General features: G+C 62.1%; 50 protein-coding genes and 1 pseudogene (1 of these 51 only partly in view). 21 read left to right on the forward strand and 30 right to left on the reverse strand.

The features are described 5' to 3' along the window. Positions 1-231: 231 nt before the first annotated feature. From JQ624_RS23225 to JQ624_RS23250, 6 genes are all read right to left on the reverse strand, one after another. Positions 232-384, reverse strand: a complete 153-nt coding sequence (locus JQ624_RS23225) for a hypothetical protein (RefSeq protein WP_212421236.1) — start codon at positions 382-384, stop codon at positions 232-234. Positions 385-544: 160 nt separating this feature from the next. Next, complete coding sequence (locus JQ624_RS23230; protein WP_212421237.1) at positions 545-2,011, reverse strand: NAD(P)/FAD-dependent oxidoreductase; 1,467 nt, start codon at positions 2,009-2,011, stop codon at positions 545-547. Positions 2,012-2,105: 94 nt separating this feature from the next. Then, positions 2,106-2,243: a hypothetical protein gene (locus JQ624_RS23235; protein WP_212421238.1), complete on the reverse strand. Its 138-nt coding sequence runs from the start codon at positions 2,241-2,243 to the stop codon at positions 2,106-2,108. A gap of 80 nt (positions 2,244-2,323) precedes the next feature. Further along, a complete protein-coding gene (gene ahcY, locus JQ624_RS23240) occupies positions 2,324-3,754 on the reverse strand; it encodes an adenosylhomocysteinase (RefSeq protein ID WP_212421239.1) in 1,431 nt (476 codons plus the stop codon). A gap of 78 nt (positions 3,755-3,832) precedes the next feature. Beyond that, entirely contained in the window at positions 3,833-5,029 is a 1,197-nt protein-coding gene (metK, locus tag JQ624_RS23245; protein WP_212421240.1) for a methionine adenosyltransferase, read from the reverse strand. A 57-nt stretch (positions 5,030-5,086) separates the two neighbouring features. Beyond that, complete coding sequence (locus tag JQ624_RS23250) at positions 5,087-6,442, reverse strand: hypothetical protein (protein ID WP_212421367.1); 1,356 nt, start codon at positions 6,440-6,442, stop codon at positions 5,087-5,089. 184 nt (positions 6,443-6,626) lie between these two features. On the opposite strand from JQ624_RS23250, the gene JQ624_RS23255 reads away from it, so the two are divergent. Beyond that, positions 6,627-8,366: a caspase family protein gene (locus JQ624_RS23255; RefSeq protein WP_212421241.1), complete on the forward strand. Its 1,740-nt coding sequence runs from the start codon at positions 6,627-6,629 to the stop codon at positions 8,364-8,366. A 156-nt stretch (positions 8,367-8,522) separates the two neighbouring features. Here the strand turns inward: JQ624_RS23255 and JQ624_RS23260 are convergent, their stop codons facing one another. The 7 genes from JQ624_RS23260 to JQ624_RS23290 form a co-directional block, all read right to left on the reverse strand. Continuing rightward, positions 8,523-9,641 carry a cobalamin-independent methionine synthase II family protein gene (locus JQ624_RS23260; protein WP_212421242.1) on the reverse strand — a complete coding sequence of 373 codons (1,119 nt, stop codon included), beginning with the start codon at positions 9,639-9,641 and terminating at the stop codon, positions 8,523-8,525. A gap of 20 nt (positions 9,642-9,661) precedes the next feature. Beyond that, positions 9,662-10,378 (reverse strand): ABC transporter ATP-binding protein, encoded by a 717-nt coding sequence (locus tag JQ624_RS23265; RefSeq protein WP_212421243.1) that lies wholly within the window; start codon positions 10,376-10,378, stop codon positions 9,662-9,664. Next, positions 10,371-11,123 (reverse strand): ABC transporter ATP-binding protein, encoded by a 753-nt coding sequence (locus JQ624_RS23270; protein ID WP_212421244.1) that lies wholly within the window; start codon positions 11,121-11,123, stop codon positions 10,371-10,373. The genes JQ624_RS23265 and JQ624_RS23270 overlap by 8 nt, the downstream gene beginning before the upstream one ends. Next, on the reverse strand, positions 11,120-12,151 hold the full coding sequence (locus JQ624_RS23275; RefSeq protein WP_212421245.1) for a branched-chain amino acid ABC transporter permease: 1,032 nt from the start codon (positions 12,149-12,151) through the stop codon (positions 11,120-11,122). Before JQ624_RS23275 ends, JQ624_RS23270 begins: the two co-directional genes overlap by 4 nt. Positions 12,152-12,158: 7 nt before the next feature. Beyond that, positions 12,159-13,028, reverse strand: a complete 870-nt coding sequence (locus tag JQ624_RS23280) for a branched-chain amino acid ABC transporter permease (RefSeq protein WP_212421246.1) — start codon at positions 13,026-13,028, stop codon at positions 12,159-12,161. Between the two features lie 222 nt (positions 13,029-13,250). Next, a complete protein-coding gene (locus JQ624_RS23285) occupies positions 13,251-14,375 on the reverse strand; it encodes an ABC transporter substrate-binding protein (RefSeq protein ID WP_409334367.1) in 1,125 nt (374 codons plus the stop codon). A gap of 462 nt (positions 14,376-14,837) precedes the next feature. After that, on the reverse strand, positions 14,838-15,767 hold the full coding sequence (locus JQ624_RS23290) for a LysR family transcriptional regulator (RefSeq protein ID WP_212421248.1): 930 nt from the start codon (positions 15,765-15,767) through the stop codon (positions 14,838-14,840). 94 nt (positions 15,768-15,861) lie between these two features. On the opposite strand from JQ624_RS23290, the gene pcaH reads away from it, so the two are divergent. Both pcaH and pcaG read left to right on the forward strand, forming a co-directional pair. Beyond that, positions 15,862-16,650, forward strand: coding sequence for a protocatechuate 3,4-dioxygenase subunit beta (gene pcaH / locus JQ624_RS23295; protein ID WP_212421249.1), 789 nt, complete (start codon positions 15,862-15,864; stop codon positions 16,648-16,650). Between the two features lie 3 nt (positions 16,651-16,653). After that, a complete protein-coding gene (gene pcaG / locus JQ624_RS23300) occupies positions 16,654-17,280 on the forward strand; it encodes a protocatechuate 3,4-dioxygenase subunit alpha (RefSeq protein ID WP_212421250.1) in 627 nt (208 codons plus the stop codon). A 4-nt stretch (positions 17,281-17,284) separates the two neighbouring features. On the opposite strand, the gene JQ624_RS23305 is transcribed toward pcaG, so the two are convergent. Continuing rightward, positions 17,285-18,190, reverse strand: a complete 906-nt coding sequence (locus tag JQ624_RS23305; RefSeq protein WP_212421251.1) for a helix-turn-helix domain-containing protein — start codon at positions 18,188-18,190, stop codon at positions 17,285-17,287. Between the two features lie 51 nt (positions 18,191-18,241). Here JQ624_RS23305 and pobA point away from each other — a divergent pair, with 51 nt between their 5' ends. Together pobA and JQ624_RS23315 are read left to right on the forward strand one after the other, a co-directional pair. After that, on the forward strand, positions 18,242-19,414 hold the full coding sequence (gene pobA, locus JQ624_RS23310) for a 4-hydroxybenzoate 3-monooxygenase (protein ID WP_212421252.1): 1,173 nt from the start codon (positions 18,242-18,244) through the stop codon (positions 19,412-19,414). Between the two features lie 184 nt (positions 19,415-19,598). Beyond that, on the forward strand, positions 19,599-19,877 hold the full coding sequence (locus JQ624_RS23315) for a hypothetical protein (protein WP_212421253.1): 279 nt from the start codon (positions 19,599-19,601) through the stop codon (positions 19,875-19,877). A gap of 13 nt (positions 19,878-19,890) precedes the next feature. Here JQ624_RS23315 and purU read toward each other — a convergent pair whose 3' ends face one another. Further along, positions 19,891-20,754, reverse strand: a complete 864-nt coding sequence (gene purU / locus JQ624_RS23320) for a formyltetrahydrofolate deformylase (protein ID WP_212421254.1) — start codon at positions 20,752-20,754, stop codon at positions 19,891-19,893. Between the two features lie 140 nt (positions 20,755-20,894). Here purU and JQ624_RS23325 point away from each other — a divergent pair, with 140 nt between their 5' ends. Further along, a complete protein-coding gene (locus JQ624_RS23325; protein WP_212421255.1) occupies positions 20,895-21,740 on the forward strand; it encodes a uroporphyrinogen-III synthase in 846 nt (281 codons plus the stop codon). Positions 21,741-21,894: 154 nt separating this feature from the next. Here JQ624_RS23325 and JQ624_RS23330 read toward each other — a convergent pair whose 3' ends face one another. From JQ624_RS23330 to gmd, 4 genes are all read right to left on the reverse strand, one after another. After that, positions 21,895-22,104 carry a PRC-barrel domain-containing protein gene (locus tag JQ624_RS23330; protein WP_212421256.1) on the reverse strand — a complete coding sequence of 70 codons (210 nt, stop codon included), beginning with the start codon at positions 22,102-22,104 and terminating at the stop codon, positions 21,895-21,897. Between the two features lie 1,245 nt (positions 22,105-23,349). Then, entirely contained in the window at positions 23,350-24,327 is a 978-nt protein-coding gene (locus JQ624_RS23335) for a tripartite tricarboxylate transporter substrate binding protein (RefSeq protein ID WP_212421257.1), read from the reverse strand. 117 nt (positions 24,328-24,444) lie between these two features. After that, positions 24,445-25,389 (reverse strand): GDP-L-fucose synthase, encoded by a 945-nt coding sequence (locus JQ624_RS23340; RefSeq protein WP_283816947.1) that lies wholly within the window; start codon positions 25,387-25,389, stop codon positions 24,445-24,447. Then, positions 25,370-26,455: a GDP-mannose 4,6-dehydratase gene (gmd, locus tag JQ624_RS23345; RefSeq protein ID WP_212421258.1), complete on the reverse strand. Its 1,086-nt coding sequence runs from the start codon at positions 26,453-26,455 to the stop codon at positions 25,370-25,372. The genes JQ624_RS23340 and gmd overlap by 20 nt, the downstream gene beginning before the upstream one ends. 320 nt (positions 26,456-26,775) lie before the next feature. Here gmd and JQ624_RS23350 point away from each other — a divergent pair, with 320 nt between their 5' ends. The 5 genes from JQ624_RS23350 (at position 26,776) to JQ624_RS23370 (ending at position 31,768) form a co-directional block, all read left to right on the forward strand. Then, positions 26,776-28,011, forward strand: coding sequence for a branched-chain amino acid ABC transporter substrate-binding protein (locus tag JQ624_RS23350; RefSeq protein ID WP_212421259.1), 1,236 nt, complete (start codon positions 26,776-26,778; stop codon positions 28,009-28,011). A gap of 70 nt (positions 28,012-28,081) precedes the next feature. Further along, on the forward strand, positions 28,082-29,029 hold the full coding sequence (locus JQ624_RS23355; protein ID WP_212421260.1) for a branched-chain amino acid ABC transporter permease: 948 nt from the start codon (positions 28,082-28,084) through the stop codon (positions 29,027-29,029). Then, complete coding sequence (locus tag JQ624_RS23360; protein ID WP_212421261.1) at positions 29,026-30,327, forward strand: branched-chain amino acid ABC transporter permease; 1,302 nt, start codon at positions 29,026-29,028, stop codon at positions 30,325-30,327. The genes JQ624_RS23355 and JQ624_RS23360 overlap by 4 nt, the downstream gene beginning before the upstream one ends. Continuing rightward, the gene (locus JQ624_RS23365) at positions 30,324-31,073 is read left to right on the forward strand and encodes an ABC transporter ATP-binding protein (protein WP_212421262.1); all 750 of its coding nucleotides are present in this window, start codon (positions 30,324-30,326) and stop codon (positions 31,071-31,073) included. Before JQ624_RS23360 ends, JQ624_RS23365 begins: the two co-directional genes overlap by 4 nt. Further along, entirely contained in the window at positions 31,073-31,768 is a 696-nt protein-coding gene (locus JQ624_RS23370; protein WP_212421369.1) for an ABC transporter ATP-binding protein, read from the forward strand. Before JQ624_RS23365 ends, JQ624_RS23370 begins: the two co-directional genes overlap by 1 nt. Before the next feature lie 52 nt (positions 31,769-31,820). Here the strand turns inward: JQ624_RS23370 and JQ624_RS23375 are convergent, their stop codons facing one another. Continuing rightward, on the reverse strand, positions 31,821-32,495 hold the full coding sequence (locus JQ624_RS23375; RefSeq protein ID WP_212421263.1) for a Crp/Fnr family transcriptional regulator: 675 nt from the start codon (positions 32,493-32,495) through the stop codon (positions 31,821-31,823). A gap of 305 nt (positions 32,496-32,800) precedes the next feature. Between JQ624_RS23375 and JQ624_RS23380 the strand changes: the two genes are divergently transcribed. From JQ624_RS23380 to JQ624_RS23405, 6 genes are all read left to right on the forward strand, one after another. After that, the gene (locus JQ624_RS23380; RefSeq protein WP_212421264.1) at positions 32,801-33,622 is read left to right on the forward strand and encodes an ABC transporter ATP-binding protein; all 822 of its coding nucleotides are present in this window, start codon (positions 32,801-32,803) and stop codon (positions 33,620-33,622) included. Beyond that, positions 33,619-35,550, forward strand: a complete 1,932-nt coding sequence (locus JQ624_RS23385; RefSeq protein WP_212421265.1) for a long-chain fatty acid--CoA ligase — start codon at positions 33,619-33,621, stop codon at positions 35,548-35,550. Before JQ624_RS23380 ends, JQ624_RS23385 begins: the two co-directional genes overlap by 4 nt. Then, the gene (locus tag JQ624_RS23390; RefSeq protein ID WP_212421266.1) at positions 35,547-36,440 is read left to right on the forward strand and encodes a branched-chain amino acid ABC transporter permease; all 894 of its coding nucleotides are present in this window, start codon (positions 35,547-35,549) and stop codon (positions 36,438-36,440) included. Before JQ624_RS23385 ends, JQ624_RS23390 begins: the two co-directional genes overlap by 4 nt. Before the next feature lie 6 nt (positions 36,441-36,446). Then, on the forward strand, positions 36,447-37,520 hold the full coding sequence (locus JQ624_RS23395; RefSeq protein WP_212421267.1) for a branched-chain amino acid ABC transporter permease: 1,074 nt from the start codon (positions 36,447-36,449) through the stop codon (positions 37,518-37,520). Between the two features lie 54 nt (positions 37,521-37,574). Then, entirely contained in the window at positions 37,575-38,855 is a 1,281-nt protein-coding gene (locus JQ624_RS23400; RefSeq protein WP_212421268.1) for an ABC transporter substrate-binding protein, read from the forward strand. Positions 38,856-39,032: 177 nt separating this feature from the next. Beyond that, positions 39,033-39,872 (forward strand): ABC transporter ATP-binding protein, encoded by an 840-nt coding sequence (locus JQ624_RS23405; protein ID WP_212421269.1) that lies wholly within the window; start codon positions 39,033-39,035, stop codon positions 39,870-39,872. 125 nt (positions 39,873-39,997) lie between these two features. Here JQ624_RS23405 and JQ624_RS23410 read toward each other — a convergent pair whose 3' ends face one another. Next, positions 39,998-41,158: an AGE family epimerase/isomerase gene (locus JQ624_RS23410; RefSeq protein ID WP_212421270.1), complete on the reverse strand. Its 1,161-nt coding sequence runs from the start codon at positions 41,156-41,158 to the stop codon at positions 39,998-40,000. Positions 41,159-41,250: 92 nt separating this feature from the next. Here JQ624_RS23410 and JQ624_RS23415 point away from each other — a divergent pair, with 92 nt between their 5' ends. Continuing rightward, complete coding sequence (locus tag JQ624_RS23415) at positions 41,251-42,477, forward strand: phenylacetate--CoA ligase family protein (RefSeq protein WP_212421271.1); 1,227 nt, start codon at positions 41,251-41,253, stop codon at positions 42,475-42,477. 315 nt (positions 42,478-42,792) lie between these two features. Here JQ624_RS23415 and JQ624_RS23420 read toward each other — a convergent pair whose 3' ends face one another. Genes JQ624_RS23420 through JQ624_RS23440 form a run of 5 tightly spaced genes read right to left on the reverse strand, consistent with a single transcriptional unit; the run spans position 42,793 to position 48,882 of the window. Then, entirely contained in the window at positions 42,793-44,463 is a 1,671-nt protein-coding gene (locus tag JQ624_RS23420) for a hypothetical protein (protein WP_212421272.1), read from the reverse strand. A gap of 9 nt (positions 44,464-44,472) precedes the next feature. Continuing rightward, positions 44,473-45,291: a bifunctional 2-polyprenyl-6-hydroxyphenol methylase/3-demethylubiquinol 3-O-methyltransferase UbiG gene (locus JQ624_RS23425; protein WP_212421273.1), complete on the reverse strand. Its 819-nt coding sequence runs from the start codon at positions 45,289-45,291 to the stop codon at positions 44,473-44,475. Between the two features lie 25 nt (positions 45,292-45,316). Continuing rightward, a complete protein-coding gene (asnB, locus tag JQ624_RS23430) occupies positions 45,317-47,260 on the reverse strand; it encodes an asparagine synthase (glutamine-hydrolyzing) (protein WP_212421274.1) in 1,944 nt (647 codons plus the stop codon). A 9-nt stretch (positions 47,261-47,269) separates the two neighbouring features. Then, positions 47,270-48,214 carry a glycosyltransferase family 2 protein gene (locus JQ624_RS23435; protein ID WP_212421275.1) on the reverse strand — a complete coding sequence of 315 codons (945 nt, stop codon included), beginning with the start codon at positions 48,212-48,214 and terminating at the stop codon, positions 47,270-47,272. Next, the gene (locus tag JQ624_RS23440; RefSeq protein ID WP_212421276.1) at positions 48,211-48,882 is read right to left on the reverse strand and encodes a class I SAM-dependent methyltransferase; all 672 of its coding nucleotides are present in this window, start codon (positions 48,880-48,882) and stop codon (positions 48,211-48,213) included. The genes JQ624_RS23435 and JQ624_RS23440 overlap by 4 nt, the downstream gene beginning before the upstream one ends. Positions 48,883-49,151: 269 nt before the next feature. On the opposite strand from JQ624_RS23440, the pseudogene JQ624_RS23445 reads away from it, so the two are divergent. Continuing rightward, positions 49,152-49,448: pseudogene (locus JQ624_RS23445) on the forward strand (acyltransferase family protein); the annotation flags it as partial. Between the two features lie 101 nt (positions 49,449-49,549). Here the strand turns inward: JQ624_RS23445 and JQ624_RS23450 are convergent. From JQ624_RS23450 to JQ624_RS23460, 3 genes are read right to left on the reverse strand one after another with little or no spacing between them, the layout of a single operon-like run. Continuing rightward, positions 49,550-50,647 (reverse strand): DegT/DnrJ/EryC1/StrS aminotransferase family protein, encoded by a 1,098-nt coding sequence (locus JQ624_RS23450; protein ID WP_212421277.1) that lies wholly within the window; start codon positions 50,645-50,647, stop codon positions 49,550-49,552. An 11-nt stretch (positions 50,648-50,658) separates the two neighbouring features. Next, positions 50,659-51,126 carry an acyltransferase gene (locus JQ624_RS23455; RefSeq protein ID WP_212421278.1) on the reverse strand — a complete coding sequence of 156 codons (468 nt, stop codon included), beginning with the start codon at positions 51,124-51,126 and terminating at the stop codon, positions 50,659-50,661. Then, a complete protein-coding gene (locus JQ624_RS23460) occupies positions 51,123-52,184 on the reverse strand; it encodes a Gfo/Idh/MocA family protein (protein ID WP_212421279.1) in 1,062 nt (353 codons plus the stop codon). Before JQ624_RS23460 ends, JQ624_RS23455 begins: the two co-directional genes overlap by 4 nt. A gap of 433 nt (positions 52,185-52,617) precedes the next feature. Here JQ624_RS23460 and JQ624_RS23465 point away from each other — a divergent pair, with 433 nt between their 5' ends. Continuing rightward, positions 52,618-53,574, forward strand: coding sequence for an NAD-dependent epimerase/dehydratase family protein (locus JQ624_RS23465; protein ID WP_212421280.1), 957 nt, complete (start codon positions 52,618-52,620; stop codon positions 53,572-53,574). 10 nt (positions 53,575-53,584) lie between these two features. On the opposite strand, the gene JQ624_RS23470 is transcribed toward JQ624_RS23465, so the two are convergent. After that, complete coding sequence (locus JQ624_RS23470) at positions 53,585-55,633, reverse strand: hypothetical protein (protein WP_212421281.1); 2,049 nt, start codon at positions 55,631-55,633, stop codon at positions 53,585-53,587. A 286-nt stretch (positions 55,634-55,919) separates the two neighbouring features. Here JQ624_RS23470 and JQ624_RS23475 point away from each other — a divergent pair, with 286 nt between their 5' ends. Further along, positions 55,920-57,300, forward strand: the 5' portion of a protein-coding gene (locus JQ624_RS23475) for a CBS domain-containing protein (protein WP_212421282.1). Its footprint extends 35 nt past the window's final position; 1,381 of the gene's 1,416 nt are visible here — the first part of the coding sequence; it begins with the start codon at positions 55,920-55,922; its stop codon lies off the right edge, out of view.

A 57,300-nucleotide genomic window follows, 5' to 3' on the forward strand; every position in this document is an offset into this window, starting at 1 on the left:
TCGTGTGCACTTTTGTTTGCGCAAATCGCACGCGAGACCGCGGGTGCAGCAAGCACCCGGTCTTCCCTGCGCCCTCTGATTTCGAAGAGGGCAAACGAAGATGCAAACCTCGGGCGACCAGCGCCGCGAGAACGCGAAGTCATATTCAGTTTGTAGCCCCGGGACCGCTCTGGCACCGCCCCGGATGTCGCTTCGCTCATCCGGGCTACGGCTCATCAAAAGTTGGAAGGCTCAGCTCCGCAGCGCCTGCAGGCCCTTGAAGGTCAGCCGCTTGGGGTCGCGGACGCCGGCCAGATAGAACTTGCGGATGAAGGCGGCGGCCGCCTCGCGGTCGCAATCGGTCAGCGCAACGATGGCATCGACGGCAATTCGCTGGGCGTCCATGGGCTTCCTCGTGCTGTCAGGGGCCACAAGCCACGCAGCGTAAGGGTGCGCCGGTTAATCCGGCGTTAACCGTGAGGACAGCTTGTACGATTCGCGCTCACATACGTATACGCGAAATGACGCATGGGGCACCGGGACGCACCGCGCGCGGCGGAACCGCTCACGAATACTGCATCACCCCGTCGTCGACCTTGCCGTAGCGCAGGGTCACGATATCGAGCGCGTAGTTCTGATACAGCCGCCACGGCCGTTTCGAGCCCTGCTTGGGCAGTTTGGCGATCGAGCGCTGCACGTAGCCGGAGGAAAAATCCAGCGACGGCAATTCCGTGACATCAGGGTCGACATTATGCGGCATGCACTGCTTGTAGCCGTTGCGGTCCATGTAGTTGATCAGCCGGCAGACATATTCGCAGGTGAGATCGCATTTCAGCGTCCACGACGCGTTGGTGTACCCGAACGCCGAGGCCATGTTCGGAATGTCCGAATACATCATGCCCTTGTAGTTCAGCGTTCGCGCGAAATCGACCGTGCGGCCGTCGACGCTGACTTCGAGCCCGCCGAGCACCTGCAGGTTCAGCCCGGTCGCGGTGACGATGATGTCGGCCTCGAGTTTGCTGCCGTCCTTCAGCTTGATACCGCCCCTGGTGAAGGTGTCGATCTCGTTGGTGACCACGGAAGCGCGCTTGTCCCGGATCGACTTGAACAGGTCGCCGTCGGGCACCAGGCAGAGCCGCTGCTCCCACGGATTGTAGCGCGGCGTAAAGTGCTTAGCCACGTCGTATTCCGGCCCCAGCGCCATCTTGACGCCGCCGAGGATCAACTGCTTGGCACGGTCCGGCTTGCGGCGGCAGAGCTGGAAGAAATACATGCCGAGCAGCACGTTGCGCCAGCGGATCATGTGATAGGCGAGTTTGGCGGAGAGATTCTTGCGCAGCTTGTTGGCGAGCGCATCCTCTGCCGGCCGTGCGACGACGTAAGTCGGCGAGCGCTGCAGCATGGTGACATGCGAGGCGGTCTTGGCCATCTCCGGCACCAGCGTCACGGCGGTCGCGCCCGAGCCGATCACCACCACGCGCTTGCCCGCATAGTCGAGATCCCCAGGCCATTTCTGCGGATGCACGATCTGGCCGGCGAAGTCGGCCGTGCCGGAAAATTCCGGCGTGTAGCCTTCCTCGTATTTGTAATAGCCCGAGCACATGAACAGGAAATTGCAGGTGAAGCTGACGATTTCGGTCGCGCCCTCGCCGACGTTGCGTTCAGCCTCCACCGTCCAGCGCGCCTCCGGCGACGACCACGACGCGCGTTTGACGCGGTGGTGGAAGCGGATCTTCTTGTCGATGCCGTTATCGACAGCGGTCTCGCGCACGTAGTTCAGAATCCGCGGCCCGTCGGCGATCGCCTTCGCCTCGGTCCACGGTTTGAACGAATAGCCAAGCGTATACATGTCCGAGTCGGAACGGATGCCGGGATAGCGAAACAGATCCCAGGTACCGCCGATGCAGTCGCGCCCTTCAAGGATCACGTAGCTCTTGCCCGGGCATTTCTCCTGCAGGTGATAACCCGCGCCAATGCCGGACAGGCCGGCACCGACAATGAGGACGTCGAAATGTTCTGCCGTATCGGTCATGACGATCTCCCTGCTGCCCGATCTAATGGGCAGCAGATAGAAATTGCAACTCGCATTGTCAGGTTGCTGCGAGGATACAGCCTGTATCGAAATGTCAGTAGAATTCGACGGCCTTTCCGTCGCGAAAGCGCCGGAAATCGACTTCCGGCGTCTCCGCGGTCCGTCCGGCGGCCTTGCAGGTCCACGCCATCGAGCCGCGCGCAATCACGGCATCACCCTGTGCGCCACCCAATAAAAAGCCCCGGATCGCTCCGGGGCTTTCGCTGGTGTTTACGTCAGGACGACCCCCTCAGCGGCGCATCCTGCCTGAAATCAGTACCGGTAATGATCCGCCTTGAACGGGCCTTCCGGCTTGACGCCGATATACTCGGCCTGGTCCTTGCGCAACTCGGTCAGCTTGACGCCGATCTTGGCGAGGTGCAGCCGCGCCACCTTCTCGTCCAGCGTTTTCGGCAGCACGTAGACCTTCTTCTCGTACTTGCCGTCCTTGTTGTTGGCCCAGAGTTCGATCTGCGCCAGCGTCTGGTTGGTGAACGACGCCGACATCACGAAGGACGGATGGCCCATGGCATTGCCGAGGTTCACCAGGCGGCCCTCCGAGAGCAGGATGATGCGGTGCTTGTCGGGGAATTCGATCTCGTCGACCTGCGGCTTGATGTTGGTCCACTTCAGGTTACGGAGGCCCGCGATCTGGATCTCGTTGTCGAAGTGCCCGATGTTGCAGACGATGGCGCGATCCTTCATCGCGCGCATGTGGTCGATGGTGATGATGTCCTTGTTGCCGGTCGCGGTGACGAAGATGTCGGCGCGGGGCGCTGCATCTTCCATGGTGACGACTTCATAACCTTCCATCGCCGCCTGCAGCGCACAGATCGGATCGACTTCGGAGACCATGACGCGGCAGCCGGCCTGGCGCAGCGAGGCGGCCGAGCCCTTGCCGACGTCGCCGAAGCCCGCGACCATCGCGGTCTTGCCCGACATCATCACGTCGGTGCCGCGGCGGATGCCGTCGACCAGCGATTCACGGCAGCCATAGAGATTGTCGAACTTCGACTTGGTGACGCTGTCGTTGACGTTGATGGCGGGGAACAGCAGCTTGCCATCCTTCTCCATCTGATAGAGGCGATGCACGCCCGTGGTGGTCTCTTCCGAGACGCCCTTGATGTTCTTGGCGATCTCGGCGAAGTAGCCCTTCGGCTTTTCCTTCAACAGCCGCTTGATCAGCGCGAAGAACACTTCCTCTTCTTCCGAACCCGGCTTGTCGAGAAACTTGACGTCGCCCTGCTCGGCGCGCAGGCCGTGATGCACCAGCATGGTGGCATCGCCGCCGTCATCGAGGATCATGTTGGGCGTGCCGCCGCCGTGCCAGTCGAACAGTCTTGCGGTGTAGTCCCAGTATTCGGCCAGCGTCTCGCCCTTCACCGCGAACACCGGAATGCCGGCGGCCGCGATGGCGGCTGCCGCATGGTCCTGCGTCGAATAGATGTTGCACGACACCCAGCGGATGTCGGCGCCGAGCGCGGCCAGCGTCTCGATCAGGACCGCGGTCTGGATCGTCATGTGCAGGGAACCTGCAATGCGGGCGCCCTTCAACGGTTGCTTCGGGCCGTATTCCTCCCGCGTCGCCATCAGGCCGGGCATTTCGGTCTCGGCCAGCGAGATTTCCTTGCGGCCGAATTCGGCGAGCGAGATGTCCTTGACGATATAGTCGGTGAAGGCGGGCTTCTTGGCGGCGGCGGTCATGCGGTTGATCCCTTGAAAAAGCATATTCCGAAAAGCGTTGCGTGCTTTCCGGAATACGCGAGACAATTACGGAGAAAGTCAGACGGCGCGCTTGAGCGGTTCGACGAGATCGGTCTTCTCCCAGGAGAACCCGCCCTCATTGTCCGGCGTGCGACCGAAATGGCCGTAAGCCGCCGTACGCGCGTAGATCGGCCGGTTGAGGTCGAGATGGCTTCGGATGCCGCGCGGCGTCAAATCCACCACCTCACGTACAACCTCCTCCAGTCTGTCCTCCGGCACCTTCCCGGTGCCGTGGGTGTCGATATAGATCGACAGCGGCCGTGCCACGCCGATCGCATAGGCAAGCTGCAGCGTGCAGCGGTCGGCCAAACCGGCGGCAACGATGTTCTTGGCAACATAGCGCGCAGCGTACGCCGCCGAACGGTCCACCTTGGTCGGGTCCTTGCCGGAGAATGCGCCGCCGCCATGCGGAGCCGCACCACCATAGGTGTCGACGATGATCTTGCGGCCGGTCAGGCCGGCGTCGCCATCGGGACCGCCGATATAGAACTTGCCGGTCGGATTGATGTGCCAAATGGTCTTGCCGTTGATCCAGCCTTCCGGCAGCGCCTGACGCACGTACGGCTCGACACGTTCGCGGACCTGGTTCGAGGTCATGTCCTCGACGAGATGCTGATGCGAGACCACGATCTCGCGCACGCCTACCGGTTTGCCGTTCTCATACTGCACGGTGACCTGGCTCTTGGAGTCCGGACCCAGCACCTTCTCCTTGCCGGAGTGACGCGCTTCCGAGATCAGCCGCAGGATCTTGTGGGCGTAGAAGATCGGCGCCGGCATCAGGTCCGGCGTTTCGTTGGTGGCATAACCGAACATGATGCCCTGATCGCCGGCGCCCTCTTCCTTGTTGGTGCCGGGCTGCAGCGCGTCGACGCCCTGCGCGATATCGGCGGATTGCGGATGCAGCAGGATTTCGATGTCGGCCTTCTCCCAGTGAAAGCCTTCCTGCTCGTAACCGATGTCCTTGATCGCAGCGCGAACGACGCTTTCGATCTGGTCGTTGGTGACGGATTTGGGTCCGCGGGTTTCACCGGCGATCACGACCTTGTTGGTGGTGGCAAGCGTTTCGCAGGCCGCGCGGATCGCCCAGGGGTCGATGCCGGCCTTGGGGCCTTCACGGAAAAACAAATCGACGATCTCGTCGGAAATCCGGTCGCAAACCTTGTCCGGATGACCCTCGGAAACCGACTCGCTGGTGAACAGATAGGACGCGCGCATCAACAACCCCTTGTTCCCGCCGGATGCCGGCGGCTGTCTGTGATCTATCCTGGAATGTCAGTCGCGACGGCGCGAAATGACGTAGGATTCGTCGTAAAACCAAAGCCCATTATGCTTGCGCAGAACCTCTCTGGTGGCATCGAGGGTTCGGCTGTTTTCAGTCATTTCCGTCAACCGGTCGTCTTCGATCTGGGCGACATACACCGCCGCATTCCACGCTGCAAAGGCCGTCGAGGTTCCGATCGAGCCGGTTACCTCGTTGGGCAGCGCTTCCATATCATAACGGAAGATGGAACGGTTATCGGCGTACGCATTAAAGTTAAGGTCGCGGCCGGCCGATCCCAGCTCGTATTTCACCGCGCGCAATAGCTCATGACGGCTCACCGCGAAAGGATTTTCTCCCGGCCAGACCGACTGGATGATTTCCAGGCCCGGATCCTGCCCGTGGGAGTGAATTCCGATCAATCGGCCCCCTGCCCGCAGGGAACGGGCGAGCGGCGCGATAATCCGCTTGGCGCGGAAATTCACAGAGGATTTGGCCCGATAGGGCTGGGAAGCGATCACAAGGTCGAAATTGGCCTCGGTTCGGCCCGCCCGGGGGATGATCGAATCAAGCAGGAACCGGTGATCTTCGCGGTACACGACCAGCGCCACGGGGCGTTCATAGGTCGGCATGCCCGATTTGGGGCTGATATTGGCCCGCCAGTTTTGTTCCAGAAACGGCCCCAATTCGGCGATCTGGGCCTCGAATTCCCCCGAGGAGGCCCCCCGCAGGGCGACCTCATGCCAGATCATGCCCGCCGCGGCGGCCGGCGAGGCCGGGGTCAGCCAAGGCGCCTCGGCATAGTACATGTTGGTCAGGACGAAGACGGTGGCCGGGTGCTCGAACAGCCGGTCCGGCACCTTGTCGAGCGTCAGGCGGACGTCCTCCAGGCTCAGCTCCTTGCCGGCGATATAGAACGGCATATGGGGGAAACGGCCGTGCATCGAGCGCATCACCCGCGCCAGCACCGTGCCGTCGCCGACGCCGGCGTCGAATACCCGAAGCGCCGGCGGGCGGGGATGCAGGCTGGACAGTTCCAGCGCCACCCGCTCGGCAATCACCCGCTTCTCGCTGCAGGTATGGACGAACAGCAGGTATTTCTGGCGGTTCTCGAAAAAACGGAAATTGCCGCGGGGATCACGCTTTTCGGGCGGCACTTCGAGGCCGCGCGGCGGCGGCAACCCGCCCGGCGTGGACGCCGCGATATAAGCCTGGATGCGGTCCAGCGTGTCGATGGTGATGCGCTTGCCCTCGCGCAAGCGTTGCACCAGCTTGCCGTCGTTGACGGCCCGGCGGCCGAACGTCGTCTCCGCCACGTCGGCCTGACGGCAGAATTCCGAGATCTGGCTGAGAATCTGGTCGTTCTTCATCGGGTGGGTTTGGGAAGCGCCGGTGGGCAGGACGGGATGACCGGGCTGTCCTACCACCATCTGCCCAACGGAGGAAATCCCGCCGTTTGCGGCCGGCATGTACCGGTGCCCCTCCTTGAACCCCCGCTCCGCGGGGGGCAACAAAGTGGTATCCGCCACTGCGACCGCCAATCACGGGGACCTGATGCGCCGCGCAATCCTGATACTTACCCTGCTCGCCGCCGCGCTGTGGTCGGCGCCTTCTCTCGCGCACGCGCGCAACCAGCTTGGGCCGCTCTGCACCACCGACACCACGCCGGCCGATCAGATGATCGACGCCTGCAACAAGATCGTCGCGCTGAAAGTATTTTCCGGCGAGAATCTCGCGACCATCTACTTCTGGCGCGCGGTCGGCTGGAACAAGAAAGGCAATTACACGCAGGTCATCGCGGATGCCGGCGAGGCGATCCGCCTGCATCCAAGCGTCGCCGCCTACAATCTGCGCGGCTCGGCCTATTACGACAGGGGCGAGTACGACATCGCCATTGCCGATTTCAACGACGCACTGCGGATCGGGCCGCCGAGCGGCATCATCTTTCACAACCGCGGCAATGCCTGGCGTTCCAAGGGCGAATACGCCAAGGCGATCGCCGACTACGATCAATCGATCAAGTCCGATCCGAAGTCCGTGTTTTCCTGGCAGAACCGCGGCATATCGAAACGGGCGCTCGGCGATCTCGATGGCGCACTGGCCGACATCAACGAAGCGATCCGGCTCGACCCGACACTGCCGCAGCCGTTGACCAGCCGCGCAGTGATCTGGCGCGCCAAGGGCGACCTCGATCGCGCCATCGCTGACTCGACCGAGGCGATCCGGCTCGCCAAGGCCAAGGCGCCGGCCAACATCATGACGCCGCCCGGCAGCGTACTGATCTCGGCCTACACCCATCGCGCGCTCGCCTACGAGGCCAAGGGCGATTTCGACCGCGCCAAGCAGGACTATGCCGCCACGCTCGAAGGCAAGGCCTCCGACGCCGGCAGCAAGGCCAACCAGGCCACCGCGAAGGTTCGCCTGTCGCTATTGTCAGAGACGCTACCGCCCTCGCCGCGAACTGCAACCGCAGCGCCACCGCCGCCGGCCAGTGCAGCCAAGCCGGCGGGTGCAGCGAGCCCGTCCCCGCCTCCCGCAGCGGAGCGCCAGCGCGCAGAGACCGGCAGAGAAACCGTCAGGCGCGTCGCGCTGGTGATCGGCAACGGTGCCTATGCGCGTGTCAGGCCGCTGCCCAATCCGACCAACGATGCGCGCGCGATGGCAAAAAGCCTGCGCGATATCGGATTCGTGGTGACCGAAGGCACCGACCTCGACCGCACGGCGATGCAGGCGACGATCCGCGACTTCCTGCGCGATGCCGCGCGGTCCCAGGTGGCGGTGGTCTACTACGCCGGTCACGGCGTGCAGATCGACGGCCGCAACTATCTGGTGCCGATCGATATCCAGTTTCAGGCCGGCAGCGGCATGACCGATACGATGATGGACATGGATACGATCATGGCCGGCCTCGACGATCAGGTCCGCACCAACATCCTGATCCTCGATGCCTGCCGCAACAATCCGATGGCGCCGAAACTGGCTTCCGCAGGTCCAGCCCGTGACATCGAAGCCGGCTCGGGGCTGGCCGCGCCCGCCACGCTCGGTGCCGGCTCGACCTTGGGCGCGGGCACGCTGATCGCATTTGCAACCGCGCCCGGACAGGTCGCGCTGGACGGCGAAGGCGCCAACAGCCCATTCTCGGCGGCGCTGACGCGCCACATCGGCACGCCGGGACTTGAGGTGCAGCAGATGCTGACGCGGGTACGGGCCGAGGTGGTCGCGGCGACCAAGGGCAAGCAGGTGCCGTGGTCGAACTCGTCGCTGCTGGGCGAGGTCTATCTGGCGGAGAAATGAGGGCGTCGCTTGGCGCTCTCTGATCGTCATTGCCTGCGACAAACGCGAAGCGTTTGCGCAAGGGAGCGCAAGTGACGAAGCAATCCATCCATCCGCGTGTACAGAGAGATGGATTGCGTCGCTCCGCTCGCAATGACGAAAACAAGTGAGCTCGGCTTACTTCCCCCACACCTCGTTGGCGACTTCGACCGCGAGGCTGAGCTTGGCCCACTGCTCTTCCTCGGACAGGATGTTGCCTTCCTCGGTCGAGGCAAAGCCGCATTGCGGCGAGACCGCGAGCTGATCGAGCGGCACGAATTTGGCGGCTTCTTCGAGACGGCGCTTGATGTCGTCCTTCTTCTCGAGTTCGCCGAATTTCGACGTGATGACGCCGACCACGACCACCTTGTTGCCCTTCGGCAGATAGCGCAGCGGCTCGAAGCCGCCGGCACGGTCGGAATCATATTCGAGGAAGTAGCCGTCGTAATTGGTGCCGGCCAGCATGGTCTCGGCCACCGGCTCGTAGCCGCCGGACGAGATCCAGGTCGAACGGAAATTGCCGCGGCAGACATGGGTGGTGATCACCATGTCCGCCGGCCGCTCGGCCAGCGCGTAGTTGATGACGCGCGCGTAGATTTCCTGCAACCCATCAGGATTGTCGCCGCGATCGCGCGCCTTCTGCAGCTCTTCCTGCGAGCAGAGATAGGCCCACACGGTGTCGTCAAACTGCAGGTAACGGCAGCCGGCATCGTAGAATGCCTTCACCGCCTTGCGATAGGTCTTGCCGAGGTCGAGGAAGAACTCCTCAAGATCAGGATAGACCTCCTTCGAGATCGACTTGCGGCCGCCGCGGAAATGCAGCACCGCGGGCGACGGGATCGTCATCTTCGCCGTAACGTGCGCGGTGTCGGCATGCTTCTTCAGGAAGCGGAAGTGATCCAGCATCGGATGGTTGTCCGGGAAGTCGAGCTTGTCGATCACGCGAACGGCGTCATGGCGGGTCTCGACGCCCGCGAACTGAATACCGGTCTCGGGGTGGAACAGCTCGCAGCCGGTGAGCTTGGCCAGAAAATCGAAATGCCACCAGGATCGGCGGAATTCGCCATCGGTCGCCAGCTTCAGGCCGATCGAGGCCTGCTTGTGCACGACCTTTTCGATCTCGAGGTCCTCGGCCTTGCGCAAGTCCTCCGCCGTGATCTCGCCCTTCTCCAGCTTGGCGCGCGCTTCCTTGATACGCTGTGGCCGCAACAGGCTGCCGACCTCGTCGGCGCGGAACGGGGCTTTGGTTCTCTGCATGGTCTCAACTCCCATCAAATCTAATGCGCGGCGGCGCCGGCAACGCCGAGATAGCGTTCGAGCACCGCGGGATCGGCCTTCAACGCGTGGCTTGCCGCATCATGCACGATTGCGCCGCGTTCCAATATCACAACCCGATCGGCCAGCCCCAGAATCTTTTGCGCATTCTGCTCGACGATGATCGAACAGATGCCGCCGGCCCGGGTGATGGTGCCGAGCGCCCGCAGCAATTCCTCGACGATGATGGGCGCCAGGCCCTCGGTCGGCTCGTCCAGCAGCAGCACCTTCGGATTGAGGGTCAGCGCGCGGCCGATCGCCAGCATCTGCTGCTCGCCGCCGGAGAGCTGGTTGCCGAAATTGCTGCGGCGTTCCTTCAGCCGCGGAAACATTTCGTAAACCCTATCCACGGTCCAGGGGCCCGGCTGGGCCACCGCGGTCATGTTTTCCTCGACCGTCAGCGAGCGGAAGATGTTGCGCTCCTGCGGCACCCAGCCGATCCCGGCCCGTGCCCGCTGGTCCGGCCGCATTGCCGTGATGTCCACCCCGCCGAGCGCAAGGCTGCCGCCGAAGCGGCGGGTGATGCCGACGATCGAATTGATCAGCGTGGTCTTGCCGGTGCCGTTGCGCCCCAACAGCGCCAGCACCTGACCTTCGCCCAGCGTCAGCGACATCGAGGGCAGCACCACGGCTTCGCCGTAGCCGGCGCGCAAGGCATCGATGGCCAGAAGCTCAGACATCAGCCGCCTCGCCGAGGTAGACCGCCTTGACCTGGGGATCCCGCGCCACTTCGTCGGGCGGGCCTTCCACCAGCATCGCGCCATTGACCAGCACCGAGATGCGGTCGGCAAACGAGAACACCAGGTCCATATCGTGCTCGATCAGCAGCACCGTGACATCGCGCGGCAGGGCGGCGACCGCCGCCAGAATATCGTGGCGTTCGCTCTCGGGCACGCCGGCGGCGGGCTCGTCAAGCAGCAGCACGCGCGGCCGGGTCGCAATCGCGACCGCAATCTCGAGCAGCCGCTGCTTGCCGTAAGGCAGCGTCGCCGTGAGCTCGTTCATCACATCGAGCAAGTGAAAGCGCCCGAGTGTTTCGGCGATCTCCTGGTTGACGTCGTTGCGCGTACCCATCCGCCGCCACCAGTCGCCGCCGCGGCCGAGCCGTTCGGAGACGGCAAGCCCCACGGTTTCGAGCGGGGTCAAATCGGCATAGAGCTGGTTGATCTGGAAGGTGCGCGAGAGCCCGCGCAGCACCCGGGTATGGACCGGCAGATCGGCGATGTCATTGCCCTCGAGCAGGATCCGCCCTCCATCGGGCTTGAGCACGCCGGTCAGGAGATTGATGACGGTCGTCTTGCCGGCGCCGTTCGGCCCGATCAGGGCGTGGCGGGCGCCCTGCTTCACCTGTAGCGACAGATCGCGCGTGACCTTCAAGCCGCCGAAGGATTTCTCCAGTCCCCTGGTTTCCAGCGCGATCGTCATGGCGCATCGCTTTCGGGAACGGCCACGACGGCCTTGCGGCCGGCGACCTGCCGGATGACGAGATTGGGGAGCCACAGCGCCCAGCGATGCATGCGGTCGCGGCCGACCAGCACGATCACGACCAGCACGAGCCCGATCCAGAACAGCCAGTATTGCGGCGTGATCGTCTGGAACACCTCCTGCAGCATCTTGAACACGACTGCCCCGATCAGCCCGCCATAGAGATAACCGGTGCCGCCGATCACCAGCACCAGCATCAGATCGGCGGATTTTTCGAACGCGAACACGTCGAGGGAGGCCAGCGCCGTGGTCTGGGTGAACAGCGCCCCGGCAATGCCGGCATAGAATGCCGCCACCGTATAGATCGCGATCAGGCGGCGGTTGACGGGCACACCGATCGCGGACGCCCGCAATGGATTGTTCTTGATGGCGCGCAGCGACAGGCCGAACGGCGAATTCACGATCCGCCGCGCCAGCAGAAACAGCAGGAACAGCACGATCAGCGAATAGAAGAAGCCGGTCTTGCCGAACATGTCGAACGCAAACAGGCCAAGGATCGGCTGCATCTCGATGCCTTGCAGCCCATCGGTGCCGCCGGTGATGTTGGAGAAGCGTTCCCCCAGCGCTTCCAGCAGCAGCGCAATGCCAAGCGTCACCATCAGCCGCGTCAGGTCGACGCCGCGGATGACCAGGAAGCTGGTGAGAAAGCCGAGCACGGTCGCGATCAGGCCGGCCGCGACAAGCGCGATCACCGGCTCATTGATGATGCCGTGCAGCGCCAGCAGCCCCGCCGAATACGCGCCGACGCCGAAGAAGGCGGCGTGCCCCAGCGAGACGATACCGGCGTAGCCAAGGATCAGATCGAGCGACAGCGTGAACAACGCCAGCCGAATGATGTCGGTCATGATCAGGTAGCGGGAGGGAAACAGGAACGCGCAGGACGCCGCGAGAATCCAGAACGCGATTTCGGCCGGACGCCAGCGGGCGCGGGCGATGGCATGGGATGAAACATCGGAGACGGCGGTCATCGCTGGCTCACCGCGTGGCGGCGCGGCCGAACAGGCCGTTCGGGCGCCAGATCAGGATCACGATCATGATGGTGTAGATGACAAACGGGCCCATCTTCGGCACGTAATACTTGCCGGCGACGTCGCCGATGCCGAGCAATAGCGAGGCGAGGAACGGCCCGGTGATGCTGGAGGAGCCGCCGACGGTGACCACGATCAAAAAGTAGATCATGAATTTCAGCGGAAAATACGGATCGAGCCCGAGGATTTCGGCGCTCAGCGCCCCACCGAGCCCCGCAAGGCCGCAGCCGAAAGCGAAGGTGAAGGCGAACACCTGCGGCACGTTGATGCCGAGGCCGCTGGCGGCGCGGGGATCGTCGACGGCTGCGCGCAGCCGGCTGCCAAAGCGGGTCTTCGCCAGGATCAATTGCAGCGCCACCGTGAGCAGGCCGCAGATCACGATGATCATCAGCCGGTAACGGCCGATGCCGACGCCGAAGAAATCGAACTGGCCCTCGAGCGCCGCCGGCAGCTTGATGAAGATCCGCGACGACCCCATGATGTAATCGACCGCCGCCACCGACATGAAAGTCAGGCCGATGGTGAACAGCACCTGGTCGAGATGGCTGCGGGTGTAGAGGTGGCGGTAGAGCGTGCGCTCCAGCGCCACGCCGATCGCAGCGGCCGAGACAAAGGCGAGCGGCAGCGCCGCAAAGAACGGCCAACCGGAGTTGTTCACCAGCACCGCGCAGATATAGCCGCCGGTCATGGCGAAGGCGCCATGGGCGAGGTTGACGAAATTCATCAGCCCCAGCGTCACTGCCAGCCCGCAGGCCAGCACGAACAGCAGCATGCCGTAGGCGACACCGTCAAACAGGATGGTGAAGAGCGTGGTCATTCAGGCGAAATTACCAAAGTTAGGGGCGACGCGAACCGGGAAGCGTCGTCATGGCCGGGCATAGTAGTCCGCTTTGCGCAGACTACGTACACTTGTCTGCGCTCCCAGCCATCCACGTCTTCCCCTGCAACTTGTCGCGAAGAAAGGCGTGGATGCCCGGATCAAGCCCGGGCATGACGTGGAGAGAGCGGAGTTGCGCCGCAGAACGCGCGGAAACCAGCGTCACTTCTTGGTCTTGCCGGAATCCTTCACCGCCTCGAAGGTCGCGAATTCGACGTTGTAGAGTTCGCCGTCGACCTTCTCGACCTTGCGGATGTAGATGTTCTGCACGATGTCGCGGGTTTCCGGATCGATCGAGATCGGGCCGCGCGGGCTTTCCCACTTCATGCCCTTCATCGCTGCAATCAGCGCGTCGCCGTCGGTCTTGCCGCCGGTCTTCTTCAGCGCCTCGTAGATCAGGCGAATACCGTCATAGCCGCCGACCGCCATGAAGCCCGGGCGCGAGCCAAAGGCCTTCTTGTAGGCGGCGACGAATTCCTTATTGGCCGCCGAGGGATGCGCTGCGGAATAGAGATGCGCGGTGACGGTGCCGAGCGCCGCATCCCCCATGCCGTTGAGCAGGTCGTCGTCCATCACGTCGCCGGGGCCGATCACCCTGATGCCCGACTTGTCGAGCCCGCGCTCGGCATATTGCTTCATGAAGTTGCCGCCCTGTCCCGCCGGCACGAACACGAACACGGCGTCGGGCTTGGAATCCTTCATGCGCTGCAGAAATGGTGCAAAATCAGGGTTTTGCAGCGGCACCTTCACCTCTTCGACGATCTCGCCGCCGCCGGCGGTGAAGTTCTGCTTGAAGAAGTTCAAGGCGTCGTTGCCGGGCGCATAGTCGGAGGTCAGCGTCGCGACCTTCTTGATGCCGTTCTTCGCGGCCCAGTCACCGATGATGGTGGACGACTGCGCCAGCGTGAAAGAAGTTCGCACGATATAGGGCGAGCGCTCGGTGATGATCGAGGTGCCCGCCGCCATCACGATTTCCGGAACCTTGGCCTGCGTCGCCAAGGGTGCTGCGGCAAGCGCTGCCGGCGTCACGCCGAAGCCCGCGATGAAATTGACCTTGTCGTTGACGATCAGTTCCTGCGCCAACCGCTTGGTATTGTCGGGAACCGCCGCGTCATCCTTCAGGATGACTTCGATCTTCTTGCCGGCGACGGTGTCGCCGTTCTGCTGCATGTAGAGCTTGACCGCGTTGTCGATCTGCTTGCCGGTCGAGGCCTGGCCGCCGGTCATCGGCAGGATCAGACCGATCTTGACGGTCTCCTGGGCGTGAGCCGGCGCGAGCGCCAGCATCCCGGCGACGGCGCCTGCCGCCAACAACATGTGACTGCGAATAGACATGAACATCTCTCCCCCTGATCGGCCTTGTATCCTCGAACCGAGTTCCCGGCCCTTGATCTCACCATAACCCGGATTTTTCGGCCGGGTAGCGCGGCGACTTGGCGTCCTCCGGCGCGATCTTGTCAATTGGATGATGGGTGTGCCTCCAGTACGTGCAAGCCATCTCCATCTACACCACCTGAGCACCGGGTATCATAGTACTAACCCGTACACTCCGCGACCATTTGTACGATTGTACAAATAACATGGTGTTGTCAACAAAGCGTCAGCAGCCGCCATTCCGGCATCGGCCTGCCCGCAGCTCCCCGGCGTACCCCGGGCAATGTAGAGGACGGAGCCATCACAGTGGATGGAGGATTCGACCCATTATCTGCACAATTTAAACATGGGAGTCGTGCAGCGGCAGGTTCCAGTTCAGCCCGTTGCCACCGTGGCAGCCACGGCCTCGAGCTGGTTGCGGATCCAGCGATGCGCCGGATCCTGCTGGTAGCGCTGGTGCCAGACCATGAACATCGGCAGTTCAGCCAGCGTGTTGGCGCGTGACGTCAGCGGAATGTCCGTTTGCGCGAAATCGCGCATCAAACCTGCCGCCAACAAGCTCGGCATGCTCGCAAGCATCGCGGACCCGCGCAGGAAAGCGGGAACGCCGCTGAAGCTCGGCACCGAAATCGCGATATCGCGGTGGTAGCCGGAAGCCCCGAGCCTGCGGTCGAAATCGAGCCGCTCGTTGTCGGTATAGACAACCGTGACATGCCGTGCCGAAAGATAGTCGGCGCGCGTGGCCGGTGCCTTGCGCGCCCTTGCATCATAGAAGCAGACGTAATGATCCCGCAGCAGGCGCTTCTGCACAATGTCGATGCCCGACGGCGGCAGCGGGGTGATCAGGAGGTCGCAGCGATTCTCGCGCAGCATCGCGGGCGAAGGCGATTGCGAGGGAATGACCCGCAGGTTCAGATTGCGCACGTTGGCCGCAACATGCCGGAAGAAGCGCGGCAACAGCAGGTCGCGCTGAAAGTCGTTGGCGGCGATCGTCAGCGAAACCTGCGCCGTGGCGGGATCGAAGGTCATGCCGCCCGCGAAGCTCCGCATCTCGTCGATCAGCGCGCGCGCTTTTGTGGCCAGTGCCTGGGCGTGCGCGGTGGCGACGATGCCGCGGCCCGACTTCGCAAACAGGGGATCGCCGACGATGCGTCTCAGTTTGTTCAGCCCATGGCTCACCGCCGATTGGGTCACCCCGAGCCGCGTCGCCGCCGCCGTCACCGAGCCCTCCTCCAGCACGGCGAGAAACAGCGCAAGCGCGTGGCCATCGAGGGCCAAATGATCGATTTCTTTCATGGAATTCATTATAATCGATCTATTTATCTTGAGAATAGCCGCATGCATCCTGCTCCCGACAACCGCGCACCACGCAAGGGCGCGAGACAGGGAGACAACGCCGATGAGCGCCCAGGCCGCTGCTATCGATGCCGCCCGCATCAACCGTCCCGAACCGCTGACGCCGCCGCTCGGCGACGGCGGCTTTTTCCAGCGCGACCGCGCCATCCATCCACCCGCCTACGCACCCGGCTACAAGTCCTCGGTGCTGCGCTCGCCGCGTCAGTCGCTGCTGTCGCTGGAGGGGTCGATCTCGGAGATCACTGGTCCGGTTTTCGGGCACAACGATCTCGGGCCGCTCGACAACGATCTGATCCGCAACTACGCCAAGGACGGCGATCCGATCGGCGAGCGCATCGTGGTGCACGGCCGCGTGCTCGACGAGACCGGGCGCGGCGTGCCGAACACGCTGGTCGAATTCTGGCAGGCCAATGCGGGGGGACGCTATCGGCACAAGAAGGACACCTATCTTGCGCCGATCGATCCGAACTTCGGCGGCTGCGGTCGGGCGCTGACCGACGCGAATGGCTATTACTTCTTCCGCACCGTGAAACCTGGTCCCTATCCGTGGCGCAACTACGTGAATAGCTGGCGGCCCGCGCATATCCATTTCTCGGTATTCGGCTCGGGCTTTGCGCAGCGGCTGATCACGCAGATGTATTTCGAAGGCGATCCGCTGATCCCCGTCTGCCCGATTCTGGCGACGGTGCCCGACCCGGAAGCGCTGGGCCGGCTGATTGCGCCGCTCGACCTCAACGCCAGCGCGCCGTTCGATTCCCTCACCTATCGCTTCGACATCGTGCTGCGCGGCCGGCGCTCGACCTATTTCGACAACCGCCCGGAAGGAAACTGAACCATGGTGCAGCAGCTCACCTATTTGAAGGAAACCGCGTCGCAGACCGCAGGGCCCTATGTCCATATCGGCCTGATCCCGGGCATGGCCGGTTTCGACATTTTTGAAAAGAACTTCACCAATATCCTTACTGGGCCGAACACCAAGGGCGAGCGGATCACGCTCGAAGGTCGGGTGCTCGACGGCACCGGCACGCCGCTGCGCGACGTGCTGCTCGAGATCTGGCAGGCCAATGCGGCGGGCCGCTACAATCATCCCGCCGATCGTTCGCCCGGCGCCATCGACGGAGATTTCCACGGCTGGGGCCGCGCCGGATCGGATTTCGAAACCGGTCTGATTACCTTCGAGACCATCAAGCCGGGCGCTACCGTCGACAAGACGGGACGGAAATGCGCGCCTCACGTCAACGTCTGGATCGTCGCACGCGGCATCAATATCGGCCTCAACACCCGGATCTATTTTTCGGACGAAGATGCCGCGAACGCGGCAGACCCCGTGCTGAATCTGATCGAGCAGCCGGTGCGGCGATCGACCCTGATCGCCAGGCGCAGCGAGCGCGCCGGCAAGGTCGTCTACGATTTCACCATCAACTTGCAGGGGCCGGACGAAACGGTGTTCTTCGACGTGTGAGGCCTCAGGCCTCGCCACCGAGGAGTTGCGCGCGAAAGGCGCGCGGCGACAGACCGGTCGCGGCGGCGTACACCCGGCTGAAATAAGCCGGATCGTCGAAGCCGAGCGCATAGGCGATCGTCGAGACCGGCAGGTTGGTGTAGACGAGATTCCGCCGCGCCTCGCGGATCATCCGGTTGAGGATCAAATGCGAGGCCGTATCCCCGGTCGCGCCGCGCGTCACCCGGTTAAGATGGGTTGCCGTCACCGACAGCGCCTCGGCATAGTTCGACACGCTCCAGCGCGCCAGATGGTGTTCCTCGATGAGCGCTTCGAAGCGGCGGAACAGCTCCGGATCGGCCGCGCCGCTGCCGCGATCCATGCTTGCGAGTTCGCGCGCAACCAGCCCGATCAGCGCCGCCGACAAGGCGCGCAGGACGTGGGCTCGCGCGAACCTCCTTGCCGCGAACTCGGCAAATATCTGCTTCATGGTGGTTCGGATCTGCGGGGTGCCGCGGAGCACGGCGGATTGTGACAACACCCCGCGCAGCCCCTCCGGGGCAAGCAGCGCTTCGTCCAGGACTTCCGCGGCAATCGTGAGAACCCAGCCCTGGGTTCCCGGTTCAAAGCTGAAGCCATGAACATGGCCGACCGGTACGTTGACCATATGCATCGGCAGCAGGCCGTGAATGCGGCCATCAAGCGTCGCCTGTCCCCCGCCGCTGTCGATCAACAGAACCTGGTGCAGCCGCGCATGCCGATGAACGGCAAGCACCCAGTCATGCAGGACCGAACGCGAAGCGATGGTCTCGCAATGCACCACGTCCGGCAGGTCGGAGGACTCGCCGAAGAGATTGAAGACCTGGATGGCCGATGTCGACCCTGCTGCTTCCATGTTCGAATTGTACAAGACAAAGGCCGATCCCTCCATCGGTTTTCGGCGTCCGATCGGACAATGTCGGCAGCCAGGGAGGATGCAAAGATGAAAGTTCAGGTCTGTATCATCGGCGGCGGGCCGTCGGGGTTGTTGCTGTCCCAGCTTCTGCACCTGCAGGGCATCGACACCATCGTGCTGGAAAAGTACAGCCGGGATCACGTGCTCGCCCGCATCCGCGCAGGCGTGCTCGAGCATGGCTTCGCCAGACTGATGCGCGAGGCGCAGTGCGGCGAACGGATGGACCGCGAAGGCGAGATCCACAAGGGCTTCCACATCGCCCATGACGGCGTGCTCGACCACGTCGATCTCCACAAATATTCCGGCGGCAATTCGGTGATCGTTTACGGCCAGACCGAGCTGACGCGCGATCTCTACGAGGCGCGCGACCGCCTCGGCGGCAAGGTCGTACACAATGTCGAAGACGTGACGTTGCACGATCTCAAGTCGGGTGCGCCGTTCGTCACCTATCGCTCAGGTGACCAGACCATCCGCATCGATTGCGAATATGTGGTCGGCGCCGACGGCTTTCATGGCGTCAGCCGCAAGTCGATTCCGCCCGACGTGCTGCGCGAATATGAGAAGGTCTATCCGTTCGGCTGGCTGGGGGTGCTGTCACGCACCAGGCCGGTGTCGCCCGAATTGGTCTACGCCAAGCATGAGCGCGGGTTTGCGTTGTGTTCACTGCGCTCGCAGGTGCTGAGCCGCTACTACATCCAGGTGCCGCTGACGGACAAGCCGGAAGAGTGGCCGGACGACGCGTTCTGGGCGGAACTCAAGCGCCGCCTGCCAGAGGAAGTGGCGGGGCGGCTTATCACTGGTCCGTCGATCGAGAAGAGCATCGCTCCGCTGCGAAGCTTCGTAGCCGAACCGATGCAGTATGGCCGCCTGTTTCTGGCCGGCGATGCCGCGCATATCGTGCCGCCGACCGGCGCCCGTGGGCTGAACAGTGCGGCGTCCGACATCTACTATCTCTATCATGCGCTGAGCGCTCACTACAAAAAGGGCGACGATACCGGACTCGACGGCTATTCACAGAAAGCCCTGGCGCGGGTCTGGAAGGCGCAACGCTTCTCCTGGTGGATGACGACGATGCTGCATCGCTTCCCGGACCGCATCCCCTACGACGATCATTTGCAGCAGACCGAATTGTCCTATTTGTTCTCGTCGGAAACCGCGATGCGTCTGCTTGCGGAGAATTACGTGGGTCTGCCCTTCTGACATCGCGGCGGATGCCCGGCGCCCGTTGCGCGGGGACGATGGAGGTTACACAATGGCCGCGGCGGTTCGCGTAACGCGAACCGGGGATGACAAGTTTGTTAGCTCGTGGTATTTTGATACCATATGGGGCGAGCGACGCCGCAAATCCATCATCCTTAAAGGGTAAGGTTGTAACTTACTGCCAATGCTGACCCGCGCGCGCCATATCGCCATGATCGCCACCATTGCCCTTGCGGGCTGCGGGCTGAGTGGTTGCGGAACCATCAACGAAAAACTCGCGGCTGGCGTCAGCGATGCCATTCCGGCCGCGATCGGCGGCCTGCCTGCGGACGCGCCACCGCGTCCCGGGACCGCGAAATACGACGAGTACATGCGGGAGCGCGAGCGAAAGCGCCTGCTGCCGGCATCCGAACGGGGCGAGGAAGCCAAGCCCGCCCCCGCGCCGCAGGACCCGGCTCGCTAGCTAGAGAGCTACGTCAGTCCATAAACACGACCGTCTTGCGGCCGTTGAGGATCACCCGATCCTCGAGGTGATGGCGCATGGCGCGAGCCAGTACGCGGCGTTCGATGTCGCGGCCCTTGCGCGAGAGATTTTCAGGGGTGTCGCGATGGCTGATGCGCTCGACGTCCTGGTCGATGATCGGGCCCTCGTCGAGGTCGCGCGTGACGTAATGCGCGGTGGCGCCGATCAGCTTGACGCCGCGCTCATGCGCCTGGTGGTAGGGCCGCGCGCCCTTGAAGCCCGGCAGGAACGAGTGATGGATGTTGATGCAACGCCCCGACAGTCTTGCCGACATCTCGTCCGACAGGATCTGCATGTAACGCGCCAGCACCACGAGATCGGTCCCAGTGTCCTGCACGAGCCGCCAGACCGCCTCTTCCTGCTCGCGCTTGGTTTCCTTGGTCACCGGCATGTAGTGGAACGGTATCTCGCCGAAATCGAGATTGCCGTAGGTCTCGCGCGGATGATTGGAGACAACAGCGGTCGGGATCATCTCGAGTTCGCCGGTGCGCCAGCGATAGAGGATGTCGACCAGGCAATGATCCGATTTGGAGACCAGCAGCATCACGCGGCGGCGGCTGGCGCGGTCGCGCATCTGCCATTCCATGGCAAAGCGATCGGCGATCGCGGTAAAGCCGCTCTGCAAGGCCTGCAGTTCGACTGCGAGATCGGCGGCGGTGAACACCACCCGCATGAAGAAATTCCCGGTCTCGATGTCATCGAACTGTTGGGCGTCCAGGATGTTCTGTCCGTTATGGGCAAGAAAGGTCGACACCGCGGAGACGATGCCGGGGCGGTCCGGGCAGGACAGGGTCAGGACGAACTGGTGATCGGGCATGGCGGACTTGACTACAATTCAGGCAAAAGGGTGAAGCGGCGATTTGCGGCCCTGCTCTATCACCGCGCATACGCTTGCGCCAATCCCGAAACCGGGGTCAGGATGAACAAAGCGCGAAGCAAAAGCGTTGGAGCACGATCATGGCTGACAGATTGAACGGTTATCGCATCCTGATCCTTGAAACGCGCGAGGAAGCGCAGTTTTCCCGCCTGCTCGCCGAGCAGGGCGCCGACGTGCTGCAATGTCCGATGTTCACCATCCACGACGCGCCGGACCCGGCGCCGGTCGAAGCCTGGATCGGGCGGTGCATTGAAAGGCCCTTCGACGACGTCGTGCTGATGACGGGCGAAGGCCTGCGCCGGCTGATGAAAGTGGTCCGGCGCATCGGTGCCGAACAGGCATTCGTCGCCTCACTCGGCAAGGCGCGCAAATTTGCGCGCGGGCCCAAACCGGGCAAGGCGCTGCGCGAAATCGGGCTGGAACCGCAGATGACGACGGAAAAGCCAACCTCCGAAGGCATCGCCGAGATGCTGTCGCGCCTCGATCTTGGCGGCCATCGCCTCGGCCTGCAGCTTTACCCGGACAAGGATCACAGCGTCCTGATCGGCGCGATCAAGGCGCAAGGCGCCGAGGTCGATACCGTGCTGCCCTATGCCTATGACGCGCAGGCCGCCGACGCCAATATCCTCACCGCGATCGACGAGATGGCGGCAGGCCGCATCGACGCGATCGCGCTGACCAATCTCGGGCAGATCCGCCGCCTCATCGAAGTCGCACGGGCGCAAAGCTGCGAGGATCGGCTACGCGAAGGGCTTGAATGTACGCCGATCGCGTCCGTCGGACCGGCGGTATCCGACGAACTCAAGTCCCACGGCCTGCGCACCGACATCTATCCGGCCGATGACGCCTTTTTCATGCGGCCGCTGATATCAGCGATGGCGGCGGCGCTCGGCAAGAACCCGCCGCGCGCGGCTGCGAGAGACTAGAGCGCGGATGCGAGGCATTTATGAACCCTCTCTCGGCCAGCGACGTGTTCCTTACGGTCGCGATCACGAGCGCTACTTTCCTGACCGAGGTCGGGCTCTTCATTTTGGTTGGAATGCGTTGAAAGGAGCGCGCGACCTGCGTAACCCGCAGCGTCTAGGATTCAGTATGCTTGATGGTTGAGACCGGCCATCTTCCCTCATGACCTTTGATGGAAATCCGAAGCCCGTGCAATTCATCCAGCCAAACGTTCTCGACCGTGCCTGCCTTTCCGTCGGTGAGCGCGACGGCTTTGCCGATCAATTCGGATTGCGCCGCACCGTACTCATCCAAAATTTTTGACGCACGGCGCTTCACCGATGCCATTGCTTGTCCATGTCAGCCGAGCCGTCTGTGCTGTCCAACGCGGCTCAATGGCGACGCTTGTCCCAACGCTCAGTCGCTGGAATGATTGATGGTGACTGCTCTTCCAATTCGCGGAGCCGGTCGATTTGCGTTCTAAGGCTCTCCGGGGGTTCCGGCTCTTCTTGCAGGAACGCGCGTAGTCTCTCCCCGATCTCTTGAGCGATTGCTCGGCTGTGTTTGGAGTCTATGTCAATGCGGTTGCGCATAACGAAGCCTCGTTCGGGTAAGAAAGCGCCAGCATTGGCGTCCACCCCTCCCGCGGCTCTCCCGCTTGCGAGCACGGCTGGCAATTTCTGAATGGAACCGGAGACCGCCGCTTTTGGCTATCTGTGCGAGCGCTTGTTTTTGAGAACAGCGGGCCCTGCAGTAGGAACCTTTGGCTATCCGCGACATGCGCCATGTAGTCAACGGCGAGCGACGGTCTCCCTCTACTAAAGTCTTGACCGGAGTTTTCGTTCCCCGACTTCTGATCGCGCCGCCGTTCGGACGGAAGGGGAATCGGAGCGCCAAGACTGCACCGCGTAACGCTCGGTCGATGGTGAGTACGACCGCAGCATAGTGCTAGCTGCAGTGAGTAACGGCCGCGATTGCAGACAAGATCAGATGCGCTCTGGAACCATTTCATAGAGTGTCCGGTTAGTTCGTGGGGCCGATGGAGGAACCATCGCCATGAGAATCGGACATCTTGCTGCAATTGCGATAGTTGCCGCTGGTGCTGGACTGGCGGTCCATTCTGTCAGCTCGCTGCCGTCCGAAAAGCAGTCCACGCCTGCCGCCGCCCAATTGGCGAGCCTGTTAGCTGAGTCCGTGGATCCGCTTTTGCATCGGTCCGGTGGCTAACGGCTGGCGCAACTCAAAACGCATTGGCGGCGCTGCCTAAGTCATAGGGGCATCGCCCCGTTCGGCAGAGCGATCGGCTCGTCGAATGCACGGCCAAAGCCCGCGCGCGACGATACTTGGCGCCTCGTCCGCCAAGGAACGCTGTAACACCTTTGCCTCACAGCCCATGGCGCTCGCATCCATATGTCGCGTTTCTCGTCTGTCGGATCAAACGCGAACATAGTTCCGCTGCTTCTGCCTACGCCGCAACGTCGCGTCCGGTATTTCCGATGTTGGCCCAAATGCGAAATGGCGCAGCGTCGACTTTAGCCCGGAATGCGCACCGAAGCAGACCTCCACCGACCACTGAATTCATGGGTTCTCACCCTAATCCACCTTGGCGCCGGCGAACTTGACCACCTTGCCCCATTTGTCGGTCTCGTCCGCCACCAGCTTGCCGAAGTCGGCGGCGGAGCCCGGCAGCAGGATGGCGCCGATCTCGGTGAATCGCGCCTTCGCCTTGGGATCGGCCAGGATTTCATTGACCGCTTTGTTGAGCCGCTCGACGATTTCGGCCGGCGTGCCCTTCGGCGCGGCGAGGCCATACCAGGCGCTCGCCTCGTAGCCGGGCAGGAAGTCGGCGACCGGTGGCAAATCCGGCAGCACATCCGAACGGGTCGTGCTGGTTATCGCAAGACCGCGAAGTTTGCCGGATTTGACGTGCTCGGCACAGGTGGGAAGATTGTCGAACATGACATGCATCTGGCCGGAAAGCATATCGGTAAGTGCCGGCGCGCCGCCTCGGTAGGGCACATGCTGCATGTTGATGCCGGTGAGCATCTTGAACAGTTCGCCCGACATGTGGATCGTGGATCCATTGCCTGAAGACGCCATGTTGAGCTTGCCGGGATTGGCCTTGGCGTAGGCGATCAATTCGGGAATCGACTTGATCGGCAGCGACGGATGCACCAGCACGACATTGGGAAAGCGAATGATGCCCGCGATCGGCTCCATCTCCTTCATGAAATCAAAGGGCAGCTTGTCATAGAGCGTGGCGTTGATGGCGTTGGCCGGCGCGACCAGCAGCAGCGTGTAGCCATCCGGCGTGGCGCGCAGCACGGACTCGGTGGCGATATTGGTGCCGCCGCCCGGCCGGTTCTCGATGACGAAGGATTGCCCGAGCTTTTCCGACAGCCACTGCCCCATCAGGCGCGCCGTGAGGTCGGCCGAGCCGCCGGGCGTGTAACCGATCACGAGGCGAACCGGCCGCGATGGATAGGCCTGCGCGCTCGCGTTTCCAGATGTGAGCGGAAGCGCAGCCGCACCGGCTGCAAGTTGCAGGAATTGACGACGCTGAAATTTCATTATGCTTCCTCCGACGCACTGGCGGCTCTTGCGGCCACCTGGGTGCGTGCATCCTATCCGCGCGGCGTCGGGAAGCCGACAGATATTTCTCAGTCCGGAGGCGGAAGGTTCACCGCGTCACTTCGTCTCGCTGAGGAACGCCTGGTAGGCGAGCCGGATGCCCTCCTCGAGTGGGGTAGAGGCGCGCCAGCCGAGTTTGGCCAGCCGGCTGACGTCGAGCAGTTTTCGCGGCGTGCCGTCCGGGCGCGAGGTGTCAAAGCTGATCCCACCGGTATAGCCGACGGTAGCCGCGACCACGCGGGCGAATTCAGCGATCGTGATGTCCTCGCCGGTGCCGATATTGACCAGTTCGTCAGCGGAATAGGTCTTCATCAAGTGGATGCAGGCGTCCGCAAGATCGTCGACATAGAGGAATTCGCGCCGCGGCGTGCCGGTGCCCCAGACCACGACCTCCCTGGCGCCAGACATCTTCGCCTCGTGGAAGCGGCGGATCAGGGCGGCCACGACGTGGCTGTATTCGGGATGATAATTGTCGCCGCGGCCGTAGAGATTGGTCGGCATCACATTGATGAAGTCGGCGCCATACTGGCTGCGATAGGCCTCCACCATCTTGATCCCGGCGATCTTGGCAATCGCATAGGGCTCGTTGGTCGGCTCCAGCGGGCCGGTCAGCATGGCATCCTCGCACAATGGCTGCGGCGCCAGCTTGGGGTAGATGCAGGACGAGCCTAAGAACATCAATTTCTCGGCGCCATGGGCGTGCGCCGCATGGATCACGTTGGTCGCAATCGCCAGATTGTCGTAGAGGAATTCGGCGCGCAGCGTGTTGTTGGCGACGATACCGCCGACCTTGGCGGCCGCCAGAAACACCACCTGCGGACGCTTGGCGGCGAACCAGCGGTTGACCGCGGCCTGATCGCGCAGATCGGCCTCGCTGCGGGGCACGATCAGCAGTTCGACGTTTTCGGCCGCCAGCCTGCGCACCAGCGCGGACCCGACCATGCCGCGATGCCCGGCGACGTAGACCGTCTTACCCTTCAACTCAAACGGAAGGCTTGCCATTGGCGACCTCCCGCCTTGCGTCACCGAGATCGCTTGCGACCATTTCCTTGACCAGTTGGGCGAACGACGTTTTGGGCTGCCAGCCGAGCTTCTCACGCGCCTTGCTGGCATCGCCGACCAGAAGGTCGACTTCGGTCGGCCGGAAATAGACCGGATCGATGCGGACCACGGTCTTGCCGGACTTGGCGTCGACGCCGGTCTCTTCGACGCCCTTGCCGCGCCATTCGATGCGGCGGCCGATTTCGGCGAACGCCAGTTCGACGAATTCGCGCACCGAACGGGTCTCACCGGTCGCCAGCACGAAATCGTCGGGGGCGTCGGCCTGCAATATCCTGTGCATGCCCTCGACATAATCCCGCGCATGGCCCCAGTCGCGCTTGGCTTCGAGGTTGCCGAGATAGAGCACCTCTTCAAAGCCGGCCTCGATGCGGGCGACGCTGCGCGTGATCTTGCGCGTCACGAAAGTCTCGCCGCGGATCGGGCTCTCATGGTTGAACAGGATGCCGTTGGAGGCATAGATGCCGTAGGCCTCGCGGTAATTGACCGTGATCCAGTAGCCGTACAGCTTGGCGACGCCGTAAGGCGAGCGCGGGTAGAACGGCGTGGTCTCCTTCTGCGGCACCTCCTGGACCAGGCCGTAGAGTTCCGAGGTCGAGGCCTGATAGAACCGCGTCTCCTTCTCCATGCCGAGAATGCGGATCGCCTCCAGCAGCCGCAGCACGCCGATGGCGTCGGCGTTGGCGGTATATTCCGGGCTTTCGAAGCTGACGCCGACATGGCTCTGGGCGGCGAGGTTGTAGATCTCGGTCGGCCTGATCTGCTGCATCAGCCGGATCAAATTGGTCGAGTCGGTCATGTCGCCGTAATGCAGCAGGAACGGCACATTGCGGGAATGCGGATCCTGGTAGAGGTGATCGATGCGCGCGGTGTTGAACGAGGACGACCGCCGCTTGATGCCGTGGACCGTGTAGCCGAGCCCGAGCAGATATTCGGCAAGATAAGCGCCGTCCTGGCCTGTAACGCCGGTGATCAGCGCCACGCGCTGCTGTGAATCCTGAACTGCCATTTCTTCTCCAACAACGCCGGGGACCCAGGAGCCGCCCGACCACAACAAACCGCCAAATATTGCGCTGGGCCAGCCGGCAACTTCGGTCCCATGGGCGCAAGCAGGATGGCCCCAGCCCCCTATCATGCCCCCCATCACCCAAGCAAATTAGTCCCGGGGGAGGCCCGCAACCGGCCAGACGTCATCGGGCTTGCGGGAGATGGAGCCTTGGACCACAATCGACTCACGTGAAAACTGATGGTCGAACGGCTGAAATCCAGACCATTTCGGCATTCGAGCCCACCCTACACCAAAGAAAAACCAATAAAGGGAGAAATGACATGCGTAAACTAATGATGGCTGCGGCCATCGCACTGCCGATGTTCGGCACTGCTGCGATCGCGCAAGAAACGGTCAAGATCGCCTACATCGACCCGTTGTCGGGAGGCGGCGCCAGCATTGGCGAAATCGGCCTGAAGACCTTTCAGTTCCTGGCCGAGGAGTTGAACGCCAAGGGTGGTGTTCTCGGCAAGAAGGTCGAAATCGTCGCTTTCGACAACAAGACCAATCCGCAGGAGAGTCTGATCCAGGCGCAGAAGGCCATCGATCAAGGCATCCGGATCCTGACCCAGGGCAACGGCTCCTCGGTCGCCGGCGCGCTGTCGGACTTCGTCACGAAATACAACGAGCGCAATCCCGGCAAGGAAGTCCTGTACTTCAACTATGCCGCGGTCGATCCGGTCCTCACCAACGACAAATGCAGCTTCTGGCATTTCCGCTGGGATGCTAACTCTGACATCAAGATGGAGGCGTTGACCAACTACATGAAGACCGCGACCGCCATCAAGAACGTCTATCTGATCAATCAGGATTACTCGTTCGGCCACTCCGTCCGAACCGCCGCCAAGTCTATGCTCGGCGCCAAGCGGCCGGACATCAAGATCGTCGGTGACGAACTGCATCCGCTGCTGAAAATCACCGATTTCGCTCCCTATATCGCCAAGATCAAAGCATCGGGCGCCGACACCGTGGTGACAGGCAATTGGGGCCAGGATTTCGCGCTCCTGCTGAAGGCCGCGGCCGACGCCGGGCTCAAGGTCAGCTGGTATACCTATTACGCCGGCGGCACCGGCGGCCCGACCGCGGTCAAACAGGCCAACCTCAACCATCAGGTATTCCAGGTCGGCGAAGGCATCGCCAACCTCGACAATAAGCCGTCGCAGGAGTTCGAAAAGGCCCTCCGAGCGAAATACGACTTCAGCCTGTTCTACCCGCGCGCCGTCAACCAGATGCGCATGCTGGCGGCCGCCGCCGACAAGGCCAAGTCGATCGATCCGGTCAAGGTCGCGCTTGCGCTGGAAGGCATGGAGTTCGACGTCTTCAACGGCGGCAAGGGCAGTATGCGCAAGGACGACCACCAGTTCTTCCAGCCGATCTACATTTCCTCGCTCGGCGATCGCACCGAAAAGGAACCGTTCGACGAGGAAAAGACCGGCTGGGGCTGGAAGCTCATCGCCAAGATCGATACCGCCCAGACCGTGCTGCCGACAACCTGCAAGATGGAACGACCGAAGTAACCATTCACGCGTAACCCGTCCGTCCCGACCTCCGGGGCGGACGCGTCCCTTATTCCCCAGGCGGTGCGCCGTGCTTGAACTGATCGTCATGTCCACACTGAACGGTGTGCTGTACGGCATGCTGCTGTTTTTGATGGCGAGCGGGCTCACCGTCATCTTCAGCATGCTCGGCGTGCTGAACTTCGCGCATGCCAGCTTCTACATGCTCGGCGCGTTCTTCGGATTCCAGATCAGCCGCTGGTTCGGCTTCTGGCCGGCGCTCTTGATCGCGCCATTGCTGGCCGGCGCGCTCGGCGCCGCGGTCGAGCGCTACGGCCTGCGCCGCGTGCACAAGAACGGCCACGTCGCCGAACTGCTGTTCACCTTCGGCCTGGCTTTTGCGATCGAGGAAGTCGTGCAGATCATCTGGGGCAAGAGTCCGGTCGATTTCCGGGTGCCGTCGTTGCTGGATTTTCCGGCCTTCACGATCTTCTCGACCAACTACCCCGCCTACAAAATGTTCATGTTGCTGGTCTCCATCGTAATCTTCGTGGCCCTGCTGATCACGCTCAAGAAGACTCGGATCGGTCTGATCGTGCAGGCGGCGCTGACTCATCCGCACATGGTTGGCCATCTCGGCCATAACGTCGGACGCATCTTCATGCTGGTATTCGGTGTCGGCACCGCGCTCGCCGCCGTCGCCGGCGTCATCGCCGGTCCCGCGCTGGTGACGCAGGCGAACATGGCCGGATTGCTCGGACCGATCCTGTTCGTGGTGGTGGTGGTCGGCGGACTGGGCTCGCTGCCCGGGGCCTTCGCCGCCTCGCTGCTGATCGGGCTGGTGCAGACCTTTGCGGTATCGATGAACGGCTCATTGTCCGGCGCCTTCGGCCCGCTCAGCCCCAATTACGCGGCGACCTGGCTCGCCGATATCTGGAACGTAACCATTGCCCAGATCGCGCCGATCATGCCCTACTTATTGCTGGTCCTGATCCTGATCTTCCGCCCCATGGGCCTGCTCGGGACACGCGACACATGACCGAGACAACCTCGAGCGTGGCACCTCCCTATCCGACCGCCGCTGAAAAACTCAAATTCTATGGATTGTGGGTCGGGGCCGCGGTCGTGCTGCTGCTGCTACCGAAGCTGTTCAGCTCCGGCGGATCGCTGACCACGTTCAGCCTGATCGGCATCTCGATCATCTTTTCGCTGTCCTACAACATCCTGCTGGGCCAGACCGGCATGCTGTCGTTCGGACACGCCGTGTATTACGGCCTCGGCGGCTTCCTGGTGATCCACGCCATCAACATCATCGGCGCCAACAAGCTGCCGATCCCGCTGCCGCTGGTGCCGCTGATCGGCGGACTAACCGGATTACTGTTCGCGGTGCTGCTCGGCTGGGTCTCGACCCAGCGCAGCGGAACGGCGTTCGCGATGATCTCGCTCGGCGTTGCCGAACTGGTCGCCTCGTCGGCGCTGATCCTGCGCACCTTTTTCGGCGGCGAAGCCGGCATCTCCGCCAACCGCACCAAGGTGTTCCGGCTGTTCGACTGGAGTTTTGGGCCGCAAATCCAGATCTATTACCTGGTCGCGGCGTGGACCCTGATTGCGGTGATCGCGATGTACGCCCTCACCCGCACGCCGCTGGGGCGCATGTGCAATGCCGTTCGCGACAATCCCGAACGCGTTCAGTTCGTCGGCTACGATCCGCATGTGGTCCGCTATCTGGCGTTCTGTTTTTCCGGCTTCTTCGCCGGCATCGCGGGCGCGCTCGCGGCCATCAACTTCGAAATCGCCAATTCGGCCTATCTCGGCGCCGTGCAGTCGGGTACCGTGCTGTTCGCCACCTATATCGGTGGCGTCGGGTTCTTCATCGGACCGATCGTGGGGGCGATTTTCGTCACGATTCTTTCGCTCGGCCTCAGCGATCTGACGCAGGTGTGGCAGCTCTATTTCGGGCTGATCTTCATCGCGGTGGTGCTGTTCGCACCGGGCGGCATCACCGGACTGTTGATGATGCATCGCCCGCTGTTGAAGGCCGGTACGTTCGGCAGGGTGCTGCCCAGTTATCTGATCGCTTTCGTGCCGACGCTCGCCATGCTCATCGGCCTCATCCTCGCGGCCGAAATAATTGTGTATTATGCCGTCCACTCCGGCGACGATACTCACATCAAGGCGTTTGGCGTCCCCTTCGACGCGGCGAACCGTTACGTCTGGGCGATGGCGGCGATCCTGCTGGTCGGCGGCTACTGGGTGGCGCGCAAGACATGGACCTTCGTCGGGCACGCCTGGGATGACGCGACCAGCGTCGCGCGCGAAAAAGGAATCGCCGCATGAGCACCGCGATCGAATTGCGCGGCGTCGAGAAGAGCTTCGGCATCACGTCGGTGATCCGCAACGTCAACCTGACGGTGGCGCAGGGCGAGCGCCATGCCCTGATCGGACCGAACGGCGCCGGCAAGTCCACTTTGTTCAACCTGATCAGCGGCTACATGCTGCCGACCACCGGCAGCATCCTGTTGCGCGACGAAGTGGTTTCGGGGCTCGCGCCTTATCAGATCAACCGCCGCGGGCTGTCGCGCAGCTTTCAGGTCACCAACGTCTTCGCCAATATGAGCGTGTGGGAGAACCTGCGCTGTGCGGTGCTGTGGGCCACCGGCCACCGCTACGCCTTCTGGAAGAACGTCGACAGACTGCCGGAAGTGCGGGAGCGGACGGCGCGGATCCTCGAGGATATCAACCTCACCGCCCGGCGCGACGTGCCGGCCGGGCTCTTGACCTACGCCGAGCAGCGCGCGCTCGAGATCGGCATCACCATCGCCGGCGGCGCCGATGTCATTCTGCTGGATGAACCGACCGCCGGCATGAGCCACGCCGAAACCGAACGCGCGGTGGCGCTGATCCGCCGCCTCACCGAAGGGCGCACCCTGCTGATCGTCGAGCACGACATGAGCGTGGTGTTCGGCCTTGCCGACAAGATTTCGGTGCTGGTGTACGGCCAGATCATCGCTTCGGGGGTACCGGAGGAAATTCGCGGCAATCCGAAGGTCAAGGAAGCCTATCTCGGCGAGGAAGCGGCATGATGCTCGAGGTCAGGGATCTGCACGCCTATTACGGCAAGAGCCACATCCTGCAGGGCGTCGATATCAAGATCGACGCCGGCGAGGTGGTCAGTCTGCTCGGCCGCAACGGCGTCGGCCGTTCCACCACCGTCAAGGCCATCATGGGTGAAGTTCCGCCGCAGGGCACCATTCTATTCAAGGGCAGCAATATTGCGGGCCTGCCGAGCTACAAGATAGCACATCTCGGGCTCGGCTACGTTCCCGAGCACCGCGACATCTTTCCCGGTCTCACGGTGCGGCAGAACCTGATGCTCGGCATCAAGGACCCGCGCAAGCCGGGCAAGTGGCGGCTGGAGGACATGCTGCAGATGTTCCCCAATCTCGCCGCGCGTGCCGATACGGCGGCCGGCGTGATGTCGGGCGGCGAAAAGCAGATGCTGACGATTTGTCGCACCCTGATGGGCGACCCCGAACTGGTGATGATCGACGAGCCGACCGAGGGGCTGGCACCCCTCATTGTGCATCAGGTCGGCGATCTCCTCGCCGAAATTGCCCGCCGCGGCGTCGCCATCCTGCTGGTCGAGCAGAAGCTGTCGATCGCAATGCGGATCTCGCACCGGCTTTATGTGATGGGTCACGGCCGCATCGTGTTCGAAGGCACGCCGGCCGAACTCAGGGACAACGACGCCATCCGCAAGGAATGGCTGGAGGTCTGATCGCAACGCCGGCGGGGGCCTCGGCATCCACGCGGAACGGCATGACCCCCGGCTATTCGCCATGATGGCGCAAGCGTTCGAGTTCGATGATGGTGACGCCGCCATATTCGAGCCGCAGCAGGCCTTCCTTCTCCAGCCGCTTCAGGCACTGGTTGGCATTCTGCCGCGAAATACCGGAAAGCGCTCCGATTTCTTCCTGCGTGATCTCGAGATGGCGCGTCATGTCCGGATAGAGAATCGGATTGAACAGCGAGGCGATCGAGCGCGCGACGCGACCGGTCGCATCCAGCGTGCGGCCATGTTCCAGCGCCCCGATAAACTGCCCGAGCCGCTCGTTGAGCTGCCGGACCAGAAAGCGGTTGAAGGCGACGCTGTTCTCGAACAGCCAGAAGAAGGTGTTGCGATCCATCAGCGCCAGCCTGGTATCGCGCAACGCGACCACGTCGTAACGGCGCGGCTCGTTCTTGAGCACCGAGCCCTCGCCAAACCAGGCGCCTGCCGTGAGGCCGGCGAAAGTCGCAGCCTTGCCGCCGCTCGACACGGTACTCATCCGGGCAAGACCCGTGACGATGCCGGTCCAGTAGTCGAAGGCATCGCCGCGCATGAAAATATGCTCATCGGCGCGATAGGATTTCTCCACGATGCCGGCACGGGCGACCTCGATTTCCCGTTCGTTCAGTTCGCGCGACCAGGCCGCGATGCGCTTGAGGTAATCCGCAGCAATCATGATCGCATCGACCGTCGCGTCCCCATCGATTTCCGTGCTGCACTGCAACAGAAGCACGGCCCGGCAAAATTTCCCGACCAATTGTCAGGCAAAAGACATTTCAAACTATCGCATTGCCCTAAGGAGAGCCACCTCGATACGCGCCGCCTATGGCGCAGCGGGGGTGCGACGCTACCACGCGTGACGCGGGGCATCGGCTGGTACAGTAGTCGGATGGCTTGCCCGTCACCGCCGATGTAGGATCGCATGCGATTGCAAACGATAGATAAAGAGCGCTGCTCAAGCGCCGTATCTGGAGGGAATGAGTGACTTACACGTTGGAAGTGCGCGGGGTGTCTCTGCGCTTCGGTGGCGTCCGTGCGCTGACCGAAGTCTCCTTCGGCGTGAACGAAGGCGAATTGTTCTCGATCATCGGTCCGAACGGCGCCGGCAAGACCTCAATAGTCAATTGCATTTCAGGCCGCTACAAGCCGACCGAAGGCCAGCTGTTCTACCGCGGCAAGGACATCACCGGCCTCAATCCGAACGCGCGGCCCTCGCTGGGCATAGGCCGTACCTTTCAGAACCTGGCGCTGTTCCATCATATGAGCGTGCTCGACAACATCATGGTCGGGCGACACCACCTCCTGAAGAACAATTTCATCACGGGCTCGCTGTACTGGCTGACCGGCGCGCGGCGCGAGGAGCTCGAGCATCGCCGCAAGGTGGAGGAGATCATCGATTTCCTCGACCTGCAGTCGGTGCGCAAGGCCACCGCCGGCACCCTGCCCTACGGCCTGCGCAAGCGCGTCGAGCTCGCCCGCGCCATGGCGCTGGAGCCGCAGCTGATCCTGCTCGACGAGCCGATGGCCGGCATGAACTTCGAGGAAAAGGAGGACATGGCGCGCTACATCGTCGATCTCAACGAAGAGTTCGGCATGACCGTCATGATGATCGAGCACGACATGGGCGTGGTGATGGATATCTCCCACCGCGTCATGGTGCTGGATTTCGGCCGCAAGATCGCCGAGGGCGATCCGGCGTCGGTGCTCGCCGATCCCCATGTCAAGCGCGCCTATCTCGGTGAAGAGGACGAGGTCCTGGTCGACCCCGACGACACGCCGGCGCCACGGGAGAGCGCGGCATGATGGATTACGCCGGACGCGCCGCCGAGGCGAATACCTTTCCGAAGCTGTTGCGCCTCAACGCGAAGGAGTACGGCGGCGAAATCGCGTTGCGCGAAAAGGATCTCGGGCTGTGGCGCGTCTTCACCTGGAACGACTATCAGACCCGCGTGCATGATTTCGCGCTCGGCATGATCGAGCTGGGGCTTGGGCGCGGCGACGTCATCGGCATCATCGGCGACAACCGCCCGGACTGGGTGGCCGCCGAAATCGCCACACATGCGATCGGCGCCATGAGCCTTGGCCTTTACCGCGACGTGCTGGACGAGGAAGCGGCCTATCTGCTCAGCTATGGCGACGCCAAACTGGTGTTCGCCGAAGACGAGGAACAGGTCGACAAGCTGCTGGCGCTGGCCGATCGCGCGCCCAACCTCAAGCACATCGTCTATTCCGATCCGCGCGGCATGCGGAAGTATGACGATCCGCGCCTCATGGAAGCCGGCAAACTGGCGGCGATGGGTCGCGACCGCGCCGCGCGCGAGCCCGGCCTTTACGACCGGCTGGTCGATGCGACAAGCGGCGAGGATGTCGCGATCCTCTGCACCACGTCAGGCACCACGGCCAATCCCAAGCTGGCGATGCTGGCGGCGGGACGCGTCCTCAAGCATTGCGCGACCTATCTGGCGTTCGATCCGAAGGGGCCGGACGACGAATATGTCTCGGTGCTGCCGCTGCCCTGGATCATGGAACAGGTCTACGCGCTCGGCAAAGGGCTGCTGTGCCGGATGAAGGTCAACTTCGTCGAAGAGCCCGAGACCATGATGCACGATTTTCGCGAGATCGCACCGACCTTCGTGCTGTTCGCGCCGCGGCTCTGGGAATCGATCGCCGCCGATGTGCGCGCCGGCGTGATGGACTCCTCGCCGCTCAAGCAAAAACTCTTCGATATCGGCATGAAGGCCGGCCTCTCGGCGCTGGCGCAGGGCAAGCATTCGATGCTGGCCGACCAGCTCCTGTTCCGCGCGCTGCGCGACCGGCTCGGCTTCACGCGGCTGCGCTCGGCCGCGACCGGCGGTGCCGCGCTCGGACCGGATACCTTTAAGTTCTTCCGGGCGATGGGCGTGCCGCTGCGCACCCTCTATGGCCAAACCGAACTGCTCGGCGCCTACACACTGCACCCTTTCGACAAGGTCGATCCGGATACGACCGGCGTGCCGATGGCGGCCGATATCGAGATCCGCATCGACAATCCCGATGTCAACGGCGTCGGCGAAATCGTGGTGCGTCATCCCAATATGTACCTCGGCTACTACAAGAATCCGGAAGCCTCGGCCGCCGACATGAAGGACGGCTGGATGCACTCCGGCGACGCCGGCTATTTCAACAACGACAGGCAGCTCGTGGTCATCGACCGCATCAAGGATCTCGCCGAGACCTCGCGCGGCGAGCGCTTCTCGCCGCAATATCTGGAAAACAAGCTGAAATTCTCGCCCTACATCGCCGAGACGGTCGTGCTCGGCGCCGGCCGCGACACGCTGGCGGCGATGATCTGCATCCGCTACTCGATCATCTCGAAATGGGCGGAGAAGAACCGTATCTCGTTCACGACCTACACCGATCTTTCCTCGCGGCCCGAGGTCTATGCGCTGCTGCGCAAGGAGGTCGAAAGCGTCAACGCCACGCTGCCGCCGCCACAGCGCATCTCGCGCTTCTTGCTGCTGTACAAGGAACTCGACGCCGACGACGGCGAACTGACCCGCACCCGAAAGGTGCGCCGCAGCGTCATCAACGAGAAATACGCCGACATCATCGACGCGATCTATGGCGGCAAGAGCGATATCCCGGTCGATACCGTGATCCGCTTCCAGGACGGCACCACTCAGCGCATCCGCACCACGCTGCGGGTGGTCGATCTCGGCCACGATGCGCCGATGGCGGAGGCCGCGGAATGAACACCCAGCTCCTGATCCAGCTTCTGGTCAACGGCCTCGTGGTCGGCACGCTCTATGGCGTAGTCGCGATGTCGTTTGTGCTGATCTACAAGGCGACACAGGTCGTGAACTTCGCGCAGGGCGAACTGCTGCTGGTCGGCGCCTGGGTGTGCTGGTGGCTGCTCACCAAATATCAGGTGCCGTTCTATCTGGGCATGCCGATTACGCTGGTCTTCATGTTCCTGTTCGGCATCGCGATCCAGATCGTCATCCTGCGCCCGATGATCGGCGAGCCGATCATTTCCGTGATCATGGTGACGATCGCGCTGTCGACGGTGTTCTCCGCGCTGATGAAGTGGATGTTCGGCGTCAACCTGCAACCATTCCCGCGCATCTTCCAGACCCAGAACGTCAACATCCTCGGGCTGCAGGTGCAGACCGTTTACCTGATGAGTCTTGCGGTCTCGGTGGCGATGATGGTGGGCATGGCGTGGTTCTTCCGCCTCTCCAAATATGGTCTGGCGATGCGCGCCACCGCCTTCAACCAGCAGGTGGCGCAGTCGCTCGGCATTTCCGTGAAAAGCGTGTTCGCGATAGCCTGGGCGATTTCAGCCACCGTCTCCGCTGTCGCGGGCGTGGTAGTGGCCGTCGTCAACGGCGTCTCGGCCGGACTTTCCGCCTATGGCGTCAAGGTGTTTCCGGCGGCGATCTTGGGTGGTCTCGACAGCGTCGGCGGCGCGGTGCTGGGCGGCATCATCATCGGACTTCTGGAGAATTTCGCGCATTTTCTCGACAGCGAGTATCTGCACTGGGGCAATCTCTACGAGATCGCGCCGTTCTATGCGCTCATCATTATCCTGATGATCAAGCCATACGGCCTGTTCGGCACCAAAGACATCGAGCGGGTGTAAACCATCATGGCAACCCAGACATTGATTCCCGCCGGCGACTTCCGCACCACCTACGCGGCGGACACCACGGTGTTTCCGACCGCGACCAGCCGCAACGCCATGATATCAGGCATCGTCCTGATCTGCTTTGCGCCGCACGTCGTCAACGAGTACATCCTCAGTCTCTTGATCCAGATCGGCATCTTCGGCATTGCCGCGCTAGGGCTGAACATCGTCGTCGGCTTCACCGGCCAGATCTCGATCGGCCACGCTGCCTTCTTCGGCTTCGGCGCCTTCACCTCGGCCTATCTCTCGAACCGGTTCGGCATTCCCGTCTTCTTCTGCATCCCGCTCGCGGGCGCGGTGACGGCGGCCGTCGGCCTGATCTTCGGCCTGCCCGCCGCGCGGCTGAAAGGGCTTTATCTCGCGATCGCGACGCTGGCGGCGCAATACATCCTGCTCGACTTCTTTGCCCGCGCCGAATGGTTCACCGGCGGCAGCGTTCCGGCCAGCGCCGAGCCGTTCTCGATCTTCGGCTATTCGCTGCGCGGAGATAAGCAATATTTCTATGTCGTGCTGGCCTATGTCGTCGTCTGCTATCTGCTGGTCACCAACCTGATCCGCTCCCGCGACGGACGCGCCCTGGTGGCGGTGCGCGACCATTATCTGTCCGCCGAGATCATGGGCATTAATCTTACAAAATACCGGACGCTGTCGTTCGGCCTTGCCGCGTTCTTTGCCGGCGTCGGCGGCGCGCTCTACGCGCATTACAATCAGGTCGTCTCCAACGAAGGTTTCGGCATCGACCGCTCGATCATCTTCCTTGCGATGATCATCATCGGCGGGCTCGGCTCGGTCATGGGCACGCTGATGGGCACCGCCTTCATGGTGCTGCTGCCGGAATCGATGGAATGGCTCAGCGTCGCACTGCGCGGCAGTCCGATCGACCAGTTCCTGGGATTGAAGAACAACATCGCTTTCCTGCGCGAGATGGCGATCGGCATCATCATCATCGTCTTTCTGGTGTTCGAACCGGACGGACTCGCGCATCGCTGGCGACAGATCAAGGCATACTGGAAACTCTACCCGTTCTCGCATTGAGGTCGGAACGGGACCGACAATAAGACCTCGAGAAGCAACCGGAGGATTATGTCCATGACGATGAAGACTCTACTGAGCACCGCCTCGCTCGCGATCCTGCTGGCAGGCGCCGCGACGACGTCCCAGGCCCAGGTCGCGCTGGGGCATCTCACCGATTATTCGGGCCCGACCTCGGACGTCGGAACGCCGTTCGGACAGGGCGTCGCGGACACCTATGCGTGGATCAACAAGAACGGCGGCATCAACGGCGCCAAGGTCAACCTCGACACCGTCGACTACGGCTATCAGGTGCCGCGCGCCATCGCCCAGTACAAGAAATGGTCGGGCTCCGACAAGGTCGCCGCCATTCTCGGCTGGGGCACCGCCGACACCGAAGCGCTGACGGGATTCCTGGCCCAGGACAAGATCCCGGATATTTCGGCATCCTATGCCGCAGCACTCTCCGATCCGACCGGCGCCGGCGGTAAGGCCAAGCCTGCCCCCTACAACTTCTTCTACGGCCCGAGCTACTCGGATGCGGTTCGCGGCATGCTGACCTGGGCCGCCGAGGACTGGAAGTCCAAGGGCAAGCCCGGCAAGCCAAAGTTCGTCCATATGGGTGCGAACCACCCCTATCCGAACGCGCCGAAGGCCGCCGGTGAGGCGATTGCCGCCGAACTCGGCTTCGAACTGCTGCCGCCGATCGTGTTCGCGTTGACGCCCGGCGATTACAGCGCGCAGTGTCTGACCCTGAAGAGCTCGGGCGCCAACTACGCTTATCTGGGCAACACCGCCGGCTCGAACATCTCCGTGCTCAACGCCTGCAAGGCCGCCGGCGTCGACGTGCAGTTCCTCGGCAACGTCTGGGGCATGGACGAGAACGCCGCCAAGGCCGCGGGCGCTGCCGCCGATGGCGTGGTGTTCCCGCTGCGCACCGCGGTGGCGTGGGGCGGCAACGCGCCCGGCATGAAGACCTTCATGGAAATCTCGAAGATGTCGGACGCGGCCGGCACGACCTACCGTCCCGTGCATTACATCGCCGGCGTCTGCACTGCGCTCTACATGAAGGAAGCCGTCGAATGGGCTGCCAAGAATGGCGGCGCCACCGGTGAGAACGTCAAGAAGGGCTTCTATCAGAAGAAGGATTGGGTGCCCGCCGGCGGCGAAGGCATCTGCAACCCCTCGACCTTCACCGAGACCGATCACCGCGGCACGCTCAAAGTCGATCTCTATCGCATGAAGGTCGCCGGCGCGACTGACGCCCCGCTCAACGATCTCGTCAAGAACGGCGGCATCAAGATGGACAAGGTGAAGACGATCGACCTGCCGCGCAAGCCCGAGTGGCTCGGCTGGTGATTTCCCGGGTTGCCTCCGGGCAACCCCAACACTCCGTCGTCATCCCCGCGAAGGCGGGGGATCCAGTACGCCGCGGCTTCTCGGTCGATCGCAGGCGCCTCTGGAATACTGGATCATCCGCTCCAGTGCGCAATTGCGCACAAGGCGGGTGATGACGGCAAGAGGTGGTGAGACAACATGACTGAAGCAACCGTGATCAACCGTCCCGCGGCGGCGGCGCAAGCCGCCGCCCCGCTCCTTAGCGTCCGTAACATCGAGGTGGTCTACGACAAGGTCATCCTGGTGCTGCGCGGCCTCAGCCTCGACGTGCCGAAGGGAGCGATTGTAGCCCTGCTCGGCGCCAACGGCGCCGGCAAGTCGACGACGCTGAAGGCGATCTCGGGCCTGCTCAAGACCGAGGACGGCGAAGTGATCCGCGGCGAAATCGTCTTCGATGGCCAGCGCATCGACGGCATCGATCCCGACAAGATCGTCCGCCGCGGCATCTTCCAGGTGATGGAAGGCCGCCGCATCATTTCCGACATGACGTCGATCGAGAATCTGAAGCTCGGCGCCTTTACCCGCAGCGACGACGAGGTCGGCGCCGACATCGACATGGTGTTCAAATATTTCCCGCGGCTGAAGGAGCGCACCGGGCTGGCCGGCTATCTCTCCGGCGGCGAGCAGCAGATGCTGGCGATCGGCCGCGCGCTGATGGCGCGGCCCAAGATGATCCTGATGGACGAGCCGTCGATGGGCCTGTCGCCGCTGCTGGTCAAGGAAGTGTTCGCGATCATCAAGGAGATCAACCGCGACCTCGGCGTCACCATCCTGCTGGTGGAGCAGAATGCGCGCGCGGCGCTGTCGGTCGCGAGCCACGGCTACATCATGGAACAGGGCAAGGTGGTGCTCGACGGCACCGCCGACGAATTGCGCGACAACGAGGACGTCAAGGAATTCTACCTCGGCGGCGCCGGCGACCAGCGCAAGAGCTTCAAGAACCTGAAAAGCTTCAAGCGGCGAAAGCGGTGGTTGTGAGCAGCGTTTTCAAGCGAAGCATGCCCTCGGAATTGATCCGGGGGTGGGAACCGGTTCGCGTGAGGAAAACGCGTCAAAACAAAAAACTGAGCGGTTCTGTTTCCATCAGAACCGTCACCCATCATTTAGCCGAGCACCTGTTCCGCTTCCGCGACCGCGCAAAGAACATGATAGAACGAAGACGCAGGGATGGTGGCGACCAGCGAGTTGCCGTCGCGATCGAATTGGTCGTACCAGCCTCCCGCCACGGGATGGCTGAGATAATGCCGTTCGAGCCGCGACAATGCCGCGCGCGCTTCATCCGCGGCCCCCGCCTCGCCCGCTTCCGCCTGCGCGATCCACGCCTTGGCGATTTCGGTCTGCGGCCACAGCCGGCGCGTATGCCGCCTGATGTTGCCGCCTGCGTCGCCTTCGTCGATCAGGCAGCCGGTCGCCTCGTCGCGATAGCGCAGCGCCGACGCCAGCAATTCGCCGCGATAGCGGCCGGTCGGGCAGCCGGTGATGCGTTCAAAGCCCTTCAAGAGCCACGCCCACTCCGCCTGGTGTCCGGGCTCGACGCTGACGGGTTCGATCTTCGAGAAGTCTTCCTCGAAATACTCGCCAAGCACCTGCCGCTGCTTGTCGTAGAGGTTGGCCAGAAACAGGCTAAAGAAATTGCCGGCGCGGTTCTGGAACACCAAATCGTGCGTCGCGTCGAACGCCGCGATCATCGCTTCGAACAGATGCATGTGAGGGTTCTGCCGTCGTGGCAGCGACACCGGCAATCCTTCGTGAACCCCGCCATGCGGCGAGCGCAGCTGCGTATCGATGAAATGGCACAGCGCGTCGATCTCGGCGCGAATTTGCGCATCGCGATCGAGCCCGTAGACGGTGGCCAACGCCAGCAGCACGAAGGCGTGGTCGTAGGAATCGCGCAGCGGATTCAGCACCGTGCCGTCAGGCTTCAACGTGTGGACAAAGCCGGGTTTGCCGTCGGGGGCTTTCGCCTTGCTCAAAAGATGCTCCAGCCCCTTCAGCGCAATCACGCGGCCCTCGGGATACCAGCCCATTTGCGCCGCCTTGGCGTAGCAATAGATCTGGCGCGCCTGCACGAACACCCGGCGCGGCGCCAAGGCATCGGCGCGGCCGTCGAAATCGAGCCGGTCGACAAACCCGCCCGCTATGTCGTCCCAGCCTTCCGTCGACCACAGCGGCAGGCAGTGGTCGATCATGCGAAGCTTGAGCTTCCCGACGATGTCGGCCGAAACGCCAGCATCTGCCGCCGCAGCGGTGTGTCCTTCAGCCATTGCGTCCCCTGGAACATCAGCAAAACCGGTAGCCGCCGTCTGATACCACGTCAGAGGCGGCGCGCAATCGACCCTAACCTGGGGAATTCGTCATGACGGATCATTACGACGCGCTCGAGACGCGCGAGCCGGCCAAACGCGAGGCGGAGCTGTTCTCCCGGCTTCCGGACGTCCTGCGCAAGGCGCTGGCCGCGCCGGCCTATGCCGAGCGGCTGAGGGGTATCGATCCGGCCGCCGTGACCACCCGCGCCGCGCTGGCGCGTCTGCCGGTACTGCGCAAGTCGGAACTCCCTGCCCTGCACAAGGCCGCGCCGCCGTTCGGCGGGTTCGTGGCCAGCCCTTTGGGGTCGTTCGGGCGACTGTTCACCTCGCCGGGGCCGATCTTCGAGCCCGAGCCTGTTCACGCCGACCCCTGGCGCGGCGCGCGCGCGCTGTTCGCGGCCGGGTTCCGGCCCGGCGACGTCGTGCTCAACACCTTCAGCTACCATCTGACCCCCGGCGGCTTCATTTTCGATGCGTCGGCGCGGGCGCTGGGCTGCGCGGTGATTCCGGCCGGCCCCGGCAACACCGAGCAGCAGTTCGAACTGATCGAGGCCTATCGCCCGGTCGGCTACAGCGGGACACCTGATTTCCTCAAGATCCTGCTCGACGCCGCCGCCAGCGCCGGGCGCGACGTCTCCTCGATCAAACGGGCGCTGGTTTCCGGCGCAGCCTTTCCGAAATCGTTGCAGGACGAGGTCAAGTCGCGCGGCATCGATGCCTATCAGGCGTTCGGCACCGCCGACCTCGGCATGGTCGCGTTCGAGACGCCGGCGCGCGATGGCATGGTCGTCAACGAGGACCTCATCATGGAAATCGTACGTCCCGGCACCGGTGATCCCGTAGCGCCCGGCGACGTCGGCGAAATCGTCGTCACCTCGCTCGACCCACAGCATCCCTGGATCCGGCTCGCGCTCGGCGACCTCACGGCAGCACTGCCGGGAACGAGCCCGTGCGGGCGCACCAACATGCGCATCAAGGGCTGGATGGGCCGCGCCGACCAGACCACCAAGGTCAAGGGCATGTTCGTCCGCCCCGAGCAGGTCGCCGAGATCGGCAAGCGCCATCCTGAACTCGGGCGGCTGCGCCTCGTGGTCACTCGCTCTGGCGAGAGCGATCTGATGACGCTGAAGGCGGAGACGGCTTCGCCGGGCGGAAACCTGCAGAACGAACTCGTCGCAAGCCTGCGCTCCGTGACGAAGCTCGGCGGCAATGTCGAACTGGTCGCTGCGGGCTCGCTGCCGAACGACGGCAAGGTGATCGCGGACGAACGCGGCTAGGCTGGAGTGCTGGCCCAACCCGCAACCATCAGCGGCTTGACGCTCCTGCAGGCGGCGAGGAGAAAATTGACAACAGCTAGAGAGGTCTCGTCGATCCGGCTGCGGCAGGATCGTCTTCAGGACTCGTTCCAAACCGAGCAGCAGTGTGAAGGCAACGCCAGCGTTTGACCCACAGCGAGGCAATTGAGAAAATGCCGCTAGTCTAGATCGAACATTTCGGCAATTGATTGGTATCCGCCAACTGCTTGGCGCGCCATTCGACGCCCCAGACCTTTGACGCGAGCTCAAGGTCCGCCTGTGTGGAACGCATCGAGTCTAGTGCTTGACGAGGATGCGCATGGCACAGTTACGTCGACGCAAATTTCCGGCCACCAGCCTCATTCGGTCGAACAGCACAGCACCAAGAACACTGGTGGCACCGGCCAGAAGCGGTGTGACATAGTATCCATACCGATGGAGTCCGTACACTAGGAATGCGGGGACCGCCGCATTGACCAACCCGAGCAGTATCATCAATGCGCCACCAGCAACCAGATTCCTGGGCAATGGTGGAAGCCACTCTGACCGACCTGCGACTTCCCCGGCAAGCAGCAATATCAACAGGATCAGGGTCGCAGTCGAAAGCCACCGAATTGATCCCGCATGAAAGTCATATTCACTCGAGACCGTGACTCCGCAGCAAAGCGGTGTCGGATTACCGCGCGGCGCATAACCCAAGCTGAACAAGGCATCTAGATACGACTGCAATTTGCCGGCGGAAGGCAATAGCCAGCGCAACGCCTGGGGCGGCGAATAGTTATCGTATATTAGCTGTCCATGCTTGAGCCCCGTCGGACTGCCGAATATAGGGAAGGGCTCGCGGTGGACGAAAAACTCGTACCCTTGCGGGCTAGACACACGGAATGCGACAAAACTTCCGTCAAACAGTAGAAAGAAGATCTCCCGGACAAAATGCCTCGAGAGGTGGCGCCAAAGAGTCGAAGGACTTGTCAGAGTTTCGAAAAAGATATCCCGGACGACACTTTCGAAATCTGCCTTGCTTTCGTTCGGCTTACGCATGTGAGCTACCGCTTCGAGCGGCCATTGATATTTGTCGGTGTCGGCCCACCCATTCGGTCCATCGGCAGCACGTTTCGCATTCACAAATGCTCGGGCTTGTGCCTTGCGGTCGAGATGAACCCCATGGTCGAAATCGGCCGAATAGCCAACGAGGAATGACATAACGGCAAGATTCTCGTTAGCCGCTGAACTTTTTCCTATGAGCCGGTTAACTGTAGTTGGGGCGAAATACACCACCGTGGTAATGCTTGCCGCCAAGGCGAGGATACCAAGACGGCGCGCTCGTCGAGTGTTCAGGAATGCCGTAAGCCATAATAGAACCACTACGGCCGATCCTATGCTTGCCGACCGACAAACCATCATGGCCCCAAGACTCAATCCAATTCCTGCTGCAGACAGGAAAGGAGGCCATTTTCGAAACACGATCCCCGAAGCGATGAAGGCAGCCAAGCTCATCAGGAATACTGAAGGTGTCTCGGCTCCTATCGTGTTGTCATAGTGAATTGTGCGCGGATAGATCGCGACCAACAAGAAAGCGAGCAGCGAAAAGATGCGCGGTGCTCCCGAAAAGCGCACCGTTGTCGCAATGAGGATTGCCGTTATGATGGACATCGCATGCTGCGCCGCGACAAACACCAGAATGTTGGGTGTAAACAATCTGGAAAGAAGAACTAACAAAAATGCGACACCATACGGTCGGTTACCAGCATCGGCCACGTATTGGCCCGTCAGAATAGACTGAGCCCCATAAAGATAGGCGGAGCTATCCTCGTGAATAAAATGATCGGGCCACGCGACCAAAAAAGCTAGGTGGGTCAGCGTCGCGAGGCCCGCTGCGCCGATCCAAATAATGACCCAAGCGATTGGGCCTGCCCTGACGGCAAACACCAATAAACAGTTCGCCAAGGCGTCGATCACCGGTTTCATTCTCACATCCTATTTCGATCCGCAGACCGTCCACGAGTAGCCATGCCGGTGATGCAACCACACATTGCGGAATCCTGCGTCGCGAAGCAAGGCTTCGGCTTCATCGCGGGAATAATATTTGGCCCACCGCGGATTGATCTGGTCGAGGATAACGAGACGACGCTCGGCAGGCGGAAAGCGCATATAGACGTTCGATAGATAGTTTGAGAGAGGCAATGCCGGGATCAGCCGCGTGAGAGCCGCGTATACCAAAACCATCGGGTAAAGCATCCGCGACAAAGTTTCGTTGACGACGACCGGCAAGTTTCGCGTGATCATGCGCACTGGAACGAAGATGCTTTGATAGGCGCGGCTGCCTTCGCGGCCGTACAGCCAAACAAGCATTTGGCCGCCCGGCCGTAGTGCCTCATAGGCAGCCTGCACAACGGGCCCCGGCTCCGGAATATGATGGAGCACTCCGATCGACAGCACGATGTCGAAATCATCCCTTGGAATGGCTTCGCCTGTCACATTGAAACAGCGTACCCGCTCGCCGGAATGGGCGGTGTTGCGGACCAGCACGTCGTAGGCCCGGCTCGGTTCGACGGCGGCCACCGACGCTGCGCCGGCGGCGAGCATCATCAGGACGATCCGCCCGGTACCCGAGCCGATGTCGGCGCATTTGCGGTCCTTGATATCTTCGATTGTCAGAAACGGCGCGATGATATCTGCAAACAGTTCGACGCTGCCGTAGTAATCCGGGTTCTCCGTATGGCGGGTCCATTGCTCCCCGAAGTCGCTGATCGTCTGATCGCGATCGCTGTTTCTTGTCCCCGGATCCTGCTGCATTATTCTGATACGTCCCTTTTCATCCTCACGTCCCGACGTCGAGCATCTTCAGGTGAGCGGATGTGGCCGGGGTGGATACCACATTGCGCGACAATGTCCTGGAGATCCCGAAATGCAGGATGGGCCAGATCGCATAGGAATGGTCCCGTCGACCCTCGGCGTGTTCCCGCCAAAGCTGCCGCGCCTCGTCCGGTATGATGAAGGGAGCAAGGACGTCTGCTTCGCGTTCGAAAATTCTCTCGGCGGTGGGCCGCAGCTCCTGGCGCAGCAGGCCGGCCAGCGGTGCATTGAAGCCGCGCTTGGCCCCTTCGGTGACGGCTTCGGGAGCATTCAGCCGCCGGGCGAGCCGCCGCAACAGGGCCTTCTTTTCTCCATGCCTTGAAAGCAGCAGATCCGCATGGCATCGACCTGCGAAGTCCATGATCCGCCGGTCGAGAAGCGGCACCCGCAATTCAAGCGATTGGGCCATGCTCATGGCGTCCGATTTCAGCAGAAGCCCACCAGGAAGGTGCCAGCGCTGATCGGCGAGCAGACAACGATCGATGAGGTCGCCTTCCGCGCTTGCAATTTCGGCCTTATAGCCATGGAACGGATCCTCGTCGAGAAGAGGGCGCAGTGCGCTCCCGTAAAGTTTGGAAAGCATGAATTGCGGGACGTAGCGGCGCCAGCAGGCATGCGCCTCATGCGGACCGCTAGCCATGCCGAAAGCAAAGCGGGATGCAACGGCCGATAGCGGAAGGCGTTTTTGTCCTGCCGCTCCGAAGCGGTAGAACAACTGGCCGACTTGGGTCCAGGCGCTTGACGGCAAAAGCGGGCCGATACGGGCCGCCCACTTAGACGCGGCATATGTCGGATAGCCGGCAAAAAACTCGTCGCCGCCATCGCCTGTCAGCGCCACCGTCACATCCTTCCTCACTTCCTGCGAAAGCAGGAGCAGCGCCAGCGAAGCCTCGTCGCAGGACTGACCATCATAGTGATGGACGACCGTCGCCAGCCGTTCGCCAAGATCGGAGCGCATCTCGATTGGGACGGAATGAAGTTTGGCGCCGATCGCATCGGCCACCTTCCGGGCGAGCGGCGTCTCGTCGAATGATTGGTTAGCGAAGCTCGCGGTGAACATCGGCAGCTTGCCGTCCGACCGGTCGGCGCCCAAAGCGACGAGCGTACTGTCGATGCCCCCGCTTAGCAGCACGCCGACGGGAACATCGCTTACCAGCTGATCGGAAACAACCTTGGTCCACAATTGTTCAAGCTCGACTGTCGCGTCCTCCATACTGGTGATCTCAGCCGTCCTTGTCGGTCGCCAGAATTGCCGCTCGGTCCGCTTGCCTTCGCAGTAGCTGACAACGGTTCCCGGCGCGATTTGGTGCACGCCCTCAAACGTGGTGTCGCGAGGGCCGACGTAACCCATCGCGAAGAAGGCATGAAGTCCCTGGGCTGAGAACTCGCGGGGCTGAGCCGGCTCGGCGAAAATGCCCTTGATCTCGCTCGCGAAGCGAACCACGCCGCGGTCTTCGGCAAAATAGAGCGGCTTGATGCCGACGCCGTCCCGCGCCAGTACCAGACGCCGCTCATCGCAGTCCCATAGCGCAACCGCGAACATGCCCTCCAGTCGATCGAAAATCCGGTCTCCCCACGCAAGGTAGCCCAGGGGAATGACCTCGGTGTCGCAACTCGTTCGGAACGTGAATCCGAAGTCGCGCGCCAGCTCGGCCCGGATCTCCCGGTCGTTGTAAATCTCGCCATTGTAGCTGACGATTATCCGCCCCGAGGGGTCGGTGAAAGGCTGCCGTCCGTCAGGGCTTAGATCCCTGATCGCGAGCCTGGCGTGGCCGAGCGCTATTCCCGGGGCGATGAGGATTCCACTGTCGTCCGGGCCACGATGGTGCAGGGCCGCCACCATGGCGCGAACAGTTTCCTCACGCGCAAGGCGGCGATCGCCGAAATAGATTCCCGCAACGCCGCACATGATTGCACCTCAGATCCGTGTAATGCGATTTTCGCGCAACGGGGGCGTTTCGTTGTGATTGTCGACCTCGCGGTTGTCCCGCTCAAGTCGCGATGACTTGACCATGATCTGGCGCAGCAATACGGCCAGCAATCCCAGCGAGAAGATGATGACGGAGGAGATGATGCCGCCGACGCCTACATAGAAGAATACGTTCAGTTTGGCCATCAGTGCGAGAGTGAAGCTGGCGAGGGATGACGCGAACACGATGCTCGCCATCAACACGAACATCTTCAGCGGGTCGTAGTAGATCGCCGCTTCGACGATGTACTGCAGCGTCTTCATCGAGTCGCGCAGCAATCTTACTTTCGATTTTCCCACTCGCTTGTTGTAGTCGATGGGAACATAGGCCACGAATTTTCCGGTCATCATGTAGGCCAGCGTCATGGACGTGGTGAAGCTGAAGGTGTCACAAAGGTGGTCGAAATATCCCAGTGCGGTGGACCGCCGGAAGACGCGAAGGCCCGAGTTGATGTCTGGGATGGATCGGCCGGCGGTGAACTCCACGATGAAGCGCAGTAGCCGGCGCAGCGGCATCTTGATCAAGGATTCCCGGTAGTGCTCGCCGCTGCGCGCACCCACGACCATGTCGAAGCCCTCATTGTAGCGGGCAAGCAGAGCTGGGATGGCATCGCACGGGTAGGTCCCATCCGCGTCGTTGATGATGATCGTATCGTAACGGGCGGCTGAGATACCGTCCTTTAGCGAGCGGCCATAACCTACATTGTGCGGATGCCGAAGGACGCGCGCCCCGGCGCTTTCTGCCCGGGCCTGGGTCTCGTCATGCGAGCCGTCATCGACAACCACGACTTCATAAGCACCGACGTCGCTGCCAGAAAGCACTTCCCGCACACGGGTTACGGTCCTCCCGATCTCATCCTGCTCGTTGAGCGCTGGTATGATGATCGAGATCATCGCTTGCGGCCTACCGCAATGACCGACTGGCCGAAGACCTTCCGCGTCGCGGGGTCGGCAAGGCGCGAAAGCGGAACGAGCCATTTGTCGAACAGGGATATCTGCGAGTTCACGGCCTTGTCGTTAAGCGAGCCGTGACGAAGGGCGCGATTCGCGAGCCAGCCCAGGCCGCCTATCGAATTGAAGTAGTCGCAGCGAACGATCTCGAGCCCCGCCTCGGTAAGCCGCGCCCGCATTTGGGTCCGGCTATAGCGGCGATGATGGCCCGCCAGACGGTCGAGATCGTTGAAAAGAAGTTCCAGAGCCGGAACGATCACGAGGAGATGGCCGCCAGGCTGAAGTGCTCGGGCGAGATTCGTGACCGCCTTACCATCGTCCTCAATGTGCTCGATCACGTTCAGGCAGACAATCGTTTGCACCTTGCGCTCATTGGCAAGCGCCACGAACTCCGGGCTTGTAATGTCTGAGACGCGCAGATCCAGACCGGGAAACCGCTGGCGTCCCTCCTCCACCGAAGCCGGGTCGATATCGACACCGACATAGTCGCCATAGCCGCGCAGCACACTGGCATAGCTGCCGTGTCCGACACCAATTTCCAGCACCGGAGCGGCAAGGTAATCTGAGAACGAGGCCAGAATCCACGAGATGTAGTTCTTCGCGTCAGCCATCGCGGATGAATATGTCTCCGCACCCTTAAGAGCGGGTACGGACGATAACCGGGCTTCACCCATCCGCGCATCCTGAGCGTGTGATTGGAACGCCTTCCTTAGCGCATACTGCTGATAGTGCCAAGCCCGTGGGCCTGGCCACGGGATTTGGTCAATCCTCCGCCCGCGACAGACGCGGCCCTAGCCAGGAAGCCGGTGCTGGCAAGGCCGACCAGCGGCAATTGGCTTGACTGAACTGGCGAAGATACGCACAAAGTGAACAAATCCTGATGGCGGGGCGCGCCTCCGCTTGCGCATTAATTCCCCTTGCGTATCCGATTGTGACATATCGTTCGGACATCGACGGATTGCGAGCGCTTTCGGTTCTCGCCGTCATCGCTTTTCATTTGAACAGTTTCGTTCCCGGCGGTTATGTCGGTGTTGACATATTCCTCGTCATTTCCGGCTTTCTGATTGGCGCTATCGTCTTTCACGAAATCGATTCCGGATCATTCTCATTCGGTAATTTCTACAAGCGACGAGTTAGACGTATCGCTCCTGCATTGATCGTGACGCTGCTGGGTTCGTATGCGGCTTCTCTCGTTTTGATGCGGCCCGAGGCGCAAGCCGTTTGCGAGGGTCTGCAGCGATTGCGGTATTGCGGGAACGTAATTTTCGGGAGAGCCGCTCAGAACTTGCGAATGAGGTCGATCACTTCGTCCTGCTGCGCCGGCGTGATCTCCGCAAACATTGGCAGCGATAAAATGCGCCCCTGGTCGCGATGCGCGTTCGGAAATTGTTCGGGGCGATGGCCAAACCGCTGGTATGCGGCAAGGAACGGCAGTGCCGTCGGATAATTGATCGCCGTCTGCACGCCGTTGGCGTTCAGGTGCGCCGCCAGCGCATCGCGACGCGGATGCCTGATCGTGTAGAGATGATAGACGTGGGTGCGGTCGGGCGCGACCCGCGGCACGACGACGTCCTCGATCTGGTTGAGGCCGGCATCGTAGACTTTCGCGGCGTTCTGCCGCGCTTCTGTCCACTGGGCCAAGTGCGGCAGTTTCGCTGACAGGATCGCTGCCTGCATGCCGTCGAGCCGGCTGTTGATGCCTTCGATATGATGCTGGTGCTTCACCAGACCGCCGTGACGCGCCAGCATGGTCATATGTTCGGCGAGCGCATCGTCATTGGTCACGACGGTGCCGGCATCGCCCATCGCACCGAGATTCTTGCCGGGATAGAATGAATAGGTCGCGGCCGTGCCGAAGGTGCCGACCTGCTGGCCTTTATAGCGGGCCAGATGCGCCTGTGCGCAATCCTCCACCACCCAGAGCTTGTGCTTGTTCGCGATCGCCATGATCGCGTCCATGTCCGCCGGCTGTCCGTACAGATGCACGGGAATGATCCCGACCGTGCGCGGCGTGATCGCAGCCTCGATCGCCGCCGGATCGATCGTGAACGTAGCGCCATCGGTATCGCAAAACACCACGGTGGCGCCAGCGTGCGTGATCATCGCCGACGTGCTGATCCAGGAATGCGCCGTGGTGATCACCTCGTCCCCCGGCTTGACCTTCAGCGCGGCCATGGCGAGATACAGCGCATCGGTGCCGTTGGCACAGGAGACGCAATGCCTGACGTCTACGGCAGCAGCGAACTCCCGTTCGAAGGCATCGACGTAGGACCCGCGAATGAAGGCGTTGTCGCGGATGACGGAGGCAATCGCGCCGTCGATCTCGCTTCTGATGGTCTGATATTGCAGCTGCAGATCCGCAAAAGGCACCGGCATCTTCGTCTTTCCTACTTGTCCGTCAGCAGCCGGCGCGCCGGATTGCCTGCATAAGTCCCTGACGTCGTGATGTCCCTGGTCACCACCGAGCCGGCGCCGATGACGACATCGTCGACGATCCTGACCGGCATGATCGTGGCGTTGGAGCCGATCGAGACGCGGTTGCCGATCACGGTCTCGCGCCACAATTCCCTCTTGCCGCGAGCCGGGCCGCCGGTCGAGAACGTATCGTTCACGAACATCACGCCGTGGCCGACAAAGCAGTCATCGCCGATCGTGACCAGTTCGCAGATGAAGGCATGAGACTGCACCCGCGTGCGGGCTCCGATCACGACGTCCTTCTGGATTTCGGTGAACGGCCCGACAAAGCAATCGTCGCCGATCCTGCAGCCGTAGAGATTGCACGGCTCGACGATTTTGACGCCCGTGCCGAAATCAACGTCACGCACGCCGGCCTGATGTATCTCGGGCCGGTTCACGAGACGACACCAAGCCGGCCCAGCCGCGGCGCGAAGCGAAGCGGCACCTCGGCGCCGGTTTCGATCGATTCGTAGAGCGCGGAAATCAGTTCCAGGCTCTTGCGCCCTTCGAGACCATCGACCAGCGCCGAACGCTGGTTCACCAGGCAGTCGATCACGTGCTGGTAATAGGCCTGATGGCCGAAGCCGTAGACATTCGGCGGATTGACGGAAAATTTCTCGATTACATCCTTGTCGGACGAAAGCCCTTCGACAAAGCGCCAGTGCCGGATCTGGTTGACGGCGAAGCCCGCAATTTCGACCGTTCCCTTCTCTCCGAGAATCGAAAGCGATCCTTCGAGGTCGGTCGGCCGGACAGCCGTCGTCGCCTCGATGATCCCCAGCGCGCCGTTGCGGAATTTCAGCGTCGCCACCGCCGTGTCCTCGGCCTCGATCTTGGCCAGCGCCGTGACGGCACGGGCATGAACGCTGACGACATCGCCGAAAAACCATTCCAGCATGTCGACGTGGTGACTGGCCTGGTTGGAGAGCACGCCGCCGTCATAGGCCCAGGTGCCGCGCCAGGCATCCTGATCGTAATAGGCCTGGTCGCGGCACCAGCGGACGCGGACCGTGCCGAGAATCAGGCGGCCGAAGCGGCCGGCCTCCAACGCCTCGCGCGCCTTCACCACAGGAACATTGAAGCGGTTCTGCTTGACGATGAACAGCTTGACGCCGGCCTCGTCACAGGCGCGGATCATGTCGTCGGCATCCTGCAGCCGCAGCGCCATCGGCTTCTCGACGACCACATGCTTTCCGGCCTTCGCGCAGGCGATGACATGGGCGGGATGCATCCCGCTCGGCGTCAGCACCGCCACCGCATCGATGTCCTGCCTGGCGAGGAAGTCATCCATGTCATGGATTGCCGGAACGCCGAACTTCGACGCGATCGCGTCGGCGCGGTCACGAACGGTATCGCAAACGGCAACGAGCCTGGCTCCGTCGATATGATTGCCGCCCAGAAGTTCCGAGTGGCGCTTTGCGATACGCCCGCATCCAAGCAGGCCTATTCTGATCATGGGGAGCCTTGTTCCATTTGCCGTCAGAATCGACGTTAGCCGCCTGATCGACCGCAGCCAACCCTTCAGGGCGGCGTAGGTCCCGCCTTTCGCCGGGGTCGCCGGATTTTGGTCGGTCCGAAGGCGTTGACAATGGCCCCGGAAGACTGCAACGACGCAGTGGTGCCCTACGCCAATTGCGGGATTTCAACCCTCGGCGGATGGGTTAAATTGCTTGCGGGGTTCCTGCCCCCAAGCGTAGCCCGGTTGGCACGGGATCCCCCTGCTCTCGCAGGTGAGAACAGCTTCTCGAGGGGTTTCAGCAACCCTCGGTTGCCACCATGCGATTCGCTGGCCTATATTGGAACTTACTGGCGGCCTATTTCAACGCAAAGGCGGCTTTTCAGATTAGATGCAACAGGAAACTCAGCGGCGAAAAGGCGTCCCCGGGCTGATGAATTCACGCCCCACACCTGCTTGCGAGGAAGCCGGTGCGCAGTCGAGCACCGCGTCGGACGCGCAGTGCAGCAGCGACAGCAAGAAAACCAGGGTGCTCGTAACCGGTGCCGACGGGTTCGTCGGACGTCATCTGGTTCCGTATCTTGTCGCGCAGGGATATGCCGTGATCGCTGCATCGAGAGCGGCAACCACCTTCGACAATCCGAACGTGACTGCCGTTCCGCTTCCCGATCTCTCGCGGTTGTTCGACTGGCAACCCCTGCTGGACCAATGCGACACCATCGTTCATCTTGCAGGCATTGCTCACAAATACGCCGGCGACGATTTTTATGATCGCGTGAATCATCGCGCGACGTCGGCGCTGGCACGGGCGATATCGCGCGGCGCGACAAAGCATCTGGTGTTCGTTTCCTCGATCGCCGCCCAGTCCGGCTCTTATGCTGCTCATGACATCACCGAGGATGACTTTCCGACGCCGAACAATGCGTATGGACGATCCAAATTTGCCGCCGAACAGGCGATACGCGCGGCCGGTATTTCGTTTACAATCTTGCGTCCCGTCGTGATCTATGGCGAAGGCGAGAAGGGAAACTTCGCGACCGTCCACCGGCTTTCGCGCCTGCCGATTCCGCTTCCTTTCGGGGCGCTGTCTGCGCAGCGATCCGTGCTGTCGATCGAGAATTTCATCTCGGCCGTCGCGACCGCGCTGACCAATCCCCGTGCGCGCGGCGAAACCTTCATCGTGTCCAACCCGGCACCCGTCACTGTCGCGCATCTCATCGCACGTCACCGCGCGAGCCACGGCAGACCACCCTGGCTGATGCCGGTGCCTCAAAGCTGGATCAAGCTGACACTCCAAGCCATCGGCCAGGGTGCGATTTGGGAGCGAATCGGCCGGCCTCTGGTGGCGCCTCCCACAAAGCTGCTTGCGATCGGCTGGGAGCCAGCCTGAAATAGGGATGCTATTGTTGGCGGCCGACCTCACCGCAACGAACTTTTCGAGCTGTGGCGAGCGTCTCGAGTATGAATACCGTATCGAATTTCCAAAAGTCGGCCCGCTTGCAAAGTTGCTGGTCACTCAAAGGTTCTGAGTTGGCATCCTTATAGTCGGTAAATCCATAGTTCGGCTCCTTTGGGCATTTGAGCACCAGCGGATTAAATCCTTTCAGCATGGGGGCGCCGAGGATGGCGGGAACGAATAAGGGATCAGCGCGGCACTCCACCGCGATGTTCCAGAAAGCCAGATTGTCGGGTGGCACGAATACCGCCGCGCGTAGAGCCTGCGTGACTCCCGCTGCTAGCAAGGTATCCTTGGCCTGTCTTCCCGGGGTACGCTTGATGTCGTTCGCCAACGCGTAGCGGGCCGGATGCCCTGGTGTTAGGAGTGCGATGAGGCGTTGACGTGTTGTCGTCTCTGCGCCGGCACCTTCTCCGGTCGTGAGCCGAATCCGCGCCTGAAGCGCGGCGAACATCTCGCCGACCTTGTATACGCTTTTCCTTTTTTCCTCGGTCGCGAGCGCTACGAGCAGGATCGCAGAAACAACGAATCCGGGTGTGAGCGGATTGGGAAACATCCTTTCGAAGGACGGCCCACCGTAGGCGCACACAAATACGATTGCCGTCCAGGTCCCGACGTTGGCGAAATAGAAATTCGATCCCCCTGGTACGTTAATCAGGAGAGTTGGAATGACGCTCGCGATCGCAATGACGGCGACTACTTCTGCACATATCTTGTCCCGAGAGGAACCTGATCGCCACACCTGGAAGGCAGCGCCGAGCAGAATGAGGATCGCCGCGATGTTCGGCCAGGCTCCGCGCGGATGCTCCAGCAAGAAACCAAATGGACTAAGCGCCTCCAACAGCATTTCCGTGCCTGGAGAGATGAGCGCGATGGCGACCATCACCAACAGAAGAAGCGGAACTGCCAATTTGAGCAGGCTCGAGGGCGTCATTCCCGTCCGCCGCCACAGCATGAAACCGGCACCACCAGCGAGAATTGCTCCAACGGAGATTTTCGAAAGCAAAATCAGCAAGCCCGCGATTGCGAGCACAGAAAGTTGCAAGCTGAGGCGATGTCGCAGGTCCTGGTCAGCAATCTCGGCCAACAGCGGCAAGCTCAACAAGTAAAGAATCAGTGCGAGGCAATAGGACTCGGAAACAAGATAGGACGTCCACCCCCACAGGTCGGCCACACAGAGAAGCAGTAGAGAGCACACCGTAATGAGGCTGCCGTCGACCGGACCTTCTCCAGGTCGGCGTAACAAGAGAATTGAGAGCGATAGACAGAACAAAAGCACCGGCACAGCAATTACTTGCCCACCGATCATGTATCCTTCCAGCGTTGGCACGCCGAGCCAAAGACTGACGCAGCCCAGCCAGATGTGAGACAATCCGTGATATTTGATTGGGACAAGCCCATCGAGACCGGTGCTCAACGCTCCGTACTTCACTAGCATATTAGCGATGGAAGCGTGAAAAATAGTGTCCAGCTGGTGGATCCCCGTCACCGCAAGTTCGGGCGTGAGGACCGATGCGTAGGCGCGTGAATTGATCACCAGGAAATAGCCAAAGCCGGCGAGACAACCGCAGGCAACGGCGAAGACCCACCTCCTGACAGGTGCGGCGCGCATGGCGGATGCGGTCTGCGCGAGACCCGCGACCAATAGGCTGACAAACAGCGGATAGGTGACTACGTCTGCCAAAGGGCCGTTCAACCAGGCTACACACGGCAGGAAAATCACCGCTATCGTTGAAATGAGGAGCGCGCTATAGGCACCGCCGCGCTCTGCGCGGCGTACGGTGAACAATGTTGCGCAGGCGATGACCGCGCCCGGCAGCAGGAACGCCTTGACGAAAACGAACCAGTGCGGGCTGCCCAGCGGCCACCGCACGATCGCGATCATGACCGCCGACACCGCCGCCATAGTCCAGCAGAAGATTGCCGCGAAATAGATCGCACTTGGTCGATCGCTGGCGAGCGGCTGCGCTAGATCTGCCGCCGATTTAGCCAACCAGCGCCCCGGCGATTGTTCACTAGCTTGCACGCAATCGAACCTGCTTTTGATCCGGGACCGAAGGAATACCCCCCGCCGGGGCGCGCGACTGGCGACGGCCGGACGCACGGCGCAGACCGCGCTCGAAGTAGGTCAAACCGCGGATTTACGCTAGTATATCCCGCTGAAATTCACCACTCCATGGGAGCTTGCACGATCTGTCCCCCTGCCGTATCTAACGACCCGAAAATAGAGGCGTTTCCGGGCCAAAACCGGAACCGGTTGCCGCTTTGGACCCGCCAAATTGCCAGACAAGAGCCACCTTACCATCGCCGAGAGCGACACGATTGAGCAGGCATTCCAGCGGCTCAATGCCAACATGCTCGGGATCCTGTTTGCCCGTGACGCAGCGGGGCGTGTGATCGGCGCCGTCACGGACGGCGACATCCGCCGGCGGCTGCTGACGGGAATATCGATCCAGGGCGAGGTTGCGAGCTGCATCAACCGCAACTTCGTATGGGCGCGAGCCGGTGCGCCGCGCGAACAAATTCTCAAGCTGCTCGACCAGCGGGTCCATGTCGTCCCGATTCTCGACGCCGACGGCCGGCTTGTGGACGTGTTCAGCCGGGACCTGTTCAATCTCGGTCAAGAGAGCGAAGTATTTGCCCGCGCCCGCTCGCCGGTTCGCATCAGCTTTTCCGGCGGCGGCACCGACCTCACGCATTACTTCGTCGACAATGACGGCGGCTCCGTCATCAACGCGACCATTGCGATGTACGCGCATGCGACGCTGCGCCGGCGCAACGACAACCGGATCAGAATCTATTCGCACGATTTTCGCTGCACAGTCGAAGCGGAAAATCTCGCCAGCCTCGGCAGCGAAGGCGAGCTGGCGCTGATCAAATCGGTAGTCCGCCTGATCCAGCCGGCCTACGGCTTCGATCTCGACATCTCGGCCGATTTTCCGGTCGGCTCGGGCCTCGGCGGTTCGGCGGTGGTGTCCTCCGCCATCATCGGCTGCTTCAACGAATTCCGCTCCGACCGGTGGGACCGCCACGAGATCGCGGAAATGGCGTTTCAGGCCGAACGGCTAATGCTCAATATACCCGGCGGCTGGCAGGACCAGTACGCCACCGTGTTCGGCGGCTTCAATCACATGGAGTTTTCGTCCGAGCAGAACACCATCGTTCCGCTTCGCCTCGAACCCAATATTATAGCCGAGCTCGAGGAAAGCCTGGTGCTTTGCTACACCGGGTCCAACCATGACTCCGGTTCGATCCACCGCGACCAGAAGCAGCAGCACGAGACCAGCGACGCCGTCGCGGCCGCGGCCAAGCAAAAGGAAGTGACGCGCGAGATCCGGCATCATCTGCTGCGTGGCCAGCTTCTGGAATGCGGCCGCCTGATCGACGAGGCATGGCACGCCAAGCGCCGCATGAGTTCGCTCATCAGCTCCAGCGAACTGGATGCAATCTATGATCTTGCGAAAGCCAATGGCGCGGTCGGCGGCAAGCTGCTGGGGGCCGGAGGTGGCGGCTACTTCATCTTCTTCGTCCGCCCGTTCCACCGCTATCCCCTGATTACGGCGCTGGAGCAGAAAGGCCTGTCATGCTCCCGCATCGCGTTCGAGGAAAACGGTCTGCGGACCTGGAAATCCCGCATTCCGCGAGCGCCGGCAGAGTCGG

The sequence above is a fragment of the Bradyrhizobium sp. AUGA SZCCT0283 genome (assembly GCF_018130385.1).
In the GTDB taxonomy this organism is placed as follows: Bacteria; Pseudomonadota; Alphaproteobacteria; order Rhizobiales; family Xanthobacteraceae; genus Bradyrhizobium.

What these genes read in the sequence shown, in the direction of transcription:
- JQ624_RS23225 (WP_212421236.1), bottom strand. Translation starts at nt 384, where the DNA reads ATGGACGCCCAGCGAATTGCCGTCGATGCCATCGTTGCGCTGACCGAT.
- JQ624_RS23230 (WP_212421237.1), bottom strand. Translation starts at nt 2,011, where the DNA reads ATGACCGATACGGCAGAACATTTCGACGTCCTCATTGTCGGTGCCGGC.
- ahcY (WP_212421239.1), bottom strand. Translation starts at nt 3,754, where the DNA reads ATGACCGCCGCCGCCAAGAAGCCCGCCTTCACCGACTATATCGTCAAG.
- metK (WP_212421240.1), bottom strand. Translation starts at nt 5,029, where the DNA reads ATGCGCGCGTCCTATCTGTTCACCAGCGAGTCGGTTTCCGAGGGTCAT.
- JQ624_RS23250 (WP_212421367.1), bottom strand. Translation starts at nt 6,442, where the DNA reads ATGAAGAACGACCAGATTCTCAGCCAGATCTCGGAATTCTGCCGTCAG.
- JQ624_RS23255 (WP_212421241.1), top strand. Translation starts at nt 6,627, where the DNA reads ATGCGCCGCGCAATCCTGATACTTACCCTGCTCGCCGCCGCGCTGTGG.
- JQ624_RS23260 (WP_212421242.1), bottom strand. Translation starts at nt 9,641, where the DNA reads ATGCAGAGAACCAAAGCCCCGTTCCGCGCCGACGAGGTCGGCAGCCTG.
- JQ624_RS23265 (WP_212421243.1), bottom strand. Translation starts at nt 10,378, where the DNA reads ATGTCTGAGCTTCTGGCCATCGATGCCTTGCGCGCCGGCTACGGCGAA.
- JQ624_RS23270 (WP_212421244.1), bottom strand. Translation starts at nt 11,123, where the DNA reads ATGACGATCGCGCTGGAAACCAGGGGACTGGAGAAATCCTTCGGCGGC.
- JQ624_RS23275 (WP_212421245.1), bottom strand. Translation starts at nt 12,151, where the DNA reads ATGACCGCCGTCTCCGATGTTTCATCCCATGCCATCGCCCGCGCCCGC.
- JQ624_RS23280 (WP_212421246.1), bottom strand. Translation starts at nt 13,028, where the DNA reads ATGACCACGCTCTTCACCATCCTGTTTGACGGTGTCGCCTACGGCATG.
- JQ624_RS23285 (WP_409334367.1), bottom strand. Translation starts at nt 14,375, where the DNA reads ATGCTGGCGCTCGCGCCGGCTCACGCCCAGGAGACCGTCAAGATCGGT.
- JQ624_RS23290 (WP_212421248.1), bottom strand. Translation starts at nt 15,767, where the DNA reads ATGAATTCCATGAAAGAAATCGATCATTTGGCCCTCGATGGCCACGCG.
- pcaH (WP_212421249.1), top strand. Translation starts at nt 15,862, where the DNA reads ATGAGCGCCCAGGCCGCTGCTATCGATGCCGCCCGCATCAACCGTCCC.
- pcaG (WP_212421250.1), top strand. Translation starts at nt 16,654, where the DNA reads ATGGTGCAGCAGCTCACCTATTTGAAGGAAACCGCGTCGCAGACCGCA.
- JQ624_RS23305 (WP_212421251.1), bottom strand. Translation starts at nt 18,190, where the DNA reads ATGGAGGGATCGGCCTTTGTCTTGTACAATTCGAACATGGAAGCAGCA.
- pobA (WP_212421252.1), top strand. Translation starts at nt 18,242, where the DNA reads ATGAAAGTTCAGGTCTGTATCATCGGCGGCGGGCCGTCGGGGTTGTTG.
- JQ624_RS23315 (WP_212421253.1), top strand. Translation starts at nt 19,599, where the DNA reads ATGCTGACCCGCGCGCGCCATATCGCCATGATCGCCACCATTGCCCTT.
- purU (WP_212421254.1), bottom strand. Translation starts at nt 20,754, where the DNA reads ATGCCCGATCACCAGTTCGTCCTGACCCTGTCCTGCCCGGACCGCCCC.
- JQ624_RS23325 (WP_212421255.1), top strand. Translation starts at nt 20,895, where the DNA reads ATGGCTGACAGATTGAACGGTTATCGCATCCTGATCCTTGAAACGCGC.
- JQ624_RS23330 (WP_212421256.1), bottom strand. Translation starts at nt 22,104, where the DNA reads ATGGCATCGGTGAAGCGCCGTGCGTCAAAAATTTTGGATGAGTACGGT.
- JQ624_RS23335 (WP_212421257.1), bottom strand. Translation starts at nt 24,327, where the DNA reads ATGAAATTTCAGCGTCGTCAATTCCTGCAACTTGCAGCCGGTGCGGCT.
- JQ624_RS23340 (WP_283816947.1), bottom strand. Translation starts at nt 25,389, where the DNA reads ATGGCAAGCCTTCCGTTTGAGTTGAAGGGTAAGACGGTCTACGTCGCC.
- gmd (WP_212421258.1), bottom strand. Translation starts at nt 26,455, where the DNA reads ATGGCAGTTCAGGATTCACAGCAGCGCGTGGCGCTGATCACCGGCGTT.
- JQ624_RS23350 (WP_212421259.1), top strand. Translation starts at nt 26,776, where the DNA reads ATGCGTAAACTAATGATGGCTGCGGCCATCGCACTGCCGATGTTCGGC.
- JQ624_RS23360 (WP_212421261.1), top strand. Translation starts at nt 29,026, where the DNA reads ATGACCGAGACAACCTCGAGCGTGGCACCTCCCTATCCGACCGCCGCT.
- JQ624_RS23365 (WP_212421262.1), top strand. Translation starts at nt 30,324, where the DNA reads ATGAGCACCGCGATCGAATTGCGCGGCGTCGAGAAGAGCTTCGGCATC.
- JQ624_RS23370 (WP_212421369.1), top strand. Translation starts at nt 31,073, where the DNA reads ATGCTCGAGGTCAGGGATCTGCACGCCTATTACGGCAAGAGCCACATC.
- JQ624_RS23375 (WP_212421263.1), bottom strand. Translation starts at nt 32,495, where the DNA reads ATGATTGCTGCGGATTACCTCAAGCGCATCGCGGCCTGGTCGCGCGAA.
- JQ624_RS23385 (WP_212421265.1), top strand. Translation starts at nt 33,619, where the DNA reads ATGATGGATTACGCCGGACGCGCCGCCGAGGCGAATACCTTTCCGAAG.
- JQ624_RS23390 (WP_212421266.1), top strand. Translation starts at nt 35,547, where the DNA reads ATGAACACCCAGCTCCTGATCCAGCTTCTGGTCAACGGCCTCGTGGTC.
- JQ624_RS23395 (WP_212421267.1), top strand. Translation starts at nt 36,447, where the DNA reads ATGGCAACCCAGACATTGATTCCCGCCGGCGACTTCCGCACCACCTAC.
- JQ624_RS23400 (WP_212421268.1), top strand. Translation starts at nt 37,575, where the DNA reads ATGACGATGAAGACTCTACTGAGCACCGCCTCGCTCGCGATCCTGCTG.
- JQ624_RS23405 (WP_212421269.1), top strand. Translation starts at nt 39,033, where the DNA reads ATGACTGAAGCAACCGTGATCAACCGTCCCGCGGCGGCGGCGCAAGCC.
- JQ624_RS23410 (WP_212421270.1), bottom strand. Translation starts at nt 41,158, where the DNA reads ATGGCTGAAGGACACACCGCTGCGGCGGCAGATGCTGGCGTTTCGGCC.
- JQ624_RS23415 (WP_212421271.1), top strand. Translation starts at nt 41,251, where the DNA reads ATGACGGATCATTACGACGCGCTCGAGACGCGCGAGCCGGCCAAACGC.
- JQ624_RS23420 (WP_212421272.1), bottom strand. Translation starts at nt 44,463, where the DNA reads ATGAAACCGGTGATCGACGCCTTGGCGAACTGTTTATTGGTGTTTGCC.
- JQ624_RS23425 (WP_212421273.1), bottom strand. Translation starts at nt 45,291, where the DNA reads ATGCAGCAGGATCCGGGGACAAGAAACAGCGATCGCGATCAGACGATC.
- asnB (WP_212421274.1), bottom strand. Translation starts at nt 47,260, where the DNA reads ATGTGCGGCGTTGCGGGAATCTATTTCGGCGATCGCCGCCTTGCGCGT.
- JQ624_RS23435 (WP_212421275.1), bottom strand. Translation starts at nt 48,214, where the DNA reads ATGATCTCGATCATCATACCAGCGCTCAACGAGCAGGATGAGATCGGG.
- JQ624_RS23440 (WP_212421276.1), bottom strand. Translation starts at nt 48,882, where the DNA reads ATGGCTGACGCGAAGAACTACATCTCGTGGATTCTGGCCTCGTTCTCA.
- JQ624_RS23450 (WP_212421277.1), bottom strand. Translation starts at nt 50,647, where the DNA reads ATGCCGGTGCCTTTTGCGGATCTGCAGCTGCAATATCAGACCATCAGA.
- JQ624_RS23460 (WP_212421279.1), bottom strand. Translation starts at nt 52,184, where the DNA reads ATGATCAGAATAGGCCTGCTTGGATGCGGGCGTATCGCAAAGCGCCAC.
- JQ624_RS23465 (WP_212421280.1), top strand. Translation starts at nt 52,618, where the DNA reads ATGAATTCACGCCCCACACCTGCTTGCGAGGAAGCCGGTGCGCAGTCG.